This window comes from Proteiniphilum sp. UBA5384 (assembly GCF_002410825.1).
GTDB lineage: Bacteria > Bacteroidota > Bacteroidia > Bacteroidales > Dysgonomonadaceae > Proteiniphilum.
In genome coordinates this window covers 1-57,671 of the sequence record NZ_DHOS01000071.1, presented here as the reverse complement: position 1 = coordinate 57,671, position 57,671 = coordinate 1, and the positions used below count along the sequence as shown (strand labels likewise).

Sequence of the window (57,671 nt, the reverse complement as noted above, 5' to 3'; positions counted from 1 at the left end):
ATCAATATGTGAATGATCCGAAAATGGTGATCGACCGGTATGATATCAGTCTGGAGCAATATCCACGGACGATCTCTTCGGCAGTGGAAATGAGCGGGGTAGCTTTGGAGCGGGCTGCGATATTCACCTTTTGTTTGAATCCCGGATTGCAAGTAAGCGAAGTGACCGAAAATAATAGCCCTTTGTCATTCAATCGGAAACATCAAATCCTGCAGATTGATTTTGGTCGTGAAATAGCGAGGGGCGATTCGGTGCATTTCAAGTTGAAGTATGACGGATATGTGGATGAAGGATTTTGCTACCTGGATATTCCTGCCGATTTATTGCAGGAGGAATATGCGCGTGAAATGTTCAAGATAGATAAGAAATATAGTTTTCAGAATAAAGATTATCTACTCTTTACGCCGGAAACGTATTGGTATCCACGTCCGGGCACATCATACAGTAGCGAAAATTCCGATTGGCAACAGGCTTATTTCAGCCATTTTCGACTGAAAGTGAGGACGAGCAATTATTTGAAAGCGTTGTCGCAGGGCACCATGAAGTCGTCAGAGGAAAAAAATCTTTTTATCTATGAGACAGACTTTATGACACCATCCATCTCGCTGATTATTGGTGATTATGAGGAGAAAAGTATCGATGTGGATAGCACGCGCTTTACTATATGGTATTTGAGAGGGCATGACTATTTTTCAAACCTCTTCGACGAGATTGTCGATACGATACCGTCACAAATCAGTGAACGCAGGAGGGCAGTCGAAATGACCTATTCTCTTGATTATTCTTTCAACCGATTTTCTCTGGTCGAAGTGCCGGTACAGTTCTACAGTTATGCTCGTACATGGACACAGGCACAGGAGGTGATGCAGCCCGAAATGGTGCTGTTTCCGGAAAAAGGGAGCTTGGTTAATGAGGCGGATGTGGTGAGAGGAATCAGCAATGAAAAAAACTGGGCAAGGCGGAATGGACAAGAGATCAGCGATGAAGAGGCGGCAATGCGTGTGTTAAACCGGTTTATGCGCTTTTTTGAACGAACGGAAAGTAATTTGAACTGGTCGCAGGAACGTGGAGCAATGAATGTTACCGAAAAATCGAATCCTTATTTTATCTTTCCGCAGTTGTATAATTTCAGGTATAATATTTTCTCTTCCGAGTGGCCTGTGGCCAACCGTTTAATTGAATTATACCTACAGGATAAGGCGGATAATAATACCTGGATCAGGCAAATGAACGGAATCAGTAACAGCGAAAAGGCAAACTTGCTGATGGCGCAATATCCTTTCAAAGAGTTGCTTGCTAACCCCGAACAACGGGATTTATTGGATAATGTCACTTCTTTGAAAGCCAATTATCTGTTTGCGCATGCCGAAGAAAATATCGGCTATAAAGAATACAGGGATTCGTTGCGCGCTGTTTTGCAGCGGAATATATTTACCAACCTGCGGTTCGAGAACCTGTTGGATACCATGGGGATGATTGCAGGGGTAAACCTGCGTACGCCGCTTCAAGCATGGCATGGGCCAACCTCCCTTCCCGTTTATCTTGTGGGAACGCCGGAAGTCGTCCGTATTACGAACCGCGACAGGGAGGTATATGTGGTAAAGCTGCAGGTGGTCAATGACTCGTACCACGATGGGGTGATCAGCGTGGAAATGAATATGGGAGGAAGACAAGGGGATGATACCTATGATCCACGAGCGAAACGAAAGGTGACCCTCAATGCATGGGAGGCAAAAAATTTAGTCTCGGTATGGGATGATCCGCCGCGAAGTATCATTGTCAATACGCTGGTTTCGGCCAATCTGCCCGCTACGATCAATCTTCCGATAAATAATATTATTCGTGAGCGGAACAAGCCAATTGATGAAGAGGGAGATTTCATCGTGAAGAATTCTTCTTATCATATACAGGGTGAGGTAATTGTCGATAATGAGGATTCAACGCTGTTCGTGTTGTCGGAGCCTGATATTGTGGGGCTTCTCCCGCAATGGCTCGACCGGGTGGACGACAACTCGTTCCGTTACGCGGGTGTGTCGGATTGGCGCCCGCCATTGCAGTGGACATTGACTACCAATGAGAATTATTGGGGCAAGCATGTCCGTTCTGCTTACGTAATCAAAAGCGGTACCGGAAGCCAGAGCGCAACGTGGAAGATCCCTGTTCCCGAGGCCGGACGATACGACTTGTTTTATTATGTCTATAAACCGGATGAACTTCGGAGAGGCAGGGGAAGACGGGGGCGCGGTCGTGCAGCCGGGGATGCCGAATATCATTTTAAAATAAAGTATGACGGTGATGAAGAAAATGCATATATCAATCTGCAACGCTCGGAAGAGGGATGGAGTATATTAGGCACTTACTTCTTTAGTGAGGATACGGTGCAGGTTGTCTTGAGCAATAATACCACCTTACGCGCCGTAACAGCCGATGCGGTGAAGATTGTAAAGAGATAAATGTATGTGTAATAATAAATAGCTATGGATACAAAACGGTTAAGGATGGGATTTTCCTGCTTGCTGCTATTTTTTGTGGTGGTATCACTCCTTTCGGGGGCAAATGCCCAAATGCTACTGACCATCGATGAGGCGTTGGATATTGCTGAAGAGCATAATCCGGATTTGAAGGCGTCGAAGCTCAGTCTTGAGAGGTACCAACAGAATCTTGTCGCGCAACGTGCGTCGCTGAAGTCTAAATTCTCATTGGACTTGAATCCGCTGAATTACAGCAAGACAAGGCGGTTCGACAACCGGCTGTCACAGTGGTATACCAATGAGGCTTTTAATACGAGCGGTACATTTAGGGTGTCGCAGCCGATTTTATTGACCGACGGTGAAATTTCACTGATCAATACATTCGGATGGCAGGACAACAAATCCACGGTAGAAGGCAGGGACAATAGTAACAAGGCTTTTAGCAATGATCTCTATTTGCAGCTGACACAGCCGGTTTTTACTTATAACCGCCGGAAAATGGAGATGAAACAGATTGAGTTTGACTATGAGAATGCCGGCATACGGTATGCCTTGCAGCGGTTAAATACGGAACGAAGCATCACCAATCAGTTTTATGCGGTATATATGGCGCAGAACAACCTGGCCATCAGCAAGGATGAGCTGGAAAATACACAAAAAAGTTTTGAAATCATCAGGAATAAGGTGGAAGCCGATTTATCGGCAAGAGAAGAGTTATATCAGGCTGAATTGAATCTTGACAATGCAAAATCAACCGTTGAGGAGCGCATCGTAGCACTCGAAAATGCCAAAGATCAACTGAAGCAGAGTTTAGGAATGCCCTTGCATGAGGAGATTGAGGTAACGGCGGATATCGAGGTGAGCCCGATAGCCGTTGATTTGAACCGCGCTGTACAGAGCGGCTTGAGCTCGAGGATGGAAATTCGTCAGCGTGAGATTGATATCGAACTGGGAGAACTTCAGATGATACAGACCAAAAGTATGAATGAGTTCAGGGGGGATATTTCATTATCGGTGGGAATCATAGGCGACGACGAGAAATTTGGTAATATCTATGAGAATCCTACTCGAAATCCGCGTGTGGCAATAAGTTTTGCCGTTCCTATTTTTGATTGGGGCGAAAAGAAGGCGCGGGTGAAGGCGCAAAAGATCGCACAAACCATTGCAAAGATGGAGCAGGAAAATCTACAGGTGGATATCGAGCTGGATGTGAGGCAGGTGTGGAGGAGACTTGAAAACCTTCGCACGCAGATTGATATCGCGGAAAAGAGCGTACGCAATGCGGAGCTCACGTATGATATCAACTTGACAAGGTATCATGAGGGTGATCTCACGGGAATGGAGATCAATCAGTTTCAGACCCAGCTGTCCGGCCGGAAGATGGCGTATGCGCAGGCGCTTATCAACTATAAGATTGAATTGCTGAACCTCAAGATACTCTCGTTGTATGACTTTGAAAAGGATAAACCAATCGTGCCTGTCAGGGAATTATAAAAAAAATTACTTAATATAGAAACGATGAAATACAGAATCTTATTATCTGCGGCAATAGTTGCTTTATTGACGGCGTGCGGAAATCCACCGCAAACCGGTCAGAGCGACATTGAAACACCGGTGTCGGTGCAGGAACTCAAAAAAGGTTCGATCAGCAAGTTAGTGAATACAACCGGAACGGCGCAGGCGACTTATAGTGTGGAACTTAATGCCGAGACGAACGGATACTATGGACTTCAGACGAACTCCTCCACCGGAAAGCCCTTTAAATTGGGTGATGCGGTCAGAAAAGAACAACTGATCATACGGCTTGAAAACAGAGAGTATGAAAACGGAATCGCAATTGAATCTAAAAAATTGAGCCTCGAAATTGCGGAACAAGAGCAGAACAAACAAAAGATACTGTATGAAAAGGGAGGTGTCACTTTGAGTGAAATGCGCAATACCGAGGTGAGGGTGACCAATGCGCGTTACGACCTTGAAAATGCGACCATCAACCTGGAGAAAATGAATATAAGGGCTCCTTTCGATGGGGTGATCGTGTCGTTGCCGCATTACACCCAACAAGGGTTGGTTACGCAAGGAAGTCCGATGGTGGGGTTGATGGCTTATTCTCGCATGTATATGGAAGTAAACCTTCCGGAGAGTGCGATCGGATATGTAAAAACCAATCAGCCGGTGCACATCACCCATTACACCTTGCCCGATGATACCCTCCGTGGCGAGATAACTGAACTATCGCCGGCCATCAGCACCGAAACACGCACATTTAAAGGGAAGATGCTGATTGACAATCATCAATTGAAATTACGCCCTGGTATGTTTGTAAAGGCCGATATCGTGGTGGATCGTGCTGACAGTGCCATTATCATCCCGAAAGATGTGGTGCTTTCAAGAAGAAATAGAAAGTATGTTTATATAGTGGAACGAAACACGGCTCTATTGAAGGATATCCGGACGGGACTCGAAGATGAGGATAACGTGGAGGTAGTTGAGGGACTGAAAGAAAATGATAATTTGATTATCAGGGGATACGAGACGCTGCGTGAAAACAGTCGCGTAAAAGTATTGAAATAAACGGTCCAATAGAGGAATGTGCCGGATAAAATAATGTATTTATAACATGCCAGAGTAAATGAGGAAATTAGTCAGATTTGCGTTAGAAAATCCTGTTACCATCAGTATGATCGTGCTGGCGATCCTGCTGTTGGGGAAGATTTCGTACGACCGACTCAGTGTGGATCTATTGCCCGATATGAACACGCCGCGCCTCTTTGTGGAAATTGAAGCCGGAGAGCGCCCACCCGAAGAGATCGAAAAGATGTTTGTCGAAAGTATGGAGTCGATGGCAATCCGGCAGAGCGACGTAACGCAGGTCTCTTCAGTGATTAGAGCCGGATCGGCGCGTGTGACGGTGGAATATGTGCAGAATAAGGATATGGATGAAGCATTCCTCGATCTTCAAAAGGCGATGACTCCGTTTTCACAGAACCGGGACATTGAATCGATCAATATCACCCAGCACGATCCCAATATGGAACCGGTTGTGCTGATTGCCATGTTCCACCAATCGATCACCGATATGGCAGAATTGCGTAAAATGGCAGACAGCTACGTGCGTAACGAACTTATCCGGATTGAAGGGGTGGCAGAAGTGGCTCTGTCGGGACAGGAGGTGCCGGTATTGACCATACAGACCGATCCCTATAAATTGAATGCTTTTGGAATTACCATGGAAGAGATCGCCTCCAGGATAGAGACAAACAACCAAACTATTTCAGGGGGGCGGGTGAGCGAATTGGGGTTGCAATACTTGGTGAAGAGCTCATCTCTGTTTCATTCTGAAGCGGATTTTGAAAACTTGATTATAAGCTATAAACCTACGGAAGCCGCCGCTAACGGTACGGCTTCGCAAAATACATCCGTCCAACGGGAAAGTGCGCCTTTGTTTTTGGGTGAGGTGGCGACAGTGAAGTTCAAAAATGCCCGTCCCGATAATATTGTGCGGATTAATGGAGAGCGTTGCATCGGTCTTTCAGTATATAAAGAGACACGATTTAATACCGTCAGGGCGGTCGATTTGATACAGAGTCAATTGGGCGTGATCGAACAGGCACTGCCGGGGTATAAATTCCAAGTCATCAGTAACCAGGGGACGTTTATCAAGCAGTCGATCGGAGAGGTGAGGGACAGCGCCCTCTTCGGTATGTTGCTGGCAGTGTTGGTCCTGTTTTTCTTCTTACGCCGCATCGGCACAACGCTAATTGTAAGCGTGTCGATACCGATATCCATCGTCGCCACCTTTAATATGATATACTTTAATGGGTTGACGTTGAATATTATGACTTTGAGTGGCCTGGCTTTGGGGGCGGGAATGCTTATCGATAATGCCATTGTGGTGATAGAGAGTATATTCCGAAACCGGGAGCAAGGTCTGGAGCGTGAAGAATCGATTGTCAAGGGGACGTCTGAAATATCGGGCGCGGTCATCGCTTCCACATTGACCACCATCGTTGTTTTTATCCCGATTGTATATCTGCATGGTGCTTCGGGACAACTTTTCAAGGACCAGGCATGGACTGTGACCTTTTCGTTACTTTCATCGTTGTTTGTCGCTCTGTTGGTAATTCCCATGTTATATGACAGGTTTACAAGCCGGAAAAACAGGAAAAGTGAGACAAAGGCGGTGCACTTCAACGGATATGGCAGGCAGCTTGGGGTGTTGCTCCACCATCGCTGGTGGGTGATCGGAATTTCTACGGCTGTATTGGTGGTTTCCCTGTTCCTGCTTCCGTTTATAGGGACTGAGTTCTTGCCGCGTTCGGAAGGGAAGGATTTCACGGTATCCGTAAAATTGCCGGAGGGTACCCGGCTGGAACGGACTGATGCTGTGATACATAATCTGGAATACTTGCTCCATACGGTCAGTGAAGACAGTCTGGTCACAATCTACAGCCATATCGGTAAAGGATCTTCCGCCAATGAGATATTCGAGGGGGAACACACGGCGATGATGAAGGTTATTTTGTCTGAACAGTGCCGTCTTGCTCCCGAGCAGGTGATTGCCCGCTTTCTGCATGCGACTGATAATATAGAAGGGCTGGAACTTTCATTTAAGCAAGACGATCATTCATTGGGGGAGCTCCTGGGAAATAGAGAAGCACCTATTGTAGTGGAAGTCAAAGGGGAAGATCTCGATGAGATTGCTTCTCTGACGGATGAGGTTTTATCGCAAATGGCATCCATCGACGGCATTTATAATACCAAATCCGCAATGGCGGACGGCGCGCCCGAATTGAACGTTACGATTAACCGTACCATTGCCGGTATCAATAATATTACGGCTGCCACGGTGGTCCAACAGATTGAACAGCAGTTGCAGGGGCGTGATGTGGGGAAAATGGATTACCGGGGCGAGATGCGCGATATCGTCATCAAAGTGCCGGATATCACCCGGAATGAATTGGGAAATCTGGTTATAAGGAGTGGTAATCAGGAGTTCCGGTTGAATGAGATCGCTGTCATCACCGATTCGCAAGCAGCCAAAGAGATTTATCGCCGTAACCAAAGCCGCATTAATAAGATTGTGTCCGACATGGATGCAGGCAAATCCCTTGATAAGGTGGCCCGGGAAATCCAAGCGGCGGTCGGGAATATAACGCTTCCTAACAACTATTCCATCACGGTAACGGGAGAGGAGGAACAGCGGAAAGAGTCGATGGAAGGCCTCCTTTTTGCTTTATTGCTTTCTGTGGTACTGGTTTATATGGTGCTGGCTTCGCAGTACGAATCATTATTGTATCCGTTTGTGATATTGCTGACCATACCGTTTGGCTTAGTGGGGGCTGTCATGATTTTCCTGATTACGGATATTCCTCTTAACATTATGGGGGTGATGGGGATTATCATGCTGGCGGGAATAGCCATCAACAACTCGATCCTGCTGGTCGCACGTATCAACCAGTTGAAGAGTACGATGAGCCTGACGGAGGCAATCGTGCAAGCGGGGCAGCAGCGTATCCGACCCATCATTATGACAACGCTTACGACGATTCTGGTATTGTTGCCCATGACATTCGGATTCGGAGAGGGGGTATCGATGCGTTCTTCAATGGCTGTGGCGGTGATAGGCGGACTTGTTACGTCAACGCTGATGAGCTTGGTTGTTATCCCGTGTGTGTTTTATGTGTTTGAGCAGATGAAACGGAGGTTGATATGACTGGGAGAGATTGTATAAGATAGAATGAGATTGACAAGAAGAGGATGAACTTTCTTTTAAATAAGAGAATAACAATCAGTATGTTGTTTATTGCGCTTACCTTGCTGGGGTATGTGTCATATAAACAATTGCCGGTAGAGCTGCTCCCTAATGCGGAGTTGCCGATGCTATTCGTATCTGTTACCTCACAACAGGAAATGGACCCTGCTTATGTGGAGTCGGAAGTGATTATTCCGCTCGAAGGGGCCATCAGGTCCGTAGGGGGAGTGGATAAGATAGAATCGGAAATCAGCAGCCGTCAGTCATCCATACGCATCGATTTTAAGAGTAATGTGAAGTTTAATACCACTTCATTAAGACTGGAAGAGAAGATGAGGGAGGCTGCCGCTTCACTTCCCGAAGGTTTTACCGTACAAGTGCAGAAAATGGACGTCTCCATGATCAGCAATAGTTTCATGTCGCTGCAAGTACGTGGATACGGCGGGGTAGACCGTGTGCGGAATATCGTGGAGGAGGAGGTAGTCACCGAACTGGAGAATATCGATGGGATCGCCGCGGTACAGGTGTATGGGGGACGTGAGCAGGCTATCGAAATCCAATTGAATAAAGAAGCGAGCAGGGCATTGAACATCACTCCTTCGCAGATTAGTAATTTGCTGAGTGGCAATGCGCGTGAAAAAGTATTTGTCGGCACCGTCAAAGAGAGTGAAAGTCAATATTTCGTACATGTGAATTCCTCTTACACCAAAGTATCGGATTTGGAAAACCTTGTCATTGCCCCCGGTCCCGTCTTTTTAAAAGATGTGGCCACGGTATTCTTCGACTTGAAAGAGGAGACCTCTTACAGCCGCGTTAACGGAATGGAATCGATATCGGTAACGTTGGTCAATGACGCGCATACAAATCTTATCGACCTGTCGCACCGCACGCTGGAAGCTATTGATGAGCTGAATGGGCAGCTGGCAATCTTTGATGTGGAAATCGTTGTAGACTCCAATACCGCCGAGACGATGGAGAATAATATCAATCAGATTATTAACCTTGCCTTGACGGGTGGTCTTCTGGCTGTATTGGTGCTCTGGTTCTTCCTGAAAAATGGACGTTTGGTCTTTTTTATTGTCCTCTCTATTCCGATATCCATTTTTACTGCTTTCAATTTTTTCTATTATGCGGGAATTACAGTCAATAGCCTTACACTGGTCGGTATGGCATTGGCGGTGGGTATGTTACTGGATAACAGTATTGTTGTCCTGGAAAATATCTATCGGCTGTCCGGTGCGGGCATGCTCGCAGGTGAGGCGGTTAAGCGGGGTACCAAAGAGGTGTGGCGCTCCATTGTGGCGGCAACATTTACTACGGTTGTTGTCTTTCTCCCTTTTGTCTTTTCGGATAATTTTATGCTGAAGCTCATGGGAAGCCATATAGGCGTATCAATTATTTCCACCCTCTTGGTCTCCTTGGCTGTGGCATTGCTGTTCGTGCCGATGGCGGCCTATTTTGTGTTGCGCGGCAAGAAAAACGAAAGTGTCTTTTATGAAAAAGTATCGTTGGCGCAGCGCCCTATCCAGGTGTATCTGGTACTGCTGAAGGCGTGTATGCGAAAACCGGGCGTGACCGTCTTGAGTGCCATCATCCTGCTTTTTATTACCCTGATTCTTTCACTGTCAACAACCACACGCCAAAACAAGGAGGTGGAGTCGGACCGTTTCAATATTTATGTGACGATGCCCGCCGGAAGTACCCTTGAGAATACCGATAATATAGTTATGGTATTGGAAGAACGTCTTTCGGAGATACCCGAAAAGCAGGACCTTATCAGTCGTGTGAACCAGGAAGAGGCTGTGCTGACACTTGTTTTACAGGAGAACTTTCAAAAGATAGGGAAACGGAAAATTTCTGAAATCAAGGCAGATGTGCAATCCAGAATACCCAATGTGGGAGGTGCCGAGATTTATGTGGGTGACGCTACGGGAGGCAGGCAAGGCGATACCGGCGGATTGAGTGGCATGGTCGGTTTCATGAGTATGTTGGGAATTGGTGATAATCAGGAACGGATCGTGATCAAAGGATCGGATTATGAAATGATGCAGCTGGTGGGTGAAGATGTGAGGTATCAGATAGACCAGCAGGATTTCATCCAAAGTTCGCGGGTCTCTTTTGCTCGCCGTCAGCCGGAGATACTGCTCGATTTCGATCAGATACTGCTCTCTTCGTATGGTATTACGCGTGCCAACATACTGACCGGGTTATCTGAGTTAAGTACTGAGTTTTCATCGGGCACCACATTCAAGGTGGGAGATGAATCGTATGATATTATTATTCGGGATCAGACGCCCGAAGAAGAGGAGGAGCAACGAAAGAAACAAAAGACAATAGATGATCTTGAAGCGGTGCAGGTTGCAAATACCGGCGGCGGATTGCATAACCTGAAAGATATATCCACGATCAACAAGGGGTTCGGCCGTGCCCGTATCACACGGGTCAATCAAGACAAACAGCTGGAAGTGCGTTACTCCTTCTTGCGGAGTGCCCAACAATCTAAAACGCTGCTTGAGAGTTACCGCAACAATATCGACGAGTTGATTGCCGGTTATAACTTGCCGGCGGGTGTGGCTATAGAGGTAATCCATGAAGAGGATCAATTTGGAGAGTTCCGGTTCCTTATTCTCGCCGCTTTTCTATTTATATTTATGATTTTGGCGGTGGTGTTTGAGTCGGTCACCACTCCTTTAGTTATGCTATTTTCCATTCCGTTGGCAGCAATTGGTTCCTTGCTGGCATTAATCATCACGGGCAACAGCCTGATGAATGCGAATACGCTGATGGGATTTCTTATCCTGCTGGGGGTAGTGGTGAACAACGGCATCATTCTTATCGACTATGCCAATATCCTTCGAAAGGAGGGCTTCCGTAGGGAGCGGGCGTTGATGACAGCAGGTATGTCGCGCATCCGTCCGATTCTGATTACTGCTATTACAACCATCATAGCGATGCTTCCGTTGGCGATGGGCGATACGGAATATGCCGGCGCCATCGGTGCGCCGTTCGCCATCACCGTCATTGGGGGACTTCTCTTTTCTACTTTGTTGACACTCGTAATTATTCCGACTGTGAATATGGGGCTGGAGAATGTGTTGGAATGGTACCGCACGTTGTCTGTAAAAACAAAAATAATCCATCTTGTGATTTTTGTGACGGGTGTAATCGTTATCTATTTTTATGGAGAGGGGATGTTATATCAGATATTATACCTGACGGCGTTGATAGCGCTTATCCCGGGATTGACCTACTTCATGCAGACCAGTCTGCGACATGCCAAAGCGGATGTGGTGGACCCGGATGAGGAGATACATATTGTGGTGCGCAGCTTGGTGAAGATATATGACCGCTCCGGTCGATTTGCCCGTGAATGGAATAGTGGGTTAGCCATACGGCGACGCTTGGGGTTGAGTGAGGAGTGGCACTCGTGGAAAAATTTCCTTAATGCCGCCTGGCAGTTTGTTCTCTGGGGATTTGGTCTCTATTTCACCTATTTCTATATCGAGAGCAAATTATGGTGTTTCGTACTCTCCATCGCTATGTATGCTGCTACACTGTACTTGTGGCGCAAGATAAGGACCTATCTCTTTTATCATTTTGAAGAAAGCAGGATGGTGAGATACCTCAACCGTATTGTTTTCTGGAGTATCCCGCTATTGATTTTGTTCGGTCTATATAAAAGAATGGATAACCTTCCGATGGTATTGATAATCGGTGTTTTGTGGGGATTGGGTATCGCCATTTATATTACATCGCAATATCTTTATGCCAAGAATATCAATGTGGAACGTGTGAAAGGGCGGTATGCGGGGGTGAAGCGTGCCTATTTCCGTCTGGTGAAGAGTATTCCGGTGATCGGTAAACAACGCCGTCCGTTCAAGGCATTGTGCAGCGTTTCGTTTGATATAAAAACAGGTATGTTCGGATTGCTCGGTCCCAATGGCGCGGGGAAATCGACTCTGATGCGTATTGTCACCGGTATTCTGGAACAAAGCTATGGCAGCATCTGGATCAACGGGTTGGATACCCGTGTCTATCGCGAAGAGCTGCAGAGCTTGATCGGCTTCCTGCCGCAAGAGTTCGGTACCTACGAGAATATGACCTCCCGGGAGTTCCTCGATTACCAGGCGATCCTGAAAGGGCTGATCGACGACAAGGTACGCAGTGAACGGATCGAGTACGTATTGAATGCCGTGCACATGTATGAACGCAAGGATGACAAGATCGGTTCTTTCTCGGGTGGGATGAAACAGCGGATAGGAATTGCCCTGATACTATTGCATCTGCCGCGTATCCTTGTGGTGGACGAACCTACGGCGGGGCTCGACCCGCGGGAACGGATCCGCTTCCGTAACCTGTTGGTAGAGTTGAGCAAAGACCGTATTGTTATTTTTTCCACCCATATCATCGAAGATATTTCCAGCTCTTGCAATCAGGTCGTGGTGGTAGATAAAGGGGAATTGAAGTATTTCGGTATACCCGAAAAGATGGTGGATATGGCCGTGGGCAAGGTATGGCAGTTCCTGATCGACAAGGAGTCGTTTGAAGAGAAATTGGATAAATCACTGGTGGTGAATAATATCCAGGAGGGAGACCGGATACAGGTACGCTATATCTCGGTGACGGAACCCTATCCCGGTGCGGTACAAGTGGAAGCCAATCTTGAAGATGCTTACCTCTGTCTATTGAAAAATATATGAAGCTATGAGCTTAAATAAATATATAGTTTTAACTACAAGTATCGTGCGGTATAATTTAAAGATTATATTTGCCGGTAAATTCTTTTGGTTTCTTTTGGCTGCTTTTGGTTTTTTTGCCTTTTTCATGTTCCAGCAGGCATGGAACCGAGCCGAAATCAATGAAGCCTCTATCTATAGTTTGCTATTGTTTCCCTGCTTACTGCTGATTTTTTATCCGGTGGTTTTCGGCATCCAAAACGATGAGGACAACCGGATACTGGAGATTATTTTTGGCATACCTAATTACCGCTATAAGGTGTGGGGTGTGCGTATGTTGATGATCTATTTGGCAAATTATTTTATTCTGGTCCTTTTTGCCTATGTCGCCCGTATTTTGCTGTACCCTGTCAACGCATTTGAAATGGCCGCACAACTCATCTTTCCGATGCTGTTCTTTGGCAACCTCGCTTTTATGTTCTCCACCATCACCAGAAGCGGTAACGGCACGGCGGTGATTATGATTGTGATGGGACTTGCATTCTTTGTATATATGAACGCCAATGGTCAGATAAGGAATTCTTTTTGGAATGTTTTTCTGAACCCGTTTTCCATCCCGGACGATATTCACCCCATGATTTGGCAGAACACCATTCTTAAAAGTCGCCTGTTCCTGTCCATCGGAAGTATCGTCTGGCTGATGATCGGTTTCCTCAACCTACAGAAACGGGAGAAATTTGTGTGAGGAATATGGGCTTTTGTGTCTAAATTTTTAATTATATGAAACGAGCATGATAACTGTTCCTGGACAAGAGTATAATTAAAAGCGAATTATGTATGATATATTGAAAAATAAATATTTTAATCGTATGAAAAAAGTTCTGTTATTGAGTATCATTTTCTTCTTGGGAATGAATTTTACAATGGGCGCACAGACGTCCAATCCGGTAGACTATGTGAATACATTGGTGGGAACGGATTCCAAGTATGAGCTCTCCACCGGGAATACCTATCCTGCGATCGCTCTCCCATGGGGAATGAATTTTTGGTCGCCGCAGACCGGTAAGATGGGCAGCGGATGGATGTACACTTATCATTCCGACAAGATCAGGGGGTTCAAGCAGACTCACCAACCCAGCCCCTGGATGAATGACTACGGTCAGTTTTCGCTGATGCCTGTTGCCGGAAAGCCGGTCTTTGATGAAGAGGAACGGGCAAGTTGGTTCTCCCATAAGGCGGAGATAGCCAAACCGCACTATTACCGGGTTTATCTGGCCGATTGGGATATCACCACCGAGATCACTCCTACGGAGAGGGCCGCCATGTTCCGGTTTACCTTTCCACAGAGCGACCAGTCGTATGTGGTGATCGATGCTTTCGATAAGGGCTCTTATGTACGCATCATCCCTGAAGAACAGAAGATTGTAGGATATACCACCCGCAACAGCGGCGGAGTACCCGATAACTTTAAGAGTTATTTCGTGGTAATTTTTGATAAACCCTTCACCTACTGCGCAGCGGTGAAAGATGGTGAGATATCTGAGAAGGAGATTGAATTTACAGGAAATCATGCCGGGGCAGTGATCGGTTTCAAGACGGACCGGAAGGAACAGGTGCATGCCAGAGTGGCTTCTTCTTTTATCAGTGAAGAGCAGGCCCTGCTGAACCTGAGGGAGTTGGGAAGCGCATCTTTTGATGCCATCGCAGAAAAGGGTGAGGCACGCTGGAATGAGGTCCTGGGAAGGATAAGGGTTGAGGATGACAATATTGATAACCTGAGGACTTTCTACTCCAACCTTTACCGTACGCTGCTCTTTCCGAGAAATCTTTCAGAAGTCGATGAAAACGGTAATATTCACCACTACAGCCCATATAACGGTGAAGTGCTTCCCGGTTATATGTTTACCGATACCGGTTTCTGGGATACTTTCAGAAGTCTTTTCCCCTTCCTTAATTTTGTCTATCCTTCGGAAAATGTAAAGATGCAGGAAGGACTGGTCAATGCCTATAAGGAGAGTGGTTTCCTCCCCGAGTGGGCCAGCCCTGGACACAGGAATATCATGGTAGGTAATAACTCAGCCTCAGTAGTAGCTGACGCTTATGTCAAAGGGTTGAGAGGGTATGATATTGAAACGCTTTGGGAAGCACTCAAGCATGGCGCCAACAATGTGCACCCTACAGTGGGTGCTTCGGGACGTACCGGTTATGCTGAATATAACAAATACGGATATATTCCCAATGATGTGAAGATCAGTCAGAATGTAGCCCGCACACTCGAATATGCTTATAACGACTGGACCATCTATCGGCTGGGGAAAGCTCTGGGTAAGCCGGAAGCCGAGATTGCTATCTACGGTGAACGGGCGATGAATTATAAGAATTTGTACAATCCTAAGCACAAGTTGATGGCAGGTCGTGCAGAAGACGGATCTTTCTCCGGTTCGTTCAACCCGACGGACTGGAGCCGTGATTTCACCGAAGGAAACAGTTGGCACTACTCATGGTCTGTTTTCCATGATCCCCAGGGACTGATCGATCTGATGGGGGGACGCAGTGAATTTGTCAATATGCTCGATTCTGTCTTTGTCATTCCGGGGTATGAGGGAATGCAGAGCCGCTCCATGATCCATGAGATGCGTGAGATGCAGGTGATGGATATGGGGCAGTACGCGCATGGCAACCAGCCGATCCAGCACATGGCTTATCTCTACAATTATGCGGGGGAGCCATGGAAAGCTCAATACTGGATCAGGGAGATCATGGATAAGCTCTATTCCGCTGCCCCCGACGGGTATTGCGGCGATGAGGATAACGGACAAACCTCGGCATGGTATGTCTTCTCTGCATTAGGATTTTATCCTGTCTGTCCCGGGAGCGACGAATATATTCTCGGTTCACCGTTGTTCAAATCGGTAGAGATCGATCTGGAGAACGGAAAGACATTGAAGATCAATGCACCGGATAATACAAAAGGAAATCGCTATATTGAAACAATGGAATGTAACGGCAAGCCATATACAAAAAATTTCCTTACCCACGGCGACCTGATGAAAGGGGGAGAGATCACTTTCAAAATGAGTGACCGCCCCAATAAGGAGAGAGGCACTCAGCAAAAGAATTTCCCTTACTCTTTCTCGAACGAGAGATAAACAATTTTATCAAGACAGTGTCACCAGGGCTTCTTCACACAGGGTGATATTTTCGAAGCCTGATTCGTGGACGATATAGGTGTTCTCTATCCCCACGGCACCGATGCCGGGAAGTACGAATTTGGGCTCTAGCGCGAATGCCATGCCCGGTTCCAGTACTTCCTCGGAGCGGGGTGTGAGTACGGGAGGCTCATTGATTTCCAATCCCACGCCATGGCCGATAAATTTGGCTTGTTGTACCGTCCCCATAAAATAGGGCTCTAACCCGTTTTCCTTCACCATCTCTTCTGCCAGAAGGTAGAGTGCAGAGCAAAGGGTGCCTGCCTTGAAATCCCCGAGAATCGCTTTATGGATATCGATGGAAACCTGGTGGGCTTTATAGGCAATGTCGGGAGCATAACCGATCACGAAAGTGCGGGTCATATCGTCCATACAGGGACGGTAATTTCCTGCCATATCCACCATCAACGTGGTGCCCGGCCTGAGGATCGTACCATTGGCTCCCAATGGTAGTAGGGGTGAGATACCCGCTCCCCCCAGGGCGTAGTCATAGGGTGACGCCACCTGGGCGTTGTCGCCGGCCAGCATGCTCCCCATAAAAATATCCATATTCTCGCCAAATGAGCGGAAAATACCCATCGAGCCGTGCAGGCGCATTTGCCGCTCTATCTCGATCTGCAGTTCCAAGTCGGTCATCCCTTCACAGTATAAAGAAGGAATCAGTTTGTATACTTTGCTGTGGATCCCGGCACTTTCACGCATCTGCTCCAGTTCGTACTCCGATTTGACCGACCTTATCTTCCTCAGTTCTCCTGAAACATTCTTGATTTCGGGCATTTTGAATGCTGTCTGCAGGCGGGTGGCGGCAGAGAATGAGAGTTGGTCGGCTTCTATCAGGATCCGTTTAGGGATAGCGATGCCAGCCTCTTCCAACATAGCAGGGATCTGCTCCGGTTTACGGATCTGTTTCACCCGTTCATCCACGATATTGGAAGGGCGTTTCACGAATAGGATCGGATCACCTTCGGGCAAGAGGAAGAGATAACCGTCGAAAATAAATCCGCAGAGCCAGTACTGGTTGACCGACGAAGTGATGATACACGCATCGGCCTGCATCCCTGCGATGGCTCGTTGCACTTTTTTAAGCCTTGAATCGGCTTCATGCAAGGGTAATTTACTCATAAAAATGAAGATTTTAGGTGTCAAAAATAGATGAAAATAGAAGTATTTCCAAATATAAGATTAAAAATCAATGATATTTTTTTCTTATCAAATCGCACTTGCTATATTTCTTGTCTCAATGATATGATATTAAAGTCAATTATTTAACCTTGATTGGCTGTTTTAGAGAACAAATTTTCCTTTAGGTTTGTTTTATATAATAGGGGAATAGTATTTTTTAATTCTAACCATTAAATTTTTAATATGGAAACAGGATTTTTGGTTTATCTATTGTCCTTTTTATTCTTATTGTCGTGTAGTAATGATAGCGTAATTAACGTTATACCAGAAACGGAAAAGGAATCGTTGGCCTCCTTTATTGGGAAAGAGCACAATCTCTTTTTAGATGATTTTTATCAGAAAATTGGGAATAGGTTAAAAACAAAGAGCAGTAAAAATGGAGTCGAGGAAGAAGATTCCGTTGTTGACTCTTGGGAGAAGTTAGTGAGTGAAGGAGAATAGGAATGAATAGTTGTCAGATAAAAAATTATAATGTCATGAAAATCTTAAAATATTTATTTTTAATTTTCTATGCGGCTGCCTTCTTGTTTTTATTTATTGGAGAAACTCCGATTGTGAGTTTTTTTATTATATTATTTGTTCTGTTTTTTTTCTCTTGTTTTCTAATGTATATGACAAGGCGTAATAAAGAGCACCATGGTTCTCCAGTCCAAGTCGGAAATCTTATGATTTGTGTCATATTAATAGTGACATTGATTATCTTCTCATCTGGAAATAAAATATCGTCTTTAGAAACTACGGGAATATATATTTATATTGTATCCGGAGCTGTGTATATATTTGGAGTAACAAATGTATTGAGAAAAAAACTTAATCACGCATCCTGAAATGTTACCGTTTATCAATGTGACGGTTAGTCGCTTTCTGATCAGAAATAAATCATCTATCTTTACATTATAACTGATTGGAGAGGTGAAGGATCGAAAAATATTGATAGTAGAGGATGACCGTTCTTTCGGGGCTATGCTTCAGAAATGGTTCGAGCGGAACGGATTTTCGGCAATATTATGCTCCGGCATGGTGGCGGCGCAGGAAGTGCTTTCCCAACCGGATTCCTGTCAGGTTGTCTTGTCCGACTTACGCCTGCCCGATGGCGACGGTATCATGCTCCTGAATTGGTTGAACGAAAAGAAGAAGTTGATGCCTGTTATTATTATGACGGGGTACGGCGAGATACAGACGGCAGTGTCGGCGATCAAACTGGGTGCATTCGATTTTCTGGAAAAACCTATCAACCCGGAAATCCTGGCAAAAAAGATTGAGGCTGCGTTTGATACCCGGAAGGAAAACAGTACCCCTCCCGTCAAACAACAGGCGGAGAAAAAGAACGAGCAGGAAGACAATCAGTTTGTGGAAGGACAGAGTCCCCTTTCAGCACAGATGTATACCCATATAGACCTGGTTGCTCCCACACAGATGGCGGTGATGATCATCGGAGAAAGCGGTACCGGGAAAGAACATGTAGCCCGTTTGATCCATACCCGTAGTAACCGAGCCAAAGGCCCTTTCATCGCAGTGGATTGCGGTAGCCTTTCCATAGAACTGGCTCCGAGTGAGCTTTTTGGTCATAAGAAAGGTTCGTTTACCTCTGCCATAGAAGATAAGACCGGATTTTTCAGGGAAGCGCATGGAGGAACACTGTTCCTTGACGAGGTGGGTAACCTGCCTTACGGCGTACAGATGCAGCTATTGCGTACCCTTCAGGAGAAGAAAGTCCGGCCGGTGGGTACTTCAACTGACTTGACTGTGGATGTGCGGATCATTACAGCCACCAATGAGAATCTGGAGAAAGCGATCAGTGAAGGTAATTTCAGGGAGGATCTTTATCACCGGTTGAATGAGTTTATGATCAAGGTCCCGGCATTACGGGAGTGTACGGAAGATATTCCCTCATACGCCCATCATTTCAGGAAAGAGGCAAACAGGGAACTTGGGCGGCAGGTGGATTTTATTTCTCCCGAAGCGTTGGTCGCATTGCAAAACTATGGATGGTCGGGCAACCTGAGGGAGTTGCGTAACGTGATCCGTAGGGCTGTCCTTTTTACAAGAGGCGATAGTATTATTCCAAACAGTTTACCGGTATTCACTGCCCGAAAAGAAGAGTCTATCCCAATGTCCGATATCTCCCTCTATGTGGAGCCGGAAGAGGAAAAAGAGAAAATTCTGAGAGCATTGGAACAAGTGGGGGGTAACAAGACTAAGGCGGCCATCCTTTTGCAGATCGACAGAAAAACACTTTACAATAAAATGCACCAATATAATATTGGCTTAAAGGAAGTTTAGCGGGACTATAATTTTTTTTTACAGGTAGTTCCGGGTTATATTGGCACAGAATTCCCTTATCTCCCCAATTGTTTTCGACAGATCTTTTTTCCAATCGGGATAGGTTGATTCGTCTTCTCCCCGTAAGCGATCCATTTTGTGTAAGATCGTACAGAGATAACCTGCGTCAAGCTGGTACAGAAAAGGATGGATTTTATGGCACAATTCCTGTGCTTTCTCAAAATTTCCTTCTTCGATGTAAATAGTCAGGATGTCCATATCTCTATCGGACGACTCTACAAAACCGGACAAGATGTCTATGATGGATGTTTTATCCCCTTGAAAAAGCGCCGACAGACTGGGGAATGTCCCGCTAAAATTACCATCCCCCAACGGGATATTCTGCTCTTCCTCGAGCAGGTCCTTTCTTTCTTCCTTAGGTTGGTCCTTTTTTTCTTCCTCCACATTTTTTTCCTTGTCCTGTATAACTTTTTCCCGTGATAGTATATCAGAAAGATCACTCATTTGGATAGGTTTTTTGATTAGGCCGGAAAATCCTTCTGAAAGAGCTTTCTCTATCGTATAATCGTCATGTGCAGTCATTAACCATACCGGTATATGTGTATCTCTTTTTCTTACTCTATGCAGAATATCTATTCCTGTTATTTCTGTCATTTGCATGTCGGTAAATACAATGTCAAACTGGAGGATAACTCTTAAAAAGCCTTCTACATCGCGGGGATTACTGCATAGTTTTGCTTTATGTCCATTGCGTGCGAGATATTCCCTTATCATGTTTCCCAAGGAGAGGTCATCTTCAAAAATCAGTATCTTATGTAGCTTTCCATCTTGTTTGGAGTGACCGGAATCGGTTGTGAGGGAACCCCGCTTATTGATGCTGTTGCCGGGAGGTATCTGATCTTCGGTTTTAGCGATAGGCAGGGCTATGGCTACACGGGTTCCCTTTCCTTTGCAAGAGTCCACTTTTATCTCCCCTTTCAACATATTCACCAATCCTTTGGTGACATACATCCCAAATCCGCTCCCTTCCGCTTTCAAAGGGTTTTGCATACGGGAGAACGGTTTGAATATTTCCGGTATTTCAATTGGATCCATCCCGATACCGGTATCCGTGACGGTGAAAATCATTTGGCCGTTGTCATACTGCAATTGTATATTGATTCCCCCCTGGACCGTGTATTTTACGGCATTTGAAACCACATTGGTGAGTATCTGCTTTAAAAGGGTCTGGTCCGTATTGATATATAAAGGAGAGGAGGCAATATTCTCAAATGTCAGGGTCAATGATTTTTCTTCTGTAAGAGGTTGGAACATACGGATAATATCTTCCATGAGTGCAATCAGATTGAATCGGCTATAATGTAATGAGCCCGATTTCTGTTGCAGTCGGGAGAATTCAAGCAGATTGGTGAGCATGGTCAGGATATGCTTTCCAGAATTCCGTGCGGATTGCAGTTGTCGTTTTTTGTCTTTATCTCTCTCTTCTGAATCCCACATCTCCATATATCCCATCATAGAACTAAGTGGGGTTTTGATATCATGCGATACGGATAGCAGTAGTTTGTGACGACTCTCTATCAGTTCTTCCGTAAGTTGTTTCTCTCTCGCCAGATCAGTTCTTGCTTTCTGCCCCTTGTTGAGGTCGTTGATAATTAAGAGGGTGATAACCAGGATGATAAAAATGGAAAGTGTGCCTACCAGAAGGGCAAACTTGAAAATACTCTGGTTGAGATCTTCACTGTTTTCGGTCCCTTTCCATGTTATCCGGATAGCTTCATTATAAAAATCATTGGTTAACTGGGAAATGTGAAGGGATATATTTTGTTCGGCAAGCAAAAGTTCCCGCACCTCTCTCTCGATCCCTTGTATATGGGAAGAATAGGACCGGGAGGCTTCTTCGGTGATATTTTTGAGGTCTGCATACATAAGGGTGTCTACTTTCTTGGCAGACCAAGACTCCTGTTCGGTGCGCGTAATATTGATGGTTGTATCCGCCACGTGTTTCGGGTCGAAGACATTCCTGACACGATTCCAGAAACTACCTTTCCTCTGTTTTTCTATTCGCATCGTGTCAATATTGGTAGTCACTACAACCGAATCCTGGATGATTTCATCGTAGCGGTTGATCTTCTCGTCGAGTTCCGTCAGTGGATTTTCAGATCTGAACAGTCCTGTCAGCCGGCGTACAATCCGGTTTTTCTCCTGCAATAAAGAGTCGATATCCTGCAGGAGTACATCCTGCTGCCTCTCAGGCTTCATCTCTTTTATATCCATTATTTGCGAGGATATGTCAGTGGTGATGGAATCGTATTGCTTTTGAAATGTCCGGCGGGGAGAAACAAGGTACATATTCAATATATCCTGTGCCTGTTGTATGGAATTAATCAACCGGTTACTTTTAGACAGTACCTTGTATGAATTGTCCATCTCCGCTTTTTGGATATCCATATTCTTTTTTAGTAAATAGGAATAGTAGAACAATCCGGTAAAAAAGAGGATAATTACCAGGAATATCAATCCTATTTTTATCCTGACCCTTTGTTCAGTTGATTTTTTTTGTTCCATTATTCAAATATACAGCATAAGTTTTAATTCTCATACTTTTTTATATGGGCTTGTTGGTACTGGAAAGTGTGGATTGTTGGGAGCGAGTTGTGTAATTTTTCCACAATTTCCACAGCTTTTCTACAATAATGTTGTTAGGTCTATAATACAGGTTAAAGGGATAAATCGTTAGTATAAAGATTATTACGTATAGGATTGGCGCTCTTGTGTGTTTTTGGCCTTTAATTTGATATATAATTATCGTCAGTAAGACATTAAAAAAACAAACGGAATAGAAAATCAATGAGGTTTTTATTTTTTAAAATTTTATCGTTATGAAAAAAGTTATTTTATCAGTCGCAATCATTGCAGGTATGCTTGTTTCGACAAATATCCAGAAAGTGCATGCTTTAGAGAATCAACCTTCAGTCACAATGGCTTTAGAAGATGATGGCTTCATAGAAGTTCAGTTGCAGGATTTAAGTGAAGTTGTACAGACAGCGGTAAATTCTTTTACTCAAGAGTACAATATCGTCACACTCAAATACAATGCGGAAAAGCAATTGACAAAAGTAGAGCTAACGAAGAAAGATGACCAGTCTTCAAGGACAGTATATCTTGATGCTGAAGGAAAAGAAGTAGCAGCTCCGGTAGAAGCCGAAGAGCCTCAAAAGCAGCAGGAAGAGATTGAACTCCCGTAGTCATTGTAAGAAAAACAAACTACACTATCGCACCTCTATATATTTCTTAGTTAACATATATTTTTCTAAGATACAATGACTAAGGATTGGATCGTCCCTTTACTGGAAGAAGTAAGGGGGCGGTTATTTTTTAGTCAGTATCGTTCCATATCTCCCAGGCAGCCAATGCCTGAAGTTCCAGCATTTCCCGGCCGTTTTTAGTGATAGCTCCCTGTTTTTTTCCTTTTTGCAGGAATAAGGTTTCTTCAGGATTGTAAATCAGGTCATAAAGTAGATGACGGGGGGTGAGAAAAGAATAAGGGATATGCGGGCAATAGTTGATTTCAGGGAAGGTGCCCACAGGTGAGGCATTTACAATAATTGTATGCTCCGCGATGATCGAAGGAGTAAGGTCGTCATAGGTAAACCTGTTCACGCCGGGAGTGCGTGACACATAATGCCATGAGACCTGCATATCAGTGAATGCCTGTGCAACGGCTTTCGATGCTCCCCCGGTTCCCAGAATCAATGCTTTCCTATGAAATGCGGTATTTAACAACGGTGAAATCGATTGTCTGAAACCTATATAATCAGTGTTGTAACCGGTAAGTCTGAAATAACATTTATCACCCGGTCTTCTTTCTATTTGGATTACATTCACGGCTCCAATCTTTTTGGCCTCTTCCGAAATATTATCCAGGAAGGGAATTACCCGTTCTTTATAAGGAATGGTAATATTTAATCCTTTCAATTGCTGATTTAACAGAATGATATGATGAATCTCCTGAATATCCTTAATCTCAAAATTCAGGTATTCGGCCTCTAGCTGTTCATTCCGGAATTTTTCCGTGAAGAATTTAGCCGAGAATGAGTGTTTCAACGGAAAACCGATCAGACCGTAAGTTTCCATATCAAATCATCATATTGTCATATCAATTGAAGGGTTTTTCTGCCATATAAAGGGTTGTAATCCCAAGCGTGTACCTTCTTAACCGGATATTAGTGAATCCGTTCTTTTTCAATATCAACATCATCTCTCTCCCTTGTGGAAAAGCGGCTATAGATTCCGGAAGGTAGTGATATGCCCTCTGTTCAGTGGCAAACATACCGGAAAGTACCGGCATCACATACTTCGTGTAGGTAGCATATAATTGCTTCATCGGTGTATCCTGTGGTGTAGTAAGTTCGATGAAAAGAAACAGTCCTCCCGGTTTCAATACACGAAATACCTCCCGGAAACTTTTGTCGATATCTTCAAAATTACGCACTCCGAATGCGATGGTAGCCGCATCAAAACTATTATCGCTAAAAGAGAGGTTTGCGCAATCCTGAACTTCGAAAGAGATTGTTTGCCCCAATCCCTTAGCTTTCACTTTTTCCTTACCTACCTGCATCATCCCTTCTGATATGTCCACCGCCGTAATTTTCTGTGGCAGCAGGATCTTCTGTGCCAGGATGGCGAAGTCGCCGGTGCCGGTAGCTATATCCAATATATGCCTATGAGGATATTTTCTCAGTTCTTTCAGTGCATCTCTCCTCCAATAATCATCTATACCTAATGACAATGTACCATTCAACCTGTCATAATTGGGAGCGATGCTGTCAAACATCCGTGTTACCTGTTCCTTTTTCGGCTGATTGGAATTATAAGGGTTTACCTTTTCTACTTTATAGGTCATTTTGTGTCTGTTTATTGCTTACCTATAGCTATCCATTAAAGTGTCCGGAGATAGTCGTTGATATTTTTTTCAATGCGTGACTCCAGATTATCAGCATCGGCCTTTACAAATTTCTCACCTACAATTTTTTCGTATAATTCGATGTACCGTTCCGATACGCTTAGGCAATATTCATCTGTCATTTCAGGAACCTGTTGTCCGGATTGTCCCTGAAAGCCATTATCCATTAGCCATTTGCGGACAAATTCTTTGGAGAGTTGCCTTTGTTCTTCGCCTTTTTCGAAACGCTCCTGATAGCCTTCACTATAGAAATAACGGGAGGAGTCTGGAGTGTGTATCTCATCAATCAGGTAGATCTTGCCATCTTTCCTGCCAAATTCGTATTTGGTATCAACCAGGATTAGCCCTTTTTCTGCCGCCATTTCTGTGCCGCGTTTGAACAGGGCATAAGTATATTTTTCCAGTTGTTCGTACTCTTCTCTGCTCACCAGTCCCTGTGCGATGATCTCTTCTTTCGAGATATTCTCGTCGTGTCCTTTATCTGCTTTTGTGGTGGGAGTGATCAGAGGTGTTTCGAATTTCTGGTTTTCACGCAATCCTTCCGGTAGGGGGAGGCCGCATATTGTACGTGCTCCTTTTTTGTATTCACGCCATGCACTTCCGGTAATATAACCGCGGATCACCATTTCCACTTTATAGGGTTCACATTGATGACCGACCGTCGCCATCGGGTCGGGAGAGGCTGTTTTCCAGTTGGGTACTATATCGGCTGTGGCATCCAGGAATTTCGATGCAATCTGGTTTAATACTTGTCCTTTATATGGAATACCTTTCGGCAATACTACGTCGAATGCTGAAATACGGTCTGTAGCAATCATTACCAGTATTTCTTTACCGATGCTGTATACATCGCGCACTTTCCCGTGATAAATACCCGTTTGTCCGGGAAAATTGTAATTTGTCTTTGTTAATGCTTCCATATTATAATTGATTTACTGATTTGATGATTTATTGATTTTCATATGCTTCCACAATCCTCTGTACGAGTTTATGGCGTACAATATCCTTCTTGTTGAATTCTACTGTACCTATACCTCTAATATCTTTTAATATCTGCAGGGAATGGACCAATCCAGACTGCTGTGAATTGGGTAGGTCGATTTGGGTGATATCACCTGTGATAATCATCTTGCCATTTAACCCCAACCTTGTCAGGAACATCTTTATCTGCGGCTTGGTAGTATTCTGCGCTTCATCCAGAATGATGACTGCATCATTCAAAGTACGTCCCCGCATAAAAGCGAGCGGTGCAATTTGTATGATTTTGTTTTCGATATATTCTTTCAGTTTTAATGGAGGGATCATATCCTCTAACGCATCGTATAACGGTTGAAGATAAGGGTCTATCTTTTCCTTCATATCTCCGGGCAGGAATCCCAGTTTCTCGCCTGCTTCCACGGCGGGACGGCTGAGGATGATTTTTCGTACTTTCTTTGTTTTCAGTGCACGGACTGCCAGTGCTATGGCAGTATAGGTTTTCCCCGAACCGGCCGGGCCAATGGCAAATACCATATCGTTTTCATCGAAGGCCTCCACCAGTTTCTTTTGATTGGCGGTACGGGCAAGGATTGGTTTCCCGTTCAGACCATGGATGATAAGATTATCCACATTCACAATGGCGGGAGCCTTACCTTTTACAATATCGAGGATATCCTCCTCTTTCAACATATTCATCTCGTTACTGAATTTCTCCAGTTCGTGCATCTTTTCCTCGAAGCTGGCCAATTCCTCCTCTTCACCGATCACTTTGATCACATTTCCTCTTGCAACGATACGTAACTTTGGATACAGTGTTTTGATCAACTGTATATTACTATTGTTGATGCCGAAAAAAACGACCGGATCTACATTTTCTATGATGATGATACGTTCAATCATTTCTCATTCTTTGAGAATTGTAACGCATATTGCTGGGCTTTGTTCTCCTGACCCTCAATATAATTGATAAACGCGTTGTTTACAAGCCGGTTTCCGCCGGGAGTAGGGTAATCCCCCGAAAAGTACCAGTCTCCTCCGTTATTGGGACATGCTTTATGAAGGTCTTCTATACTTTGGAAAACGATTTTTACTTCAGCTTTTATCTCCTTGGATGTGAGCATCTGTGCAATTTTATTGGAAATATCCTCATCTGTGAAAGGGGCATAGATGTCTTTTACATAATTAATGATATGTTCTTTCTTCATATGACGCTGCGCCACCGATTTTTTGTAAGTCTCGTCGATTACAGACTGCATGCCTCGCTCTTTCAGCAGTTCAATGGCTGCTTTGAAAGCGATGAATTCACTCATTCTGGACATATCTATGCCATAGCAGTCGGGATAGCGTATTTGCGGTGAGGAAGATACGATGATGATTTTTTTGGGATCGAGCCTGTCCAGGATCTTGATAATACTCTGCTTGAGTGTGGTGCCGCGGACAATACTGTCATCTATAATTACCAGACTGTCGACGCCTCGTTTTAGTGAGCCATAAGTCACGTCATAGACATGTGCTGCCAGATCGTTCCTTGTATTTCCCTGTGCGATAAAGGTACGCAGTTTGATGTCTTTGATGGCTACTTTTTCTGAACGGACCCTCTTGGAGAGAATAGCATCGATCTCCTCCTTACTCAATGTGTAGCCCTTTTCGAGGATGGTGAGTGCTTTTTTGTGATTGAAATGATCCTCTAATCCTTGCAGCATACCGAAATAGGCAACCTCTGCCGTATTGGGAATAAATGAGAAAACCGTATTGTCGAAATCCCCATTTACGGTCTCCATGATCTTGGGCACCAGTAGCTCTCCCAGTTTTTTCCGCTCCCGGTAGATGTCGTGATCGGAACCTCGTGAAAAATAGATCCTCTCGAATGAACAGGGAGTGATTTTTTCTTTTTTCTCCTGGATCTGATGTAAGCTGATAGACCCGTTACGTTTTACAATAAGCGCTTCCCCGGGTTGTATTTCGTGTATATCGTCTCTTTTCAGGTTGAATGCTGTTTGGATAACCGGCCGTTCCGATGCTACCACGGCGATTTCATCGTCATGGTAGTAAAAGGCCGAACGGATACCCCATGGGTCACGTAGAACAAAAGCATCGCCGCAGCCGATCAGTCCGCAAAGGGCGTAACCTCCGTCCCATATGGCAGATGCCCGTTTTAACAGGAAAGGGATATCGAGTCTTTCACCGATCTCGTGACTTATCTGTTGACCATTCATCCGTTCTTTATTCAGGTGATCATATTGGTATTGTACTTCCCGGTCGAGGTAATGTCCCAGGGACTCAAGCATCACAAACGTATCGGCATAATCACGCGGATGTTGTCCCTCTTTGAGCAGTTGCTCGAACATTTCGTCCACATTAGTCATATTGAAATTGCCCGCTAAGGCAAGGCTTCTTGATGCCCAGTTGTTCCGGCGTAGAAGTGGATGCACATAGCTAAGGCCACTTTTGCCGGTAGTACTATACCGCAGATGGCCGATAAACAGTTCTGAAGCGAAAGGAACCGATGTTTTTACAAACTCTATGTTACTGAGTTGATCTTTGGAAAATCGCTGGAATGACGAATGTATATTGGAAAATATTTCCGATATGGCACCCGACCCCAATGCCCTTTCCCTGAAAATAAATTCATTGCCGGGGGAAGCTTCCAATTTTACAGCCCCTAATCCGGCTCCTTCCTGCCCTCGGTTGTGTTGTTTTTCCATGAGCAGGTACATTTTGTCCAGTCCGTATTGCCACGTCCCGTATTTATTGTAATAATAATTGAGGGGTTTGAGGAGGCGGATTACTGCAATCCCACACTCGTGCTTGATAATATCAGTCATTGATAAACCTTTCTGTAATAAGAGTACAAATTTAGTCTTATTTATGGGAATTTCGCTGGTATCTTCTCGATAATCTTATCAAAAAAATGTCAACAGGTCGGATTTTCGGTCAGTTGGTACTATCTTTGTCTGTATAAAATAAAAATATTATATGGACTGGGAACGATTATTGTCTGCCAAGAGATTTGGAATGGAGCATTATGAAAATGGCAAAAAACATGAACGTACCGAGTATCAACGTGATTACGACCGGTTGATATTTTCGTCGCCTTTCCGGCGATTGCAGAATAAGACACAGGTATTCCCCCTGCCGGGGAGTGTATTTGTGCATAATCGGCTGACACATAGCCTGGAAGTCGCTAGTGTCGGTCGTTCGATGGGAGAGAATATAAGTCGTGAATTACGTAAAAAGTATCCCCGTTCGGAAGCTCATTTTGAGGAAATCGGGTCAATAGTTGCAGCCGCATGTCTTGCCCATGATATGGGAAATCCGCCGTTCGGACATTCAGGTGAAAAAGCTATATCCACTTTTTTTTCCGAAGGAAAGGGCGTTGGTCAGAGGCGGGAAATCGAGGAGGAAGGAGGGCGTTGGAGTGATTTCACCTGCTTTGAAGGAAATGCCAATGCGATACGATTGTTGATGCATCAGTTCAGGGGAAGAAGGAGAGGTGGTTTTGCCATGACCTATTCTACGCTTGCCTCTATCGTGAAATACCCCTATTCTTCAGAATTGAGCGGAGGAAAAAATAAATTCGGATTCTTTGCCTCAGAAGAGGAAGATTACCGATTGATAGCCGCGGACCTCGGCATTATAAAACAGCAGGAGCAACCATTGAAATTTGTACGTTATCCGCTGGTTTATCTGGTGGAAGCTGCCGATGATATCTGTTACCAGGTAATGGATATCGAGGATGCACATAAATTGAGGCTTCTTTCCACAGAAAGAACAATAGAACTACTACTGGGTTTTTTTGAAGGAGAAAGCAGACAACGACGTATAAGCACTCTGTCGTATGTGCACGATGTGAACGAGCAGATTGCCTATTTGCGTTCGGGAGTGATTGGCTTGTTGGTCAATGAGTGTGCAGGGTTGTTTCTTGCCAATGAGGAAAGAATTCTTGCCGGAGAGTTCACAGGTACACTTACCGGAAATATTTCACCTTGGGTCGCAGATGCCTATGGGAGGTGTGCGGAATTTGCCTTGAAGCATATATATCGATCTAAAGATGTGTTGGACATTGAATTGGCCGGTCATCGTATCATTGGGTACCTGTTGGAGGTGTTTACGGATGCTATTCGGAATCCGGATCATGCATATTCGAAGCTCCTTCTCGACAGGATACCTGAACAGTATGAAACAGATTTTCCTACTCTATATGGAAAAATTCAATCCGTTATTGATTATATATCGGGTATGACGGATGTCTATGCGCTCGATTTGTATCGCAAAATAACAGGGATGGGCTTGCCTATTGTTTGATTTTACTTACAATTTGACAAAAATAGGCATTTTTTTATTTTTTATTGAAATTATTTGCGTGTATTTAATTTCTTTTTTATATTTGCATCGTGGTTTTTTCATAATAGTATTAGATTTAAGGTTAACTATTTGGCAGAGTGTCGAGAGACATTCTGCCAAATGCTTTTTATCTCTTTCTCATATTTCATGTCGATAGTTATCCAAATATCCCGATTTTTGCATAAATTTGTATTATAAAATGAAGATATGCGAAAAATAATTTTCACCCTGTCTATTGTGTTCTTTTCTTTGTATCTGATAGGATGTACTTCACCTGAAAAGGCTCTCAACAAGAAGTTACAAGAGATGGCAATTGGGCTCAATGAATCGGTGCCGGTGATGCTTGACCAGTATACGCGGTTTGAAGGTGCTTCGGTAATGTCCGGTAATATATTCCAGTATCGCTATACGGTGCTGAATACATCCAATCCTGATTCGTTAGTGAAGCATGGATTACAATTGTTAAAGGAGAATATCGGGAAGGAATTCTCAATGAATCCCGATCTTCGTTTTTTTAAGGAGAACAATGTGGTCATTGAATATGTTTACATTAACGAGAATGGGCAGACTATCCGTTCGCTACAAATTACACCCCAAAATTATAAATAAAATTCAAGATTTATGAACCGCTACTTTTATATCGATGCTGAAGGGAAGCAAAAAGGGACTTTTTCGCCCGAAGAACTGAGACAGGAGGGTATAAAGCGTGATACACTTGTGTGGACACAAGGTATGGAACAATGGAAAAGAGCAGAAGAGACAGATGAACTGCGCTTCCTGTTTTCCGGCACATATAATAGTCCCCCCCAGGTAACAGTGGAGTCATCTGCCACCATACCGCAACCCATGCCCAAAACATGGTTGGTGGAATCCATTCTGGTGACGATTTTGCCATTTATGTTTTGTAGCAGTGTGTTAAGCCTGCTCGGCATTATCGGCATCATATATGCTGCACAGGTGGAATCTTTCTATAATAGGGGTGATTATGCAGCTTCATTAGAGTCTTCCCGTTCTGCCGCAAAATGGACGAAAATAGCCATGTGGATCGCTATTGGTTGGGTACTTCTCCTGATTATTGCCGTGGTGCTGGTATTTGTGTTTGTCGGTTCTTTTGCCGGAGTAAGTGATTTGTTAAATACTTAATCATATAGAATAATGGAAAATCAAAACAATCCGGACCAACAGGATAATTCCTATGGTAAAATTCACACTCCACCGCCTCCACCGATACAGGAGCCTACGGTGAACGATGTCCCGCCGTTAAAACCAAGTAATTGGTTATGGCAATCGATTCTGGTTACTATACTTTGCTGTATTCCCTTTGGAATTGTGGCAATCATTTATGCTACCAAAGTTGATTCGTTTTACTTTAGGGGGCAATATGAAGAAGCAGAACGGTCGGCTCAAAAAGCAAAAATGTGGGTATTTATTTCCATCGGCGCTGCGCTATTGTATGTAATCCTCTGGATAATTATGTTTCTTACCGGTAATTTACCGGAATATATGGAGAACATCATCGAGAACAATGCAAGCGGTTATAATTTTTAAGCGCTGTTGTGCATAAAGGAGTGAAAATAGGAATAGGCGCAGCTATAATTTTACTGATTATAGCGGCGCTTTATATATTTTATACTTTCAACCCGGAAATGCAGCCCCTTTTCCCGAAGTGTCCCTTTTTGCTTGCCACCGGCTATGAATGCCCCGGTTGCGGTTCACAAAGGGCTATCCACAGTCTTCTTCATTTCAATGTAGGTGCTGCGTTGAGATACAATGCCTTTATGGTGTTGGCTCTACCTTATATTTTTCTGGGTATTTACCAGGAATATCTTGGAGGAAAAAAGCGTCATCCAAAAATTGGAAAGTTCTTTTTCGGCAGATGGTCAGCTATCGCCATACTGCTTATAATAGTTGCCTTTTGGGTTGGAAGGAATCTGATTTAATGGAGTTTTTCTTTCAGGAAACGGCCGGTATGTGACTGTTTACATTTTATAATCTGCTCGGGAGTCCCTTCGCAGACGATCTGCCCGCCGGCTTTTCCTCCCTCCGGCCCAATGTCGATGACATGATCGGCGCATTTGATGATTTCCATATTGTGTTCGATAATGATCACCGTATGGCCGCGCTCTATCAATGCGTTGAAAGCCTGTAGCAGTGTTTTTATATCGTGGAAATGCAGGCCGGTAGTCGGTTCGTCGAAGATAAAGATAGTTGGCTGGGCTTTTTCTTCTCCCAGATAATAGGCCAGTTTCACCCGTTGGTTTTCACCGCCCGAGAGGGTAGAAGAGGATTGCCCCAATTTGATATATCCTAATCCCACATCCTGCAGGGGTTGCATTTTCTTTATAATCTTCTTCTCAGTTGCCCCTTTCTGTTGTCCGAAGAATTCGATCGCCTGGTTGACCGTCATCTCCAATATATCATAAATATTGGCTCCTTTGTATTCTATTTCCAATACTTCGTCTGAGAACCGTTTACCATGGCACGATTCACACTCCAATCGGATATCGGCCATAAACTGCATCTCCACGGTAATGGTTCCTTCGCCTTTACATTCGCTACATCGGCCTCCTTCCACGTTGAATGAGAAGTAGGCCGGTGAAAAACCCATTTGCTTAGCCAGCGGTTGTGTAGCGAAGAGTTTACGGATTTCATCGAATGCCTTGAGATAGGTCACCGGGTTGGAGCGCGACGATTTTCCGATGGGATTCTGGTCTACATACTCTATCCCTTTCACCAGGTTGAGGTCTCCCCCAATGCCATTGAATTCGGCATGTTCCAATGCCGCTCCTTTATAGTGATGTTGTAATGAATTGAAAAGTACATCGTTCACAAGCGATGATTTGCCCGAACCACTGACACCCGTCACTACTGTCATCACATTCAATGGGAATTTCACATCGATATTTTTCAGATTATTCTGTCGTGCACCCTTCACTTCGATGTAGTTATTCCATTTGCGGCGTATCCTGGGGATCTCAATTTTCTCTTCACCGGTGAGGTACTTCACGGTGTAACTGTCGCTTTTTTCCTCCAGTTCAGCCACCTTGCCCTGGTATACCACTTCTCCTCCCAGGCGGCCGGCCTTGGGGCCTATGTCGATAATATAATCTGCGGCACGGATGATTTCTTCATCGTGCTCCACTACTACCACTGTATTTCCCATATGTTGTAAATCCTGCAATACGCTGATGAGCAGGTGGGTATCACGTGAATGAAGGCCTATGCTCGGTTCATCGAGGATATAAAGTGATCCTACCAGGCTACTGCCCAGTGATGATACCAGATTGATACGCTGGCTTTCGCCTCCGGAAAGGGTATTCGATAACCGGTTAAGGGTGAGATATCCCAAGCCTACATTCAGCAGAAACTGTATCCGGTTTCTGATCTCTGTAAGCAGTCGTTCTGCTATAGCTGCATCGGTTTCATTGAGGTTAAGTTGATCGAAGAACTCTTTCAACTCCGTGACCGGCATCACAACCAGTTCAGTAATAGATTTTCCACCTACTTTTACATAGGATACTTCCTTTTTGAGACGTGACCCTTTGCAGACGGGGCAAGTCGTCTTGCCACGGTAACGGGCAAGCATCACCCTATATTGTATTTTATAGAGGTTTTTCTCCAGCATCCCGAAAAAATCATTGATGCCGTAAATGCCGGTGCTGTGGTGTCCGTTCCAGAGGATATCTTTTTCTTCTTCTGTCAGGTCATAATAGGCGCGGTGGATCGGGAAATCTACTTTATAGGCATTGTGGATGAACTCCTGTCTCCATTCACTCATCTTTTCTCCTCTCCAGCATTGGACACACTCTTCCTGCACCGAGAGGCTCTTGTCGGGGATTACCAGATTTTCATCGATACCGACCACCTTTCCGAATCCTTCGCATTTAGGGCAAGCCCCGGCAGGACTGTTGAAATTGAACATCATTTCAGTGGGCTCTTCAAAAGTGATGCCGTCCGCCTCGAAACGGTTGGAGAAAGTGAAGGATTCTATTCCATTCTCACTCCAGAAACGGACAATACATTCACCATTGCCTTCGAGAAATGCGGTCTCTACCGAGTCGGAGAGACGATTCACCGTTGCCTTATCGGAAGAACAGGAAAGACGGTCAATTACCAGCAACACTTCGCCTTCCGATGGTAGTTTCTTTTGTTCAAGCAATTCGTCGATCCGGTAGAACTGTTCACCAACATCCACCCGGGTGAAACCCTCTTTCCACAGTATCTCCAGTTGACCACGCAGGTCGCGGCCGTTTCGCAACTGTATATGCGAGAGTACGGCCATACGGGTGCCCTCGCGGTATTCCTCCATCTTTGCTATCACATCATGTACGTAATGGCGTTTTACCTCCTTGCCTGAGATTGGAGAAATAGTCTTGCCGATGCGGGCATAGAGTAGCCGCAGGTATTCATATATTTCGGTAGAAGTACCTACTGTGGATCGCGGGTTGCGGGAAGTGGTCTTCTGCTCGATGGCGATGGCGGGAGGAATTCCTTTGATATAATCACATTCCGGCTTGTTCATCCGTCCGAGGAACTGCCGCGCATAAGCCGAGAGGCTTTCCACATAACGTCGTTGCCCTTCGGCATACAACGTGTCGAAAGCAAGCGATGATTTTCCTGACCCTGAAAGTCCCGTGATAACTGTGAAAGTATTGCGTGGGATATTCACGTCGATGTTTTTGAGGTTGTTGACGCGTGCACCCTTTATTTCGATCTGCTTTGAATTGCTCATATAACTTTGCTATAACCCACAAAGATAAGGATTTTATCTCCAAAAACAATGTGCTTCTTTCAACAATTGACTGGACTTTATTGTTTAGTTTTTTCCACATCTGCAGATAAACAGCATTCGACAAAAAGAGACCTGCTGTCGGATAAATGAAATAGAATAATTATATTTGTAGGTGCTTATAGATCAAAAGTCATTCTATGGAAACTTTTCTATCAGAAATCCAACATGAATTTACCTTACCGTTTTCCAATCCGGTATTGATATTTGCTGTGCTTCTGTCGATAGTGCTTCTGGCACCTATTCTGCTAAAAAGAATCAATGTCCCTAGTATTATAGGATTGATTATAGCAGGAGTTATCGTAGGCCCCCACGGACTTAACTGGATCGATAATACCCATGCGGGTGTGGAAATGTTCTCGACCATAGGATTGTTGTATATTATGTTTATTGTGGGATTAGAACTCGATTTGGGTGAATTTGTACTTCACAAAAACAGAAGTCTGGCCTTTGGTTTTTTTACTTTTATTATCCCGCTGATTGTAGGTTATCCCGTTTGTCATTATCTGCTCGGTTACAGTCCAGATGCCAGTTTTCTTACAGCCAGTATGTTCTCTACCCATACCTTGGTGGCTTATCCAATTGTGAGCCGTATGGGAATAGCGCGTAATCAGGCAGTTGCTATCACAGTAGGAGGTACTATCCTTACCGATACGGCAGTCTTAATTATCCTGGCATTGGTTTTATCCAATAGCAACGGAGGGCTTGATATAGTTTTCCTTATAAAGCTGTTGCTCTCACTATTGCTCTTCTCTCTGATTATTTTTCTGGTAGTACCTCGTATTGCCAAGTGGTTTTTTCAGAGAGCTACATCCGAGAAATATTCTACTTTCATTTTTGTACTTCTTGTGGTCTTTTTTGCAGGCTTCCTTGTGGAGCTGGGAGGAATTGAACCTATCATCGGTGCATTTGCCGCTGGACTCGCACTCAATAGGTTAATTCCTCACTCGTCAGCATTGATGAACCGGATTGAGTTCTTCGGTAATGCACTTTTTATCCCTATTTTTTTGATCTCGGTAGGAATGTTGGTGGACGTTTCCGTGGTATTGGACGGGCCTCGTACACTTGTCGTGGCGTTAATACTTACCTTGATGGCATTAGTAGGTAAATGGTTGGCAGCATGGGTTACACAAAAAACGTTTCATTACTCAACTACCCAACGGTCACTTATTTTCGGGTTGAGCAGTTCGCATGCCGCTGCTACCCTTGCCATTATCCTCGTCGGCTACAGGGCTGAACTGCTGGACGAGTATATTTTGAACGGTACCATTATCCTTATTCTGATTACCTGCATAGTGGCTTCTATCTTTACGCAGAGAGCGGCAAAAAAGATTGCGATCAGTGAAGAGAATGAACCGCTGACACCTTCTTCTATGGGAGAGTTTGCACAGGAGAAAATTCTGGTGCCTATTGCCAACCCTACCAATATCGGTCAACATGTGGAGCTGGCATTGTTACTGAAAGATAAGAAATCAGTAAATCCCGTCTCTTTATTGGGGGTCGTGCCTAATAACCAGGAGGCGGAAAAGAATATCGTGAGTTTCAGGAAACAGCTGCAGGGACTTGTCTCCAAGGCTATGGCCGCTGAGGTGAAAGTGGATATTATCACTACCATCGACCACAATCCGGCGGATGGCATTGCACGGACAGCCCGTGAGACAATGGCGGATATCGTGATTTTGGGATGGCCGGGTAAAGTGGGTTTTTTGGATAAATTGCTGGGAGAGAAAGTCGATCTGATCATTAAGAGTACGGATAAAAACTTGTTTGTCTGCCATGTGGAACAAAACCTTATTTCGAATAAACGTATTGTAGTGATTTCCCCGCCGTTGGCGGAAAAGGAAGATGGATTCGGATTATGGGTGAGCAAGGTGGAAAAACTTTCTTCTGAACTGTCGATTCCGGTATTGCACCTGGGTCATCCTGACACCCAGGGGATGATTGCCGGACGGAAAAAGTCGGGAAACTTCACTTTTCAGCCCTTCGAGGACTGGAGTAATCCTTTATCCTGCGGAGATAGGATCAAGAAAGATGATTTGATTATTCTGATTTCTGCACACACAGGATATATTTCCCATATCCCTGTGCTGGAAAATTTACCGAACCGTTTAGAGAATCGTTTTCCACACCATAACCGTATCGTAGTTTATCCCAAACAGCATCTGGCAGATCAGTTGTTGGAGACCGATGATCATATTTTTATCCCATAGGAATTGAAGCTTTAATTATTCACATTGGCGCATTATTTACATTGACACATTAATTTTATGATTCGTTTTAGTCGGTTAAGTTTTTTATTATTTACTGTTATGTTTATCGCCGGATGCGGTACTTCCAAACAGTCTCTTACGCGTACTCCAAATGCAACGCCGAAGCGTGAGTTCCGCGGCGCATGGGTGCAGACGGTCGGTCAATCGCGTTATCGTCAGATGAACAGTGCTGCCATGAAGCATTATCTGACTGATATGGTACGGAAATTTGATGAAGCAGGTATCAATGCGGTGATTTTCCAGGTCCGACCCGAAGCCGATGCTTTCTACCATTCGGAACTGGAACCCTGGAGTCGTTTCCTGACCAGGGAACAGGGAAAAGCACCTGACGATCCCTCTTTCGACCCCTTGGCGTTTATCATTGAAGAGTGTCATAAACGGGGGATGGAACTCCATGCCTGGTTAAACCCTTATAGGGTGAAAACCAATATTAGTAACACACTCTCACAAAATCATATCTACTGGAAGCATCCCGAACGTTTTGTGCAGTTTGGGACCCAACTCTTTTTTGATCCGGGATTGCCTGAAAATCGCGGTTTTATCTGTGATGTGGTACAGGATATCGTTTCGCGCTATGATGTGGATGCTATCCACATGGATGATTATTTTTATCCTTATCCCATAGCGGGCACCTCTTTCCCGGATGATAAGAGTTTTAACATGTATGCCGCATCACAAGGATTTTCCTCTTCCCAACGAGGTGACTGGCGGCGAAATAATGTAAATCTACTTATCCAACAGATAAAATTAACGATTGCCGGCACCAAGCCGTGGGTGCGTTTCGGCATCAGTCCTTTCGGGATTTACCGCAATAAGCGCAGTGATCCGAACGGTAGTGATACCAACGGTTTGCAGAATTACGACGACCTTTATGCCGATATCAAACTGTGGGTGGAGAAAGGGTGGATCGATTATAACCTTCCGCAACTCTATTGGGAGATCGGACATAGCGCTGCCGATTATACCACCCTGCTGCACTGGTGGAATGCCAATAATTTTGAACAGCACCTCTATATAGGGCAAGACCTGAAGCGAAGCATCGATAAGAACGAGTTGAACGTAAAAATCCGCCAATCGCGGGAGATGTCTTTCGTACACGGCAATTGTTACTGGTACGGATACCAGATACTGGATAATTTCGCCGGAGTTGCAGATGTATTGAGAACCGATATTCACCGTGCCAAAGCATTGATCCCGGCTTATACTCATCTGCATAAAGGGACTCCTGCTGCCGTGAAGAAATTAGCCGATGTGTATACCGAAGATATGCATTTCCTTACATGGGAACATAAGAAGGAGCCGTCAAATCCCGAATCGGCACAACGGTTTGTTATCTACCGTTTCCGCAACGGAGAAAAAGTAGATATTAAACGGGCCGAAAATATCATCACAATCACGCCCGATAACTTTTTCGTATTGCCCTATGAAAGAGGAAATATCAAGTACACCTATGTTGTCACGGCGCTGGACGCTTTTCACAATGAAAGTAAACCGGAAAAGATAAAAGTAAAATTGTGATACATTGAAGATACTCCCGAAGGTTCAATTTATTCTTAACTCCCAAATCATAAATATATATGTCTTCCTCCAGAGCAACCATAAAAGATATAGCCAGAGCCTTGAATATATCTGTGGCGACTGTTTCCCGGGCTTTGAACGGAAGTCATGAAATACATTCTCTTACGAAAGAGAAGGTCTTGGAGAAAGCTAAGGAGTTACGTTATAAACCAAATATTCAAGCCCGCAATCTTTTAAAAAGACGGAGTAATATGATTGGGGTGGTCGTTCCTGAGTTCATTACTTTCTTTTTCCCCGAGATCATTATCGGTATACAGGAGGTAGTTAATAAAATGGGTTATCAGGTGTTGATCTCCCAATCAAATGAATCCTCTTCATTAGAGTCCAGAAATGTGAAGATGCTGGAAGAGAGTATGGTGGAGGGAATGATCGTTTCTGTGGCTAAAAATTCAAGGAATATAGAACAGTATCAACGTTTGATTGATGAACGCATGCCCATTGTATTTGTGAATCGTGTTATTTCTGAGTTAAATGCAAGTCAGGTAGTGATTGACGATATGAAGTGGGCGTTCAAAGTGACAGAACATTTAATAAAATGTGGTTACAGACGGATTGCCCATTTAGCGGGTAATGAGCACTTGTCTGTTACTAAGGAGCGCATGCAAGGTTATCAGAATGCACTGCTGGCCTATGATATTCCTCTAAATGAAAACCTTGTCATGTATGTCGGCGTACAACAGGAAAGGGCCAAAATAGGTGTTGATTATCTGATGAGTTTAAAGGAAAAACCCGATGCCATTTTTGCCATAAACGATCCTGTTGCAGTCGGCTGTATACTGGAACTGAAGAAAAGAGGAATTAGAATTCCCGAAGATATTGCAGTAGCCGGTTTTTCCGAATCGCCTATCGGAAGAATGATGGAACTGACCAGCGTGTTCCAGCCTACTTTTGAGATTGGCAGAAAAGCTGCCGGGTTGTTATTGAAACAAATAAAAGATTTTGACGCACCGGCGGAAACCATTATCCTTGATGCAAAATTGAATATACGAAATTCCACGCTGCCTTTGTCTAAAAAAATGAAGAGATAAAACACCCTGCTGTCTGGTCAAGTCCAAACTTCTGCACCACTCCCCATCCTCCCAGTTCCCCTCTCTCAGTCCCCCAGCCCCTTCTTTATCTTCGTAAACGTTTACGGAGATTTTGTAAAAATAGCATATAGTTCATTTGGGCAATCTATATCTTTGTCATGTACTAATTGTAATATCATTTTTTTAACGTTTTTATTAAGCAATATAAATAGATAAGCTTATTTGCATTGCAAGATTGCCAGAGAACGGCTAATTTTTAAAAGGGACGATACTATGAGCATATTGGATATTCTAATGATTGTTATTCTCACCGTAGGCGTTTTAGTTTCCGGTTTGGCTTTTTCGAGGAAAGGTAAGGATATGACCTCTTTTTTTGCGGCAGGCGGAGCAGTCCCCTGGCAAATGAGTGGATTATCGTTATTCATGGGTTTTTTCTCGGCAGGTACATTTGTCGTTTGGGGGTCGGTGGCCTATGCTTACGGGTGGGTCTCCATCACCATACAATGGACGATGGCCCTGGCAGGTTTGATCGTCGGTTTACTGATAGCCCCCCGATGGCACAGGACCGGGTCGCTGACCGTTGCGGAATATATCAATAAAAGATTAGGCATCCCCACGCAAAAAGCATATACCTATCTATTCCTGTTTATCTCATTGTTCCTCACCGCTTCGTTCCTTTATCCGGTGGCAAAAATCGTAGAGGTCTCCACCGGACTCGATTTGAATTTATGCATCATCCTCCTGGGTGTTTTTTGTGTGTTGTATGTTTCTGCCGGAGGGTTGTGGGCAGTCGTCTCTACTGATATCCTGCAATTTATCGTGTTGCTTGCCGCGGTGGTGATCGTCATTCCGTTGTCCATCGACAAGGTGGATGGTCTCGTCAGTTTCGCAGCAAAAGCACCGGAGACCTTTTTCAATGCTTTTAATGCGGAATACACATTCATATTTATTATCGCCTTCGGGATATACAATACCATTTTCCTCGGTGGTAACTGGGCGTATGTACAACGGTTCACCTGTGTGCGCACTGAATCCGACTCCAGGAAGGTAGGCCTTTTCTTTGCTGTCCTCTACTTCATCACTCCAATTTTATGGATGATTCCTCCCATGTTGTACCAGGTGCATAACCCCACACTGGATATAATTGAAGCAGAAGGGGCTTATCTGATGATGTGTAAAGAAGTGCTACCGCGAGGTGTACTGGGATTGATGATAGGTGGAATGATTTTTGCCACTACCAGCGCCATGAACTCCAAATTGAACATTGCTTCGGGTGTGATTACCAACGATATATTTAAACGGTTGCGGCCCAATAGTTCGGATAAGACGCTGATGTTGACGGCACGTATTTCAACCATCGTCTTTGGCGTGTTGAGTATCCTGATTGCCCTTCTGATACCGAGGATGGGGGGAGTGGTCAATGTGGTGATCAGTTTGGCGGCACTTACAGGGGTTCCCCTTTATCTTCCTGTGATCTGGACATTATTCTCCAAACGGCAAACCGCTTTTTCCGTTTTGACGGCGACGCTTGTAAGCCTGGCCGTGAATGGTATCTTCAAATTCGTCACACCGGCGCTTTTTGGCCTTTCATTGGACAGGACACAGGAGATGGTGCTGGGGGTCACTTTTCCCATCCTTTGCATGGCGGCATTTGAAATAGGATATGCCCTGAAAAAACAGGTCGCACCTAATTTTGATTCCTATAAGGAGTGGGCAAACGGGAATCGGGAGAAACGGGACCGGATTTCAGAAAAAGAGATACAACTGGCAAAAAGTGAAAACAAATATAGTATGCGTGTAATAGGGTATGGAGTTTCTTTTATTGGTCTCACCATTGCGGTTTTGGGACTATTGACTCCTGCCTATAAACTTTTCGTAGCAGGTACGGGGCTGTTCTTTACCCTTATCGGGGTGATTCTGTTGAAATCGGGCAGTGCCGGATCCAAACGTATTAAAGGATAGATTTAGAATATGATTGAGAGTTTATTTACAGGAGAGAGACGTTCGCACAAGAGGGTACAAGTTAATGTGGATTTCGTGGTAGCAGGCGGAGGTATGTCCGGAGTCTGTGCCGCTATCTCGGCCGCACGGGCGGGAGTGAAAGTCGCTTTGATACAGGACCGCCCGGTGTTGGGTGGAAACGCGTCGAGCGAGGTGCGGTTATGGATATTGGGTGCTACTTCCCACATGGGGAACAACAACCGGTGGGCACGTGAAGGCGGTATTATTGATGAGATATTGGTAGAGAATACCTACAGGAATAAGGAGGGTAATCCGGTGCTTTTCGATGCAGTGGTGCTCGATAAAGTGTTGGCTGAAAAGAATATCTCACTGTTCCTGAATACCGTCATCTTTGAAGTGCAAAAATCGGATGAGAAGAGGATATCCTCCCTCACCGCATTTAATCCGCAGAATGAGACCGAGTATATATTCAGCGGAAAATATTTCTGTGATGCTACGGGGGACGGCTTGGTCGCTTATTTGGCTGGTGCAACTTATCGGGTGGGTGCTGAAGACAGGGACGAATTCAATGAGAAATTTGCCCCCGACAAAGACGGCTTTGGTGAGAAATTAGGGCATTCCATCTTCTTCTACACGAAAGACGCGGGAAAGCCGGTCAAGTTTGTCGCTCCGGAATTTGCCATGAGCAAGGAGGAAATTGTCCAACATGTCAACCGGATTGATAATCCCGATTATTTCAATCCCCGGCAATTGGGATGTAAATTCTGGTGGATAGAGTATGGAGGGCGGTTAGACACCATCTACGAAGCGGAGGAGATAAAATATACGTTGTGGAAGGTTATTTACGGGATATGGGATTATATCAAGAATTCCGGCAAGTTCGAAGATGTCGAAAACCTCACGCTGGAATGGGTAGGCAATATTCCGGGCAAGAGAGAAAGCCGTCGTTTTTTGGGTCATTATATGCTGAAGCAGCAGGATATTGTGGAACAGCGGACACATCCCGACGTGGTGGCGTATGGCGGTTGGTCCCTGGACTTGCATCCGGCGGACGGCGTATTCGACAAATCGAAGAAAGCCTGCCATCAATGGCATTCCAAGGGAGTGTACCAGATTCCTTACCGATGTTATATTACTCCTGATGTGGAGAATATGTTTCTGGCAGGAAGGATCATCAGCGCATCCCACGTGGCATTCGCCTCTTCCCGTGTGATGGCCACCTCGGCAGTGGGTGGAGAGGTAGTGGGAACAGCTGCCGCATTGTGTATCAATGAAGGCTATACACCCGCACAACTGATTGACGAAGATAAGATAAAACTACTTCAGCAGCATCTGATAAGTCAAGGGGCTTATCTCCCCCAGTCTGCAATTCAGTATCAAGATGATTTGATGAAAGAAGCTGATATCGAGGTCTCTTCTGAATTGAAGCTGAGTGAGATTCCTTTCGACGGATCATGGAAAGATCTGCATCAATCGGCAGCCCAGATGCTTCCCGTCACGGCAGGTAAGATGCCGGAAATAAGAGTGCGCATAAAGGCGGAGAAAGCGGTGAAGCAGACGGTTGAATTGCGTATCAGCTCGAAAGCGTTTAATCATACGCCCGATATTACCTTGGAGACGATTGATGTGGACTTGAAAGAAGGTGAAAACGAAGTGATATTACCTTTTGAGTCGCCCATACCCGCTGATTGTTATGCTTTTGTCTGTTTTATGAAAAATGAGTCAACCGCTATACAGACATCGCACATGCTGATTACCGGATTGGTTTCGGTTTTCAATAAAATATTGCCTGCGGTATCCAATTGGGGAAAGCAAGACCCTCCGGAAGATATCGGAGTGGAAGCTTTTGAATTCTGGTGTCCGGAGCGGAGGCCGCAAGGACAAAATATTGCCATGCAGATCCATCCGGGCCTTACCTGTTTTTCAAAAGAGAATCTGAGAATCTCTCCATACCGTTCGGTGGAGAAGCCGAATGCCTGGGTGGCAGCATTGGAAGATAGGCCTGCAACCATCACGCTTAAATGGAATACCCCGAAACGCATAAAAGGGATCACTATTTTGACCGATACGGACTATGACCATCCCATGGAGTCTGTGCAGTGGGGGCATCAAGAGCCCAAAATGCCCTTTTGTGTAGAATCGGTGGAGGTGTCGGATGGAGAAAAAACCATCGTGCAACAAATCGGGAACTTCCAGACTAAAGTACAACTCCCGTTCCCTCATATTGTAGAGACGGATTGTCTGAAACTGACGCTTAATAACACGATGGAAAACACTCCGGTCGCCTTGTTGGGTATTCAGGTTCATACGGAATAATAAATCTATGGGTGGAAAATAAAATATTAAAATTTCCATCTTCAGGATATTGTATTAATTATTATAATTAAAAGATGCATGAAAAAGCGAGTGAATTTTAATTTAAATCTTAGGCCTGTTATAAACAAAACGGTTTTGATTTTATTGTTAAACCTATTTTTAGGAAACACGATTTACGCACAGGATCAATTAAAAGTAACGGGGACAGTAACAGATACTGATAATGTTCCGATTATTGGGGCTACTGTGGTTCTCAGAGATTCTCCCTCTGTGGGAACTATTACTGATGAGGATGGCAAGTTTTCGTTGCAGTTACCTGCTGATGCTGTACTTACTGTTTCTTTTGTAGGATATCAGACACAATTGGTTGCAGTGGGAGGAAGAACTGATTTGCGTATAACCCTTCAGGAAGATGAAAAACTACTGGATGAGGTGGTAGTTGTGGGGTATGGAACAATGAGGAGGAGTGATTTAACCGGCGCAATTGCAAGTATACGGTCGGAAGAATTGACAAAGACCAATCCTTCCACTCTTGCCGAGGCTTTGCAAGGAAAAGTTGCAGGTGTTAGGGTAAATTCCCAGTCTGGTGAACCGGGATCAGGAGTAAATATAGAGATACGTGGAGCTAATTCTATCAATGCCGGGAGTCAGCCTCTTTACGTGATTGATGGTATACCTATGGATGTTAATGAAAATGAGGTTGCTACTTCAGATGTGGGTAATTCAACCAGCGCAAACCCTCTGGCTTTTCTTAATCCTGCCGATATTCAGTCTGTAGATATCTTGAAGGATGCTTCTGCCGCAGCCATTTATGGGGCAAGGGGGGCTAATGGGGTTATCCTTATCACCACAAAATCAGGTAGGGCAGGTAAAACCAATATTACTGCAAATTTATCGTATGGCGTAACAGAGGTTACAAAACGTATTGATATGATCAATGGTCAGGAATATGCCAATTATCGTTATGAAAGATATCCAAATAGCCAGGCATGGGCTGTAGATACCGACGGAGATGGTATCCGGGATTCTCCCAGAGATGTCTCTCATTTGCCGAGTCATAACTGGCAGGATGAACTTTTCCGACAGGGAGCACTCTCACAGGTGAACCTTTCCATGCAGGGGGGGCGAGATAATACGACTTATACTGCTTCATTGGGTTATGAGAAAATTGATGCGTTGGTAAAGAATAACGATTTCACTTCCTACTCGGGTCGAATAAGGTTAGATCATCAGGCATCCAGTAAGTTAAAGATCGGAGCTAATGTGTATTGGGGGAAAACTGTAAATGAAGGGGTTGCTTCCAGTGGTGGTGGTGGTGGTCAATGGTCTGGACTAATACAAGAGATTTATACCTATCGTCCGGTATTGATTTACGATCCATCATCAGAAGAAGAGCCAGTTAGCCTGATATCGAATGTGCTGGAAGCATATAGAAAGACCGATTTTAACCGTATTGTCGGAAATGCTTTTTTTGAGTATAATATTAAGAAAGGATTGAGATTGAGGGTGCAGGGAGGTGGGACAACCACTGCATCCAAGTTAACTGAGTTTTTTGGGAATAATACCATATGGGGACGTGTTCCCAATGGCCGTGCTGCATTAAGGCATACTCAGACCAATGCTTTCTCTCAAACGAGCACGTTGACTTTTAATAAAACAGTGACCAAGGGGCATGTTCTATCAGGGGTAGCAGGGTTTGAAGTGAATACCTACAAATTGGAGACCCTTTTTACGAGGGCAGAGAACTTCGAAGACCAGTCGACAGGAGCTTTTGATATGACAAAAGCCCTTATTACCCAACCTACTGTTACGAATATAACTGAGACGAATCGTATGTCTTTCTTCGGTCGGTTGAACTATGCTATCAGGAACAGGTATATATTTACTAGCACCTTGCGTGCTGATGGGTCTTCTAATCTGGGGAGAGGAAACCGTTTCGGATATTTCCCGTCATTAGCTTTTGCCTGGAGAGCATTCGATGAGCCATTTATGAGGAAACAAGATATTTTCTCGGATCTCCGTTTAAGGTTGAGTTATGGTATGACGGGTAACGATCGTATTATCCCCTACCAGAGCTTGGCACAACTTTCTCCTGCCTATTATGCAAGCAATGGGAGTCTTGTGTATGGCATAGCTCCTCTTACATCTGAAAACCCTTTTTTGAAATGGGAAACCACGGAACAGTATAATTTGGGGATAGATGCAGCCGTATTAAATGGGAGAATAGCCCTTACCGCAGAAGCCTATTATAAAATAACAAATGATATGTTGCTGAATTCCGAAATTGCGGGGCAGACTGGTTTTGTAAGGCAATGGCAGAATATTGGAGATATGGAAAACAAAGGGCTTGAGTTCACCCTGAATACTTTGAATGTGGATACCCGTGATTTTAAATGGAATTCAACCTTCAATATCTACTTTAATCGGAACAAGGTGGTCAGTCTTGGTGGTACGGCAGATATTCCTGTAATATTTGGTAATGGTTATTTGACCGATGTCGGTATCGTAAGGGAGGGACAACCGTTGGGAACCGCCTTTGGTTATGTCTGGGATGGAATTTATCAGATCGATGACTTTACTTGGCAGAATGACAGTGATCCCCGTATTCCTCATGGTGACCGTGACTATGTGTTGAAAGAAGGAATCCCGACTTTAACAGGAGCGGCCGTGATACCGGGTGTATTCAGATACAAGGATCTGGATGGGAATAACGAGATTAATGCGGATGACCGCAAGATTATCAGTAACAGCAACCCGAAATTTGCCGGAGGTCTTGCCAATGAATTCAGTTACCGAAATTTTACGCTCCACATGTTTTTTGAAGGTGTATATGGTAACGACATATTTAATGCATTTCCCACAAGAGTCGAGGCGGGACAGGGCGCAGATGCTTATAATCTGACGAGAGTCTACTGGGAAAACCGCTGGACACCGGAAAATCCCTCAAACCGATATGCGTCTATTTCTTCAAATAACACTGACCAATATGTTTCAACCTACTATGTGGAGGATGGTTCCTACCTGCGCTTCCGAACCCTATCACTTTCGTACAACTTTTATCCGAAGATTTTGAAAATACTGGGTGCGACTAATTTAAGAGTCTATGCTTCCGTGGATAATCTACATGTGTGGACGAATTACAGTGGGTTAGATCCTGATGTGAGATCTAACAATAACTTGCTGCCTGGATATGATCGACTGGCTTACCCGAGGGCACGTACTTATTTGTTCGGTGTTGATATGACTTTCTAATTTTAAGATGATAAAAGACAATGAAAACGATAAAAAACTATTTATATAGCGGTGTGTTGCTGGTTCTGGGGCTTTTTGTGTCCTGTGAAGATATTGGCTTTCTGGATAAAACACCTTACTCAACTTCGTCACCGGAGAATCACTACAGGACGATAGCGGAATTTGAAACGGCTTTGATGGGCTGTTACGATGCCATTAATATGCAGGATATTCCCGGCAGGAATGTACAAATGGGAACATATATGTGGGGATTGCAGTATATGTTGAGTGCAGGAACCGATGAATTGGTGTTAAATTCAACCGCTCCTGCATTTGATCGAAATGCATTTGGAATAGCGTCTTACGGAATATCCACTGAACCTGTTAGTGATTTTTGGTTGGCTTATTATGCAGGTATCATGCGATGCAATGTTTTGTTAGATAAAGCTGCGTTATTCGAGACGACCAATGAACAGGAACAGGCAAGTATGATCCAGATGGTAGCAGAAGCCCGTTTCTTGCGTGCATTTTTTTATTATCATCTTGCGTCATTATTTGGAGGGGTACCAATGAATACTTCCTCTTCACCTGATCCTCTCGCACCCCGTGAAAGCCTGGAAGTTATTTACACGGAAATGATTATTCCTGATTTGTTGTTTGCCGAAGAAAACCTTTCTCCAACCCCTCCACTTGCCGGTAGAGCCGATATGTGGACAGCCAAGGGCTATTTAGGTGTAATTTACAATTACCTGGCTGCTTGTAAACGTTATCAAGCCGGGGAAGAGTTTAATTTCCCGTTGAATAGTTTCCAGTGGGTGGATGCCGACCAGATGAGTGAAGATGCCAAGGAAATGTTAGAAGAGGTGGTAGAGGATAGTCCCTATAGATTGATTGAGCGTTATGATTACCTGTTCAGAGAAACAACGAAATCCTATCAGCAGGAAGAATGCTTATTTACAGCAGAGTATGCGCTGGTGATTGGAGGGGATTCTTACGCCAATATTGTCTATCAATTTAGTCCTGGAGGAGATGTGACTAGATTTGGTGGCTCTTGGGCTGCTCACCGACCTACAGTAGAATTTGCTTATTCCTATAACCGGGAGTTGGATACTCGCTATGCGCATAACATTACCGGACCTTATAATAATAATTCTGTATTAGAGAACATAGAAGGTGTGGACTATTATGTACCCACGGTAAGTACCGGTCCCACTTTTTGGAATAACAGCACAGGTAAATATCGGCATATGGCTCCCTCCGAAAAAAAGATCCGGGTTAATGCCTCTGCCATTTCCATTCCGCTCCTTCGCTATGCCGATGTGCTGTTACAGTATGCCGAAGCACTTTATTTTACAGGTGATGAGACATCTGCAAGAGGTTATCTTACACAGGTAAGGGAACGTATCGTAGCTGATGGACACACTGCAGACGAATTGGATGCAGTCTATAGAGATAATTTCATTGATGAATTGCTCGACGAGCGTAGTCGGGAATTATGTTATGAAAGCAAAAGAAGATTAGATCTGTTCCGTTTCAATAGATTGAATGATGCCATTATGTCATTAGACCCGAATGCCGGTGCTCCCAATGAAAGAGTTGGAGATTTACATTTGAACTGGAAACCCTATAAGATATGGATCCCGATCCCATTAAGGGAGATAGGGCTTAATCCCAATTTGAGCAAGCAACAAAATCCGGGTTACTGATTGTGGTTAATTGATTGATTGTTAAATTATTAAAAAGAGGATGAGAAGGACAGGGCGAAAACATAGAATTGTAGACTTGGCTTTTTTGTGGGGAATGGTGGTTATTTCGATATCCTGCAAGGGAAGTGTTTGGAGTACAGATTTGAGGGAAGTAGGTTTGTATGATAGTTATGCGCCTATAGAGAAAAGCTCCCAATATCAGGTGTTTATAAATGAGAAACCCGTACAGGTCTGGCGAGAAACGTGTCATGATATGGAAGCACCCAATGAAGAGACGCATATCCATACGGCTCTGTTTGATTATTCTGTTGGAGCACAAATTAAAATCGTTTCTTCTACGGCATTTACTGATTTTGTTTTATCACCCAAGCGGTTCAATATTGCAACAGTAAAAAAGGGAAATGAACTGACTTTTGTTATCCCTGAGTATTATAATTATACATTGGTAATCCCCGGACAAGAACCCCTGATGCTGTTTGGAGCCCCTGATCTAAGTAGTTATAAGACGGAAAATGCTGTAGTTTTTGAGAAAGGAGTCCATACTGCACCCGATGGTCTTTTTAAATTGGAGTCCAATACTACTTATTATTTGGAAGAGGGAGCTATTTTAAATGGAAAGGTGCTGATACAAAATGCCCAAAATGTTAAAATAATAGGAAGAGGATATATAGACGATAGAACCAAGCCTTCCAGAGGCAATTTTCTTCGGGTATATAATAGTGAAAATATTGAACTAAAAGGTTTTGGAATACGGCATGCCACGCAAGGGTGGCAAGTAGATATGGTTAATTCCAAAGAGATACAGGTTTCATATCTTAATCTGCTCAGTTTTGGATTGAATAACGATGGATTGGACTTAGGTACAGGCTGTAGCCAGGTACACTTTGAGCATTGTTTTATCGGTGCAGGTGATGATGGCTTTGGTTGGCATGCGACAAATGCGGCGGAAGATGGTGAAGAACCATTGACCGATTGTACTGCCAGGGATTGCATTATCTGGAAAGGCAAGGTGGGACATGGCATACGCATTGGATCCTCTTTGGAAACCAGTGCTGTTAAAAATTTGCATTTCAAGGATATTGATATTGTCAGAATTGCAGATGGGCGTGCGATTGTTATTCCTCATTCCGACTGGGCGGAAGTGAAAGATATTGTATTTGAAGGAGTACGGGACGAGAAACCGGATCAAGGTGGTTTTGTTGCTGCATATATTGGACAAACACAGTTTTCTAATCCGGCTGGATATAGACCTGGAAGTATTTCGGATATCCAATTTATTAATTGTGTCAGTAATGGGACCAATATTCGCCTTGAAGGCTATGATGAAAAACATAAGATTAAGAATATTATTTTTAAAAATGTCAAACTAGCTGGCAGGCCAATGCAACAGTCTGATATAAAAATGAATGAGTATGTGGAAAATGTTGTAGTTTTAAATGATTAGATATAAATTTTTTAAATGATTTTTTCTTGGAAAAGAAAGCCATCAAAATAATAATGTAAATAATAAAATAGAGAATATTATGAGAACAATTAAATTAATAAAGAGAAATTTAGTAATGGTGATTATGTTTTTGTCTACCTTTTGTTTTATGGTACAAGCACAACAAAAAGGGACAGAGGAGTCTTGGGCTCAAAAACATGCTCAGAACTACCAGGAGGAATTGGAACTCACGCAAGGGCAGACAGATAAATTTTATGAGATACTTTTAGAATTCGCTAAAGAAAGAAATAAAATTTTGGAGAAAAATATGGGCGCTGATGAACAGAAGAAAGCCATTTGGAGACGCAACAAAGAACAGAAAGATAAGATGTTGGCTATTCTTGCATCAGAACAAAAAGAAAGAATCGAAGCTTTTTGGCGAGGTGATTCAAAAAGAGATGCTGTAAGCCAAAAGGTTGTCTCTGCTCCTGAGGTTACGAATAATTGGGCAAAAAACCATGCAAATCGTTTGAAGGATCAATTGAACCTTTCGGATGAACAAACCGACCAAATGTATGAGGTGCTTGCTTCTGGAGCTCAAAAAAAGGAGATGATTACAGAAACCAAACGAGGAGATGAACAGAAAGAAGCGTTTAAACAATTAACGAAAGAACAAAATAACAAGATAGCTTCTATTCTTACCGCTGAGCAGAATGAAAAATTAAAAGAATCACGGAAGCAACGGAATAATAAATAGGGTATTCTATATATAAAAAAGAGAACGATGAAAAAATATAACATATTCTTAGGTTTCTTTATGGGGATTATTCTCCTTATAAGTGCCTGCAGGGAAGATTTGAGAGATATCGACCGGCCAATAGATAATTCTCAGGGTCTGGACCTTAATTTTAGTTTTGTCAATAAGCCGGAACCCGGAACAGAACTTATTGTCCATCTGTATTATGCGGAAGAAGAAAATGAGCCTTTTTATGAAAAAGAACCGGCAAAGGTTCTTAGGCATAAGCTTACTGCACAAGAGATAGAGCAGGGCGTGACTTTAAATTTTGAGGAGTCTATACCTACACCTTTTGCTTATGTTATCGCTTTTGCTGATGTAGACGGGAATGGGGAGATAAGTGACGGTGATATTGCTATTTGTTACTTGGCCCAATCTGTTCGGGAAGTGATGAGTGGTGTCGCAACAGCGGAGGATGTTAGTTTTCGTAAGTTTCTGACCATGAAAATGGATCAGGTATATTCGTCAAAACGTCCGCCATTGGATATCAATTTGACCTTCCCTTCACCTCCACTCCCGGGCGCAGTACTCGAACTGGCATTATATTATGCCGAAACGGGAGATGTGTCGTTAGATGGTCGTGAGCCGGATGTCATTGAACAGCACACCCTTACTCAAGCAGACATAACCAGCGGATTGACATTGACATTTGAAGAGTTAGAAGATGAGCCTTACCTCTTTGCACGGATTTATGTGGATATTAATGGTGATGGCGAATTAAGTTATGGTGATATTGCGATGTTTTATGGTGAAAAGACCATAAATGACGTATTGCAGGGTAAAGTATCACCTGAAAACATCGGTCCCCGTAGTAATATTGACATAAGTATGTCGCTTTGGCATGCTGATGAGAACGGTCCTCTTATTGATATTGATGGCAACGAGTATGCTACGGTCATAATAGGTAATCTTGAATGGATGACGGAAAATCTCAAAGTTACCCGCTATCGTAATGGAGCGCCTATAACTACAGATCTGTCCGGTGCGAATTGGGCAGCTTCCATGTCCGGAGCGTATGCGATTTATCCTTATGAGTTGACTACTGATACCCCTTTCCCCATTAGTTCGGAAGAAGAGATGGTTTCCCGGTTCGGTTTTTTGTATAATGGGTACGCCGTAATGGATCCGCAGGGATTGGCTCCGATAGGATGGCGAGTGGCTACTGATGAAGATTATAAAGCCTTGGAACGCATAGCAGGAATGTCAGAAGAAGATATTGAAAAGACGGGAGCAAGAGGTACTATTGCCGCTAAGTTGCGCAGTATAAGTTGGAATTCAGGCACAGACGATTTTGGGTTTGCTGCCCTTCCGGGAGGATTTAGACGAGGAAGCGGCATTTCAGAATACGTTGGATTCGGAGTAGCGTCAAACAGTTGCCATTTTTGGACTGCTACCCCAAGCGGTTCGGGCAATACCATATTCAGAAGAAATATCCAGGCTGCGTCTATGAACAGGAATCCAATTGCAATTGCAACAGGTTTTAGCGTACGCTGTGTTCGGGATAAATAAGTGAATTTAATTTGTCAGAGAATTTATATGAATCTATTATAAACTGAATAAAAGCAATAATTATGAATTTGCTAGCTACTCTTTTTAGCAGAAAAGTATTTATATTTTTTACTTTACTAATCTCATCTATAATTAATAGGGGAACTGTAATTGCCCAAGTCAATAAGCCTAATATACTGTTATTTATCACGGATGATGAGAGTTGGTTTGAGAGAAGTGTTTACGGAGAGTCCAAGCTGCCTACTCCTAATCTTGACAGGGTGGCCCAGAATGGCGTTTTATTCACAAATGCCTACTCGTCTGCACCTTCAAGTGCTCCGGCACGGGCAGCTTTACTTACAGGAAGAAATTTTTGGGAATTAGAACAGGGTGCATTTATCCAAGCATGGTTACCCCGGGAGTTCCCTATTCTGACAGAACTGTTAAAAGATGCAGGTTATAATGTAGGTCTAACAGGAAAAGGTTGGGGACCAGGGATCCATCCGGAAGAGGGACATCCTGCAGATTTAGGTGGGAAAATTTATAATCAGGAAAGATTGGATGTCTCTGAAAGAATTCCACAGATATCTGCTCTTAATTATAGGGCTAATTTTGAAAATTTCCTCAAGATGGTTGAACCGGAAGAACCTTTCTTTTTTTGGTTTGGATCAACCGAACCTCATGCTCCATTTGACCCTGATAACTGGAAAAGATTGGAATCCGAATTCGGTGTTGCTCTGTCTGATGTGTTGATGCCTTCTTTTATGAATGATACGCAGGCACAAAGGAAACAGCGGGCAAATATGGGCTATGAGGTTTGTTATGCGGATCAACGGTTAGGAGAGGCCTTGGCCTTATTGGAGAGAGAAGGAAAACTTGAAAATACGATTGTTATTGTAACCGCTGATAATGGTACAACTATTGGTAACAAAGGAAAAATAACTCCTTACGATGCCGGATCACATGTTCCACTAGCTATTATGTGGCCTACTCAAATACCTAAAGGTCGTACAGTGACTGATTTCGTGAATTTTGCAGATTTTACTCCAACAATTCTTGAGGCTTGTCAGTTGCCTATACCTTCAACGATGAGTGGAAATAGTCTTTTGAGAATTTTAAAATCATCTTCTTCTGGTAGAGTTGATAAGAAACGCGATTTTACAGTTACAGGTTTGGAATGGCATGGTGAAACTGATCCTGCGAGCAAATCATTCAGAGCGATTACTACTGATGGCTATGCTTATATTATCCGTTATTCGAATCACCGTCCTGTGGAACCCTATACTGATCCGGAGATAGAAATTACCTCTGAAGAATTATATGCTTTGGCTAACGATAGATGGCAAGAAAATAATCTTATTGATGATAAGGAATATGTCAAAGAGGTGAAACGTCTGAGAAGTAAGCTGGCTGAATATGCAATGAAAACAAGGGATCCAAGATTTACCGGTGATATGTCTACCTTTCGTGAGACCCGAGAGTATGTACAGGAAAGAAGGCGGAATGGATATAAGGATGCCAGATAGTATTCTTAATAAGATGATCCTAAAAGCAGGTGACAAAATGAGTCAATTCAAATGTATAGTATGAATAGCATAAGATGGATGTTAATGGGATTGTTGTTTCTTAGTGGAACAACAATCCTTGCATCACAGGTAAATGATCGTAAACAGTCACGAGGTAAACCAGTATCGCCCGTCGTGTTAGATAATCAAGTCTTGAAACTAATGTGGGAAATGGATGATAATGGTGAGTGTCGCCTGCAGTCTATTGGTTTGAAACATGATAATGGCGAGGAATTTATTACAGCTGTGGATGGTTCCCATAGTGTATTGTTCTCGGATATAAAACCACCTGACTCATTATCTTTATCTCTATTTCCAACGAGATTGAGAAAAAAGTTAGATGGAGCTTTCGGAGAGCATTACAGCCAGATTATTTCACCTTGGAAGAATAACATAAGTTCGGTTAATTTAAACATTCTAGGACAAGAACTTTATTACACCCCTTTACTGGTGCAATGTGATACAAATAACTCGTTGAGTATGCGTCTGGATTCAGATTTTTTTTCGATTTCTGAACAATGGAGCCTAGATTCGATTTTCTTAAATGACATTAAGGTTCGTATAACTCTTTCGGCTAAACAAGCTGGTTTTTATTCCATTGCATCTCCATCCTTGTTTTCCATAGAGAAGGAAGACGTTCAATGGGGGATTATCCCAGGGGTGCTTCAGGGGAATTTTATCAATGACGATTTTGTCAGGGCTTATGCTTATGGACATGGTATCCCGAATGAACCTGTCGTCGTCAGAGAACGTACGGCGACAACTTTATCCTCTTTGGTGACGACTAAAAATGGAATTACAATAGCGGCGACAGCTGAACCCGGTGTTGCACGTGATCCATGGGAAAAGGACACAAAAACACATACTGATTGGGAATTGGGATTGTCACTGATGAACAGGAAAGGAGGAGTTATGCCAGTACTGTATCACCCTGTTTTAGGAGAAAAAAAATCTTATCTAGATGAAGGTGATAGTGTGACTTTTTCATTTCGTTACACTATTTCATACTCAAATTGGTATCCGGTTTTTAAGCACGTCGTGAATGATGTATATCGGCTACCTGAATTTCTCGAACTGAAAGAAACAAGATATTCTTTGACAGATCGGTTATACGATATGTATTCCTATCTCTTAGACGAGCGTTTTTCCCAATGGCATACAGATACATTAGAAGGAACGGTTATCGGCGCACAGAGATATTTGGCCGTTGTGTACGGATCTGATAAAGACGCGATCAAGAATGCTGATTACGGTGCGATGTGGATGCTTGCAAAACTTACAGGTGATACTAAACTGGCAAACGATATCCTACCGTTTGCTCTAAATTTTAAGATTAAGCAGCAAAATGACAATGAAGGTTTCTTTTCCGGAGCAGCTGCAGGGCAGTATTATCTTTACAAAAGTAAAAAATTCACGGAAGAATGGGGACCATATACTGAACCTATCGGAACAACCTATTATTCGTTGATGGATATGGGTAATATTTTATTGTTTGAGCCAAATAATGAAATTCTTCTGGAAAAGCTGCGAAATGCTGCCGATAGGTTGCTTGCATGGATGAAGCCTGATGGACAATGGGAGGTTGCATATGACAATGCCAGTCAGATGCCCTTGTTTTTAGACCTGGAGGATTTTCGTCCTACCTTTTATGGGCTTCTGGTTGCCTATAAGATACTTAAAGATGAAAAATACCTGATTGCTGCTCGCAAAGGAGCGGATTGGTTTATTCAGAATGCTGTTTCAACAGGGCGTTTTATAGGTGTTTGCGGTGATACCCGGTTTGCACCTGACTTCGCTACAGCACAGAGTATAGAGGCATTATTGAGTCTATATGAAGAGACCAAAGAGAAACAGTATAGAGAAGCTGCCTTACGTGTTGCTGAAATATTCACAACCTATATCTATACTCATCCCATACCGTCGCAAAGGGAGAAGATGGTTCGTGGACAGATAAAGAAAGATTGGGAAATCAGCCAAGTGGGGTTAAATGTTGAACATGGAGGTATTATCGGTTCTGCCAATCACAGAGGACCAATACTTTTGACAAGTCACGCGGGATTATTCATTCGTCTTTATGAAATGACCAATGATTCACTCTATTTGACACTTGCCAGAGCAGCAGCGTGGGGACGAGATGCTTTTGTAGATAAAACCTCAGGAGTAGCTTCTTATTACTGGGACACTATGGATAGAGGCCCCGGACCATATCCCCATCATGCCTGGTGGCAGGTTGGGTGGATCATGGATTATCTATTGTCCGAAATATCCTTGAGAAGTAATGGCAATATAAGTTTCCCGTCCGGATTTATAACTCCTAAAGTAGGACCACATAAAAGCTATGGTTTTGAAAAAGGTATATTATTTGGTAGACCTGTAGAGTTATTGATGAGAAAAGATATGTTAAAATTGAATAATCCCCATGTCGATTATGTTATGGCACATGATAAGGACCGACGGGTACTGTATGTTATACTTCTTAATAATAGTATTGCTACACAACAGGTGCAACTGTATGTTAATCCGGAGATTATAGGTCAAAATAGGCACTTACAAACAGAGTGCCTAAGTTTAATTAATGGAGAAGGGATAACAGAAAGGCATATGATCATGAGTGATATATCTGAAATTATATTAAAAGATACTGAACTTAAGGTTTTAAAAATGAAATATTAATGAGTGCTTCCAGTGTAATTGAAATAGTGATATTACCAATCTGAAATACAGATTTTGTATGAAAGAAAAAATCTTAATTAATTAAAACAGAACAGACATGAAGGAAAAAACAGGACAAAAACGGATTGAGCTTTATAAAGCTCCCATGATTGAAGTGACCGAGCTTGTAATTGAACAGAACATATTACAAGCTGCAAGTAATAATTCTCCTGATGATATGCCAGGGGAATATTGGTGAAGTTGATAGATCTTATATTGTTTGATAATAGAAACTTTAAAAAACAAAGGACATGAAAAAACTTTTTTTGAATATGCTTTATGCAATCCTGTTCATTGTGGTTGGTTGCTCTCCCGAGTCTATAGTGGATGAAAAGGAAACAGATAATAAATTTACGGTTGTCTCCTTTACCACGAGAATGCCTGACGAAGGGCCTCAAACAAGAATGAGTCTGGAGCGGGAGAATTTGGATATAAAGCTTATATGGGAGGAAGGAGATGGACTTGAGGTCTGTTTGGTTTATGACGGAGAAGTTGAAAAACAAGATGTAGTTGTTACTAATATTTCACCAGATGGAAAGACGGCAGATTTTTCAGTGGAGGTGCCGGAAGGTGTTGAAACCTTTAATCTGTACGGGGTATATGGGGGTAGCCTTAATCCTGCTAACCTGAATGAGGCGTTTTTACCGTCTTCTGCCAGCTCGGGAAGTTTGGACGGTCTGAAAACAAATAAAACCGTAATGCTTACATTTGCCAAGACTGGTATTGAAACAACAGCTCCAGATCTATCGGTAGACTTGAAGCACGTGGGTTCTCTTTTTTGTATTCAACTCCGAAATGCAGGTACTACTCCTTGGAACAATATAAAGAAGGTGCAACTTTCGGCAGCAACTCCTATAGGGGTTTATGACAATGCCGCGGTGCTCGACCTCGCTACGGGTACTGTTTCAGGCAATATCTCGGGAAGTGAATTGACATTTGAATTGTCGGA

The 57,671-nt window shown here is 43.7% G+C and carries 37 protein-coding genes (1 of these 37 running past the window's edge); 29 read left to right on the top strand and 8 right to left on the bottom strand.

Annotated features, from left to right (window positions below; translation table 11 throughout):
- The 7 genes from B4G81_RS14015 to B4G81_RS13985 form a co-directional block, all read left to right on the top strand.
- Positions 1 to 2,453, top strand: partial view of a xanthan lyase gene (locus B4G81_RS14015; protein WP_294083568.1) — the 3' portion only. The gene continues 883 nt to the left of window position 1, outside the view; only the last 2,453 of its 3,336 coding nucleotides appear in the window; its start codon lies off the left edge, out of view; the stop codon is at positions 2,451 to 2,453.
- A gap of 24 nt (positions 2,454 to 2,477) precedes the next feature.
- Positions 2,478 to 3,965, top strand: coding sequence for a TolC family protein (locus B4G81_RS14010; protein WP_294083566.1), 1,488 nt, complete (start codon positions 2,478 to 2,480; stop codon positions 3,963 to 3,965).
- A 24-nt stretch (positions 3,966 to 3,989) separates the two neighbouring features.
- Entirely contained in the window at positions 3,990 to 5,042 is a 1,053-nt protein-coding gene (locus tag B4G81_RS14005; RefSeq protein WP_294083564.1) for an efflux RND transporter periplasmic adaptor subunit, read from the top strand.
- Positions 5,043 to 5,100: 58 nt separating this feature from the next.
- Positions 5,101 to 8,184 carry an efflux RND transporter permease subunit gene (locus tag B4G81_RS14000; protein ID WP_294083562.1) on the top strand — a complete coding sequence of 1,028 codons (3,084 nt, stop codon included), beginning with the start codon at positions 5,101 to 5,103 and terminating at the stop codon, positions 8,182 to 8,184.
- Between the two features lie 44 nt (positions 8,185 to 8,228).
- Positions 8,229 to 12,923, top strand: coding sequence for an efflux RND transporter permease subunit (locus B4G81_RS13995; protein WP_294083560.1), 4,695 nt, complete (start codon positions 8,229 to 8,231; stop codon positions 12,921 to 12,923).
- Positions 12,924 to 12,927: 4 nt separating this feature from the next.
- Positions 12,928 to 13,644 (top strand): hypothetical protein, encoded by a 717-nt coding sequence (locus B4G81_RS13990; RefSeq protein ID WP_294083558.1) that lies wholly within the window; start codon positions 12,928 to 12,930, stop codon positions 13,642 to 13,644.
- Between the two features lie 124 nt (positions 13,645 to 13,768).
- Positions 13,769 to 16,048, top strand: a complete 2,280-nt coding sequence (locus tag B4G81_RS13985) for a GH92 family glycosyl hydrolase (protein WP_294083557.1) — start codon at positions 13,769 to 13,771, stop codon at positions 16,046 to 16,048.
- Between the two features lie 9 nt (positions 16,049 to 16,057).
- Here B4G81_RS13985 and B4G81_RS13980 read toward each other — a convergent pair whose 3' ends face one another.
- Positions 16,058 to 17,230, bottom strand: coding sequence for a M24 family metallopeptidase (locus B4G81_RS13980; RefSeq protein ID WP_294083555.1), 1,173 nt, complete (start codon positions 17,228 to 17,230; stop codon positions 16,058 to 16,060).
- A 243-nt stretch (positions 17,231 to 17,473) separates the two neighbouring features.
- Here B4G81_RS13980 and B4G81_RS13975 point away from each other — a divergent pair, with 243 nt between their 5' ends.
- Both B4G81_RS13975 and B4G81_RS13970 read left to right on the top strand, forming a co-directional pair.
- A complete protein-coding gene (locus tag B4G81_RS13975) occupies positions 17,474 to 17,731 on the top strand; it encodes a hypothetical protein (protein WP_294083553.1) in 258 nt (85 codons plus the stop codon).
- Between the two features lie 462 nt (positions 17,732 to 18,193).
- Positions 18,194 to 19,573 carry a sigma-54-dependent transcriptional regulator gene (locus B4G81_RS13970; RefSeq protein ID WP_294083578.1) on the top strand — a complete coding sequence of 460 codons (1,380 nt, stop codon included), beginning with the start codon at positions 18,194 to 18,196 and terminating at the stop codon, positions 19,571 to 19,573.
- An 18-nt stretch (positions 19,574 to 19,591) separates the two neighbouring features.
- On the opposite strand, the gene B4G81_RS13965 is transcribed toward B4G81_RS13970, so the two are convergent.
- A complete protein-coding gene (locus B4G81_RS13965) occupies positions 19,592 to 22,138 on the bottom strand; it encodes a hybrid sensor histidine kinase/response regulator (RefSeq protein ID WP_294083551.1) in 2,547 nt (848 codons plus the stop codon).
- Between the two features lie 314 nt (positions 22,139 to 22,452).
- Here B4G81_RS13965 and B4G81_RS13960 point away from each other — a divergent pair, with 314 nt between their 5' ends.
- Positions 22,453 to 22,818, top strand: a complete 366-nt coding sequence (locus B4G81_RS13960) for a hypothetical protein (protein ID WP_294083549.1) — start codon at positions 22,453 to 22,455, stop codon at positions 22,816 to 22,818.
- 130 nt (positions 22,819 to 22,948) lie between these two features.
- On the opposite strand, the gene B4G81_RS13955 is transcribed toward B4G81_RS13960, so the two are convergent.
- Genes B4G81_RS13955 through B4G81_RS13935 form a run of 5 tightly spaced genes read right to left on the bottom strand, consistent with a single transcriptional unit; the run spans position 22,949 to position 28,339 of the window.
- The gene (locus B4G81_RS13955; RefSeq protein ID WP_294083547.1) at positions 22,949 to 23,707 is read right to left on the bottom strand and encodes a shikimate dehydrogenase family protein; all 759 of its coding nucleotides are present in this window, start codon (positions 23,705 to 23,707) and stop codon (positions 22,949 to 22,951) included.
- Positions 23,708 to 23,729: 22 nt separating this feature from the next.
- On the bottom strand, positions 23,730 to 24,476 hold the full coding sequence (gene ubiE, locus B4G81_RS13950; protein WP_294083545.1) for a bifunctional demethylmenaquinone methyltransferase/2-methoxy-6-polyprenyl-1,4-benzoquinol methylase UbiE: 747 nt from the start codon (positions 24,474 to 24,476) through the stop codon (positions 23,730 to 23,732).
- A gap of 35 nt (positions 24,477 to 24,511) precedes the next feature.
- Positions 24,512 to 25,456, bottom strand: a complete 945-nt coding sequence (locus B4G81_RS13945; RefSeq protein WP_294083543.1) for a phosphoribosylaminoimidazolesuccinocarboxamide synthase — start codon at positions 25,454 to 25,456, stop codon at positions 24,512 to 24,514.
- Positions 25,457 to 25,484: 28 nt separating this feature from the next.
- A complete protein-coding gene (locus tag B4G81_RS13940; protein WP_294083541.1) occupies positions 25,485 to 26,414 on the bottom strand; it encodes a PhoH family protein in 930 nt (309 codons plus the stop codon).
- Positions 26,411 to 28,339, bottom strand: a complete 1,929-nt coding sequence (locus B4G81_RS13935) for an amidophosphoribosyltransferase (protein WP_294083539.1) — start codon at positions 28,337 to 28,339, stop codon at positions 26,411 to 26,413. Before B4G81_RS13935 ends, B4G81_RS13940 begins: the two co-directional genes overlap by 4 nt.
- A 151-nt stretch (positions 28,340 to 28,490) precedes the next feature.
- On the opposite strand from B4G81_RS13935, the gene dgt reads away from it, so the two are divergent.
- The 5 genes from dgt to B4G81_RS13910 all read left to right on the top strand — a co-directional run bounded on the left by dgt (position 28,491) and on the right by B4G81_RS13910 (position 31,798).
- Positions 28,491 to 29,819: a dGTP triphosphohydrolase gene (dgt, locus tag B4G81_RS13930; protein ID WP_294083537.1), complete on the top strand. Its 1,329-nt coding sequence runs from the start codon at positions 28,491 to 28,493 to the stop codon at positions 29,817 to 29,819.
- Positions 29,820 to 30,065: 246 nt separating this feature from the next.
- Positions 30,066 to 30,467 (top strand): hypothetical protein, encoded by a 402-nt coding sequence (locus tag B4G81_RS13925; protein WP_294083535.1) that lies wholly within the window; start codon positions 30,066 to 30,068, stop codon positions 30,465 to 30,467.
- A 12-nt stretch (positions 30,468 to 30,479) separates the two neighbouring features.
- A complete protein-coding gene (locus tag B4G81_RS13920) occupies positions 30,480 to 31,001 on the top strand; it encodes a GYF domain-containing protein (RefSeq protein WP_294083532.1) in 522 nt (173 codons plus the stop codon).
- Positions 31,002 to 31,013: 12 nt separating this feature from the next.
- Positions 31,014 to 31,406: a CD225/dispanin family protein gene (locus B4G81_RS13915; RefSeq protein ID WP_294083530.1), complete on the top strand. Its 393-nt coding sequence runs from the start codon at positions 31,014 to 31,016 to the stop codon at positions 31,404 to 31,406.
- A 20-nt stretch (positions 31,407 to 31,426) separates the two neighbouring features.
- The gene (locus B4G81_RS13910) at positions 31,427 to 31,798 is read left to right on the top strand and encodes a DUF2752 domain-containing protein (protein ID WP_294083528.1); all 372 of its coding nucleotides are present in this window, start codon (positions 31,427 to 31,429) and stop codon (positions 31,796 to 31,798) included.
- Here B4G81_RS13910 and uvrA read toward each other — a convergent pair.
- Positions 31,795 to 34,590, bottom strand: coding sequence for an excinuclease ABC subunit UvrA (gene uvrA / locus B4G81_RS13905; protein ID WP_294083526.1), 2,796 nt, complete (start codon positions 34,588 to 34,590; stop codon positions 31,795 to 31,797). The two genes, B4G81_RS13910 and uvrA, sit on opposite strands and share 4 nt — an antisense overlap.
- A gap of 197 nt (positions 34,591 to 34,787) precedes the next feature.
- Here uvrA and B4G81_RS13900 point away from each other — a divergent pair, with 197 nt between their 5' ends.
- The 14 genes from B4G81_RS13900 to B4G81_RS13835 form a co-directional block, all read left to right on the top strand.
- On the top strand, positions 34,788 to 36,857 hold the full coding sequence (locus B4G81_RS13900; protein ID WP_294083524.1) for a cation:proton antiporter: 2,070 nt from the start codon (positions 34,788 to 34,790) through the stop codon (positions 36,855 to 36,857).
- Between the two features lie 57 nt (positions 36,858 to 36,914).
- Entirely contained in the window at positions 36,915 to 38,435 is a 1,521-nt protein-coding gene (locus tag B4G81_RS13895) for a glycoside hydrolase family 10 protein (RefSeq protein ID WP_294083522.1), read from the top strand.
- A 59-nt stretch (positions 38,436 to 38,494) separates the two neighbouring features.
- Entirely contained in the window at positions 38,495 to 39,523 is a 1,029-nt protein-coding gene (locus B4G81_RS13890; RefSeq protein ID WP_294083520.1) for a LacI family DNA-binding transcriptional regulator, read from the top strand.
- A 273-nt stretch (positions 39,524 to 39,796) separates the two neighbouring features.
- Positions 39,797 to 41,485, top strand: a complete 1,689-nt coding sequence (locus B4G81_RS13885) for a sodium:solute symporter family protein (RefSeq protein WP_294083518.1) — start codon at positions 39,797 to 39,799, stop codon at positions 41,483 to 41,485.
- A 9-nt stretch (positions 41,486 to 41,494) separates the two neighbouring features.
- Positions 41,495 to 43,801, top strand: a complete 2,307-nt coding sequence (locus tag B4G81_RS13880) for an FAD-dependent oxidoreductase (RefSeq protein ID WP_294083516.1) — start codon at positions 41,495 to 41,497, stop codon at positions 43,799 to 43,801.
- A gap of 135 nt (positions 43,802 to 43,936) precedes the next feature.
- Positions 43,937 to 47,053 (top strand): SusC/RagA family TonB-linked outer membrane protein, encoded by a 3,117-nt coding sequence (locus B4G81_RS13875; protein WP_294083514.1) that lies wholly within the window; start codon positions 43,937 to 43,939, stop codon positions 47,051 to 47,053.
- Positions 47,054 to 47,073: 20 nt separating this feature from the next.
- Positions 47,074 to 48,738, top strand: coding sequence for a RagB/SusD family nutrient uptake outer membrane protein (locus tag B4G81_RS13870; protein ID WP_294083512.1), 1,665 nt, complete (start codon positions 47,074 to 47,076; stop codon positions 48,736 to 48,738).
- 76 nt (positions 48,739 to 48,814) lie between these two features.
- A complete protein-coding gene (locus B4G81_RS13865) occupies positions 48,815 to 50,182 on the top strand; it encodes a glycosyl hydrolase family 28 protein (protein WP_294083508.1) in 1,368 nt (455 codons plus the stop codon).
- Positions 50,183 to 50,261: 79 nt separating this feature from the next.
- The gene (locus B4G81_RS13860) at positions 50,262 to 50,918 is read left to right on the top strand and encodes a hypothetical protein (protein WP_294083506.1); all 657 of its coding nucleotides are present in this window, start codon (positions 50,262 to 50,264) and stop codon (positions 50,916 to 50,918) included.
- A 27-nt stretch (positions 50,919 to 50,945) separates the two neighbouring features.
- Complete coding sequence (locus B4G81_RS13855) at positions 50,946 to 52,466, top strand: fibrobacter succinogenes major paralogous domain-containing protein (protein ID WP_294083504.1); 1,521 nt, start codon at positions 50,946 to 50,948, stop codon at positions 52,464 to 52,466.
- 62 nt (positions 52,467 to 52,528) lie between these two features.
- On the top strand, positions 52,529 to 53,971 hold the full coding sequence (locus B4G81_RS13850) for a sulfatase family protein (RefSeq protein ID WP_294083502.1): 1,443 nt from the start codon (positions 52,529 to 52,531) through the stop codon (positions 53,969 to 53,971).
- 51 nt (positions 53,972 to 54,022) lie between these two features.
- A complete protein-coding gene (locus B4G81_RS13845) occupies positions 54,023 to 56,683 on the top strand; it encodes a glycerophosphoryl diester phosphodiesterase (RefSeq protein WP_294083500.1) in 2,661 nt (886 codons plus the stop codon).
- 97 nt (positions 56,684 to 56,780) lie between these two features.
- The gene (locus B4G81_RS13840; RefSeq protein ID WP_294083498.1) at positions 56,781 to 56,921 is read left to right on the top strand and encodes a hypothetical protein; all 141 of its coding nucleotides are present in this window, start codon (positions 56,781 to 56,783) and stop codon (positions 56,919 to 56,921) included.
- 52 nt (positions 56,922 to 56,973) lie between these two features.
- Positions 56,974 to 57,671, top strand: a 698-nt coding sequence (locus B4G81_RS13835) for a hypothetical protein (protein ID WP_294083494.1), incomplete at its 3' end; no start/stop codon positions are given.

Excerpts from the sequence above, each read along its gene's own strand:
- B4G81_RS14010 (WP_294083566.1), top strand. The coding sequence starts at position 2,478 with ATGGATACAAAACGGTTAAGGATGGGATTTTCCTGCTTGCTGCTATTT.
- B4G81_RS13870 (WP_294083512.1), top strand. The coding sequence starts at position 47,074 with ATGAAAACGATAAAAAACTATTTATATAGCGGTGTGTTGCTGGTTCTG.
- B4G81_RS13965 (WP_294083551.1), bottom strand. The coding sequence starts at position 22,138 with ATGGAACAAAAAAAATCAACTGAACAAAGGGTCAGGATAAAAATAGGA.
- B4G81_RS13840 (WP_294083498.1), top strand. The coding sequence starts at position 56,781 with ATGAAGGAAAAAACAGGACAAAAACGGATTGAGCTTTATAAAGCTCCC.
- B4G81_RS13980 (WP_294083555.1), bottom strand. The coding sequence starts at position 17,230 with ATGAGTAAATTACCCTTGCATGAAGCCGATTCAAGGCTTAAAAAAGTG.
- B4G81_RS13955 (WP_294083547.1), bottom strand. The coding sequence starts at position 23,707 with ATGGAAACTTACGGTCTGATCGGTTTTCCGTTGAAACACTCATTCTCG.
- B4G81_RS13975 (WP_294083553.1), top strand. The coding sequence starts at position 17,474 with ATGGAAACAGGATTTTTGGTTTATCTATTGTCCTTTTTATTCTTATTG.
- B4G81_RS13915 (WP_294083530.1), top strand. The coding sequence starts at position 31,014 with ATGGAAAATCAAAACAATCCGGACCAACAGGATAATTCCTATGGTAAA.
- B4G81_RS13985 (WP_294083557.1), top strand. The coding sequence starts at position 13,769 with ATGAAAAAAGTTCTGTTATTGAGTATCATTTTCTTCTTGGGAATGAAT.
- ubiE (WP_294083545.1), bottom strand. The coding sequence starts at position 24,476 with ATGACCTATAAAGTAGAAAAGGTAAACCCTTATAATTCCAATCAGCCG.
- B4G81_RS13850 (WP_294083502.1), top strand. The coding sequence starts at position 52,529 with ATGAATTTGCTAGCTACTCTTTTTAGCAGAAAAGTATTTATATTTTTT.
- B4G81_RS14005 (WP_294083564.1), top strand. The coding sequence starts at position 3,990 with ATGAAATACAGAATCTTATTATCTGCGGCAATAGTTGCTTTATTGACG.
- uvrA (WP_294083526.1), bottom strand. The coding sequence starts at position 34,590 with ATGAGCAATTCAAAGCAGATCGAAATAAAGGGTGCACGCGTCAACAAC.
- B4G81_RS13845 (WP_294083500.1), top strand. The coding sequence starts at position 54,023 with ATGTATAGTATGAATAGCATAAGATGGATGTTAATGGGATTGTTGTTT.
- B4G81_RS13990 (WP_294083558.1), top strand. The coding sequence starts at position 12,928 with ATGAGCTTAAATAAATATATAGTTTTAACTACAAGTATCGTGCGGTAT.
- B4G81_RS13860 (WP_294083506.1), top strand. The coding sequence starts at position 50,262 with ATGAGAACAATTAAATTAATAAAGAGAAATTTAGTAATGGTGATTATG.
- B4G81_RS13960 (WP_294083549.1), top strand. The coding sequence starts at position 22,453 with ATGAAAAAAGTTATTTTATCAGTCGCAATCATTGCAGGTATGCTTGTT.
- B4G81_RS13925 (WP_294083535.1), top strand. The coding sequence starts at position 30,066 with ATGCGAAAAATAATTTTCACCCTGTCTATTGTGTTCTTTTCTTTGTAT.
- B4G81_RS13935 (WP_294083539.1), bottom strand. The coding sequence starts at position 28,339 with ATGACTGATATTATCAAGCACGAGTGTGGGATTGCAGTAATCCGCCTC.
- B4G81_RS13895 (WP_294083522.1), top strand. The coding sequence starts at position 36,915 with ATGATTCGTTTTAGTCGGTTAAGTTTTTTATTATTTACTGTTATGTTT.
- B4G81_RS13995 (WP_294083560.1), top strand. The coding sequence starts at position 8,229 with ATGAACTTTCTTTTAAATAAGAGAATAACAATCAGTATGTTGTTTATT.
- dgt (WP_294083537.1), top strand. The coding sequence starts at position 28,491 with ATGGACTGGGAACGATTATTGTCTGCCAAGAGATTTGGAATGGAGCAT.
- B4G81_RS13890 (WP_294083520.1), top strand. The coding sequence starts at position 38,495 with ATGTCTTCCTCCAGAGCAACCATAAAAGATATAGCCAGAGCCTTGAAT.
- B4G81_RS13940 (WP_294083541.1), bottom strand. The coding sequence starts at position 26,414 with ATGATTGAACGTATCATCATCATAGAAAATGTAGATCCGGTCGTTTTT.
- B4G81_RS13945 (WP_294083543.1), bottom strand. The coding sequence starts at position 25,456 with ATGGAAGCATTAACAAAGACAAATTACAATTTTCCCGGACAAACGGGT.
- B4G81_RS13885 (WP_294083518.1), top strand. The coding sequence starts at position 39,797 with ATGAGCATATTGGATATTCTAATGATTGTTATTCTCACCGTAGGCGTT.
- B4G81_RS13920 (WP_294083532.1), top strand. The coding sequence starts at position 30,480 with ATGAACCGCTACTTTTATATCGATGCTGAAGGGAAGCAAAAAGGGACT.
- B4G81_RS13880 (WP_294083516.1), top strand. The coding sequence starts at position 41,495 with ATGATTGAGAGTTTATTTACAGGAGAGAGACGTTCGCACAAGAGGGTA.
- B4G81_RS13900 (WP_294083524.1), top strand. The coding sequence starts at position 34,788 with ATGGAAACTTTTCTATCAGAAATCCAACATGAATTTACCTTACCGTTT.
- B4G81_RS13855 (WP_294083504.1), top strand. The coding sequence starts at position 50,946 with ATGAAAAAATATAACATATTCTTAGGTTTCTTTATGGGGATTATTCTC.
- B4G81_RS14000 (WP_294083562.1), top strand. The coding sequence starts at position 5,101 with ATGAGGAAATTAGTCAGATTTGCGTTAGAAAATCCTGTTACCATCAGT.